Raw genomic sequence first — 57,671 nt, 5'->3', positions numbered from 1 at the left:
TTACCTGACTCCACAAGCCGTGAGTTCGCTCGTTTCCGAAATTGCGCGTCGGCGCACGTTTGCCATCATCTCCCACCCGGACGCGGGTAAGACCACGCTCACCGAAAAGCTGCTCTGGTTTGGCGGCGCCATCCAGGTGGCCGGCGAAGTGCGCGCCCGCAAGGCCGACCGCCACGCCACGTCCGACTGGATGGAACTGGAAAAGCAGCGCGGCATTTCCGTCACGTCGTCGGTGATGCAGTTCCCGTATCAGCCGCGCGCCGAGGCGCAGGAGAACATCGTCAACCTGCTCGACACGCCGGGGCACGAGGACTTTTCCGAAGACACGTACCGTACGCTGACGGCGGTCGATTCGGCCGTGATGGTGATCGACTCCGTCAATGGCGTGGAAGCGCAGACCATCAAGCTGCTCAATGTCTGCCGTCTGCGCGACACGCCGATTCTCACGTTCATCAACAAGCTCGACCGCGAAGGCCGTTCGCCCATCGAGCTGCTCGATGAAATCGAGGACGTGCTGAAGATCCAGTGCGCGCCGATGACCTGGCCGATCGGCATGGGCAAGGCGTTCCGCGGCGTGTATCACATGATCGACGATAAGGTGCAGTTGTTCGATCCGAAGGGCGAAAAGGGAACGTCCGCAATCCTGGACGGCCTGGACAACCCTGAGCTGGACCGCATTCTCGGCTCGCAGGCCGACGAACTGCGCATGGAAATCGAACTGGTGCGTGGCGCGTCGCACACGTTCGACAAGCAAGCATTCCTGTCGGGCAAGCAGACGCCCGTGTACTTCGGCTCAGCCATCAACAACTTCGGCGTGCAGTCGCTGCTCGATGCGCTGTGCGAGCTGTCGCCGCCGCCGCTGGCGCGCCGCACCGAATCGCGCACCGTGGAGCCGCAGGAGGCCAAGTTCACCGGATTCGTGTTTAAGATCCAGGCCAACATGGACCCGCGCCACCGCGACCGCATCGCGTTCGTGCGCGTCTGCTCGGGCCGTTTCGACCGTGGCATGAAACTGCTGCACGTGGCGCAGGGCAAGACCGTGGCGATCAACAACGCCATCACCTTCATGGCGCAGGACCGCAACACGACCGAAGAGGCCTACGCGGGCGACATCATCGGCGTGCCCAACCACGGCACGATCCGGCTGGGCGATGTGTTCACCGAAGGCGAGCCGTTGCGCTTCACGGGCATTCCGTCGTTCGCGCCCGAGTTTTTCCGTCGCGCGCGCCTGAACAACCCGCTCAAGGTCAAGCAGTTGCAGAAGGGTTTGCAGCAGCTGGCCGAGGAAGGCGCCACGCAGATGTTCCGCCCGTTGATGTCCAACGACCTCGTGCTCGGTGCGGTGGGCATGCTGCAGTTCGATGTGGTGGCGCACCGGCTCGAACACGAGTACGGCGTCGACGCGATCTTCGAATCGCATGAATGCGCGACCGCGCGCTGGCTCAAGGGCGATCCGGCCGAGATCGACAAGCTGATCGACAAGAACGGCCACAACGTCGCGCTCGACGGCGCGGGCGATCATGTCTACCTGGCGCCCAGCATGGTGAATCTGCGCCTGACGCAGGAGCGTTTTCCGAATATCCGCTTCCTGGAAACGCGCGAGATCGTCTGATCCGGTCCCGGCCGCAGCCGGAAACCGCATCGCCAAACGAAGCGGCCCGCAACAAGCGGGCCGTTTTTCATGGTGCCGATGGCGCGTCGGAGGCGCTCAATATGCCAGCGACGCCTGGATGTAGAAAGTGCGCGGCATGCCCACATACTTGCCGGAGTTGTTGTCGGTGGAGCGCGTGAAGTAGCGGCGGTCGAACACGTTCTTGACGCCCACCGCCAGCTTCAGATTCTGCGCCGTCTTGCCGAAGTCGTAGCCCAGCCGCAGGTTCATCAGCGCATAGCCGGGAATGTCACCCAGCGCGCCGTTGGCGGATTCCTGCGTTTGATACACGGTCGACGTGGCGGGATCGCCGGGCGAATGCTGCTTCGACTGCGCAAAACCATCGACGTTGAGTGTCCATCGGTTGCGCGCGTATCGCATGCCCAACGTGGCCGTGTGGCGCGAATAGAACGGCAGGTCGCGGCCGGCAAAATTGCCCTGCTGATAGTAGGCGTCGGTGAACGTGTAAGTGGCGTAGGCGCTCAGGCCGGCCAGCGTCTTCGACAGCTTGCCGAAGTCGTAGCGCAGCGCCGATTCGATGCCGCGGTGCGTGGTGGCGCCCAGGTTGGTCCACGCATCGGGTGCGCCGCCCGTGCCGCCGCGCAACTGCAGTTCGTCGTCGAAGTCGATGTTGAACAGCGTCAACTCGCCGCCAAACCCGTTGATGTCGTTGAAGTGCGTGCCGACCTCGTAGGTCTTGGCTTTTTCAGGCGTCAGTCCGTTGGTGGTGGACGCGATCTGGAAGTACTGCAGCGGGCCGAACGACACGCCGGCATTGGCAAAGGCCGTCCAGTTATCGTTAATGTGATACAGCACCGACAGCGACGGCAGCGGCTCGTTGGACGACACGTCGGTGCGCACGTTCGTAAAGCGGTCGGTCAGGTTCGAGCGGATGAACTCGTAGCGCAGGCCCGGCGTGATGGTCCAGTTGCCCCAGTTGATGGTGTCGTCGATATACACCGCGTTGGCCGTGGTGCCGCCCGTGCGCCATTGGTACACCGGCGCCGACAGATCGGGCGCGAACACCGTTCCCGGCGTGTAGTACGCGGTGCGCGTGGCCTTTTCATCGCTGGCTTCGCGCAGGTAGCGATAACCGATGCTGACTTCGTTGCTGACGCTGCCGGTGCGGAACAGCTGCGAATAGCGCGGCTCGAATGCGAACACATGGTAGTTGCGCGGCGCGGTGGTCAGTCGGCGCTGCGCGGCCGTAGCGCCCGTGCCCTGCTGTTCCAGCGTGCTGCCGCGGAAACTGTCGGTGTAGTACGTCAGCACTTCGAACTTGCGATTGGCGTCGTTGTGCGCGTACTTGACCGAGAAATCGCTGCGGCGGCCCGAGAAATCGTCATAGGGACGATCCGACTGGAACGGATTGGCCGCGTACTTCGCGCTGGTCAGTCCGCCCGGCATGCCGGCGTGCGCCTCGTAGTAATGAAACTGGGCCGAGATTGTATCGTTCGGCGTGATCTGGTACGCGCCCTTGAGCATCAGGTCGTCGATGTCGACGTAGTCATTGCTTTCGCGGAAGCCGTTGCCGTGCACGCCCGAATACAGGAAGGCCCCGCCCAGACCCTTGTCGTTGGTGCCGCCGATGAACGCGGTCGGATTGGCCTTGGCGTTGCCACCATGGCTGTAGATGTCGGTTTCGATCGACGCATCGGCCGCAAACGTCTTCGGAATCGCGCGCGAGACGAAGTTGATGATGCCGCCGACGTTCTGCGGGCCATAACGGACCGAACCGGCGCCGCGCACCACATCCACGGCATCGAGATTGCCCAGCGACAGCGGTGCCATCGACAACTGCGGCTGGCCGTACGGCGCCACGGCCAGCGGCACGCCGTCCATCAGGATCGTCGAGCGCGGCGAGAGGCGCGAGGTCAGCCCGCGCACGCCAACGTTCAGCGAAATATCGCTGCCGCCCGTGCCATTGCTTTCCTGTACCTGCACGCCCGGCACGCGGCGCAACACATCGCGCACGTTGTTCGCGCCGCTTTCGGTGAAGGTTTCGCGCTCGACGATGGTCCGTGCGCCCGGATGCTCGAGCACCTTTTCCTCGCTGGGCGCTTCCAGCCAGTTGCCAACCACGGTGACCGCGCTCAGCGAATTGCCGGCGGCAGCGGGGGCCGGCGCAGCGGGCTGGGCGGTCTGGGCTTGCGAGACAGGGGACAGGCAGAGCAGCGCGACGCCGGTCGCGCAGAAGGAAAGTCGAAATGCGGGCAGCACGGTGTAAATCCGGAAAGGCGGAAGGCAAAAAGAAGCGGCGAAGGCGACACCGATATCGGTGATGTCTGACGCACGTTTGCGGCTTTGCGCGCCGACGCGGTGCCTTGTGATGCGCCTGTCGTCCAGTCCGGAGTATAAATAAGAATGATTCGCAACTCCATTCTTGGGCGCGAATTTGTGTCGAGGCTGTGGTATTCATGCATCAATGTAGATACATGGCGCTGTCGGCGTATTGCCGGGGAGTCGGCTAGAATTCCTGACTTTGCCGTTGTACGCGGTTGCGTACATTGCCCGCCTTTGCGCGTCGCCAGACGCTTTCCAGTCTCATGTCATCTGCCCCCGCGCACCCGGCCAATGAGCCGGACACCGTTTTCCGCGATCCCGCTTTCCGGCATTTCTGGTTTGCCCGGCTCTGCACCACCATCGGCTACCAGATCTTCACAGTGGCCGTCGGCTGGCAGATGTACGACCTGACGCGCGATCCATTCATGCTCGGCATGGTCGGTCTGGTGCAGTTCCTGCCGTCGATCGTCTTGATGCTGATGTCGGGCCATGTGGCCGACCGTTTCGATCGTCGCATCATCGTGCGCACCTGCCAGATCGCGGAAGCGGCGATCGCGCTGTCGATGGCCGTGGCCAGCCTGTCGGGCTGGGTGACCAGCGAGCACATCTTTTTCTTCGTCGCCGCGATTGGCGGTTGCCGCGCCTTTGAAACGCCGACGCTGCAGGCGCTGCTGCCCAGCGTGGTCACGCCGCGCATGCTGCCGCGCGCGGTGGCGCTGTCGAGTTCGGCGGCGCAGACCGCCATCATCATCGGCCCCGCGCTGGGCGGCTTCGCGTATGTGGCCGGCCCGGGCGTGGTGTATGCGATCAGCGCCGCGCTGTTCGCCATCGCGGCGGCGCTGGTGTTTACGCTCAAGCTGCGCCAGGCCGCGCAACGGCTGACCGCGCCGGTCAGCGTCAAGACGCTGTTTGCCGGCTTTGCCTATATCCGCAGCCATCAGGTGTTGCTGGGCGCGGTGTCGCTCGATCTGTTCGCGGTGCTGCTCGGCGGCGCCACGGCGCTGTTGCCGATCTACGCGCGCGACATTCTGCATACCGGTCCGTGGGGCCTGGGGCTGCTGCGCTCGTCGCCGGCCATCGGCGCGCTGGTCACTGCGCTGTGGCTGGCGCGGCATCCGCTCAATCGCCGTGTCGGGCGCGTGATGTTCGGCGCGGTGGCGATCTTCGGCGTGGCCACGATGGTGTTCGGCGTGTCGACATGGCTGCCGCTGTCGATGGGCGCGCTGGTGATTCTGGGCGCCTCGGACATGATCAGCGTGGTCGTGCGTCAGACCCTGGTCCAGCTCGACACCCCCGACGACATGCGCGGCCGAGTGGGCGCCGTGAATTCGGTGTTTATCGGCGCCTCGAACCAGCTTGGCGAATTTGAATCGGGCGTCACGGCCGCGCTGCTGGGGCCCGTAGGCGCCGTGCTGCTGGGCGGCGCGGGCACGCTGCTGGTGGTGGCCGCATGGATGAAGCTGTTCCCGCAGCTGACCAATCGCGATCGGCTGCACGATCATCCGGCCGCGCCGCAGCCGTCAGAAAAGGCCGCCGCGGCGCATTGATGCTGCAGGGTGCGTAATCGGCCAGGGCGGTGCTGCCGCCCTTTTTTGCGGCCCAAGCGTACCCGTTTCTGCGTTGCCGCAAGCGGCCCGACGCGCGCCGGCAGCGGCCGAATTGCGCTAGAGTCGCAGCATGCCCATCGCCAGCCGGGCGCCTGCCCCCAGCGCCCCCAATGCTCCCAACGCCGCCGTAAACGTCTCGGCCGCCCCGCACGCCCGTGATGCGGTGGCGTCGGCCGATGGTCCGGCCAGCTCGCCGGCCGCGCAGCCGTTGCACGACAACGCAGTGTTTTCCGCGCTCACCCAGTCGCGTGCGTCGCTCGAACGCGCGTGTGTGCTCGGCGATGGCCTGGGACTCGCGCTCTGGCGCAATCGGCACGACGATACCGCCTACGCGCGTCCCGGCCACCACACGATGTCGATGTATCTCGAAGGCGGCCATGCCACCTATCGGCGCGACGCACCGGATCGCAAGGGCGCGCCGGACCGGCTCTGCGTGCTGCCTGCCGAGCACGAATCGTCATGGCATGTCGGTGGCGACCAGCGCTTTCTGCATCTGTATTTCCAGCCCGAGCATCTGGCCTGGCATTGCGTGCGCGTGCTCGATGCCGAACCGCGCGCACTGCAGTTGCAGGATCGGCTGTTTGCCGAGGATCCGATGTTGGCCGGCCTGTCGCGCCGGCTGGTGATGCTGGACTGGCAGGACATCGACAGCCGCATGATCGGCAACGCGCTTGCGCACGAGGCGGTCACGCATCTGCTGCTGACGCATGGCACGCGCAGGCCGTTGACTCAATGGCGCGGCGGCTTGTCCGGCGCGGTGCGGCGCCGCGTGGCGGACTGGATCGACGCGCATCCGGCGGCCAATCCCACGCTGGGCGAGCTGGCCGCGCTGGCTGATTTGTCCGAATTTCACTTCGCGCGGATGTTCCGCGTGTCCTTCGGCATGCCGCCGCACGCGTGGATCATGCGTGCGCGGCTGGAGCGGGCTCGCGCGCTGCTCGGCAATGCCCGTCTGTCTCTGCACGAAGTGGCGAGCCAGGCCGGGTTTGCTTCCACCAGCCACCTTGGCAACCGGTTTCGCGCCGCATTCGGCATCACGCCGGGGCAGTGGCGCGCGGCGGCAAATTCTTCTGCCGGGTTGTAAGGACTTCACACCGCCCACCGCAGGCCGCCGCATTGTGATGCGCGCAGCGCGCGCCGATCAGATTGGGCCGAGCCGTTATCGGGCAATGCGCCGCGCAGAAACGGGTACGCTTTGGGATTTCCCGGGCCGCTGGCTGGCACGCCCTTCGCAAGTCACGCCCGGTTTGCATCCCGTGGAGTCAACGCATGGACCTGAATTTCATCGATCACGCAAAGCTGGAGGCCACCTGGGCGTATCTGACCCAGTTCGCCATCAGCCAGGGGCTTAACTGCCTGGCCGCGCTGGCGATCCTGATCATCGGCTGGTGGTTGTCGGCGCGCGCCGCGCGCGGGCTGCGTCAGGCGCTGCAGCGCACCCATGTCGACGACACGCTGCGCCCGATGCTGGCCAGCATCGTGCAGTGGATCATCCGCGTGCTGACCGTTGTGCTGGTCCTGTCGCAGTTCGGCGTGCAGACCGCAAGCATCATCGCGATGCTCGGCGCGGCGGGCCTGGCTATCGGCCTCGCGCTGCAGGGCACGCTGCAGAACATCGCCGCCGGGATCATGCTGGTGCTGTTGCGGCCGTTTCGCGTAGGTCAGTACATCGACGCGCAAGGCGTGGCGGGCACCGTGCGCGAGACGGGGCTGTTCATGACGGAGTTGCAGACGTTCGACGGCGTCTGCCTGCGCGTGCCCAACGGCAAGATCTGGGGTAGCGCGATCATGAACTACAGCGAGAACCCGACGCGCCGCATGGACATGGAGGTCACGGTGACCTTCGACAGTCCGATCCAGGCCGGGCTCGACGCACTGGCGGCGATGCTCGACAGCGAGAAGCGCCTGCTTGCCGAGCCGCGGCGTGAAGTCATGGTGGTGCGCTACACGGATCGCGGGGTGACGCTGAACGCGCGCTACTGGACGTCCAACGACGACTTCTGGGCCGTGCAGTTCGCGCTGTTCGCGCGCCTGAAATCGACCGTCGAGAACGCCGGCTGCCGCATCGCCGTGCCGGTGCGGGACGTGCATATGCCTGCCATCGACGATGCCGATGCCGACCCCCGCGACGATGGTGATGGCGATGCCCGCGGCCGCGCCGACGGCTATCGCATCCGTTCGTCGGGGCCGGGCAGGCCAAACTGAGCGATATTTCGCAGGCGCCCTCGCGCATGAGGCGGCGCGTGGGCGCGAAGCGGAAAAAACGTGGGAGAAGGCCCATTTGGCGGCTCCGGGCAGCCGCCAAATGGGCGCAAACCGCGTCGCGCCGCGCACGCAGAAACGGGTACGCTTTCGGGCGCCGCGTAGCGCCTCGCCAGGCTCTTGCCGCAAATACTGTCGCGTCACCCTTCGTCGGCAAACAGTGAACACGCGCCCATTTCCGCCGTGCTCACGTGCGCCCGGAAGCCGCCGAACAGATCGCGTCCCACTCCGTGGCGATTGGCCGAAAGATCGGGAATATCGACCTGGCGCGCGGCCCACTGCGCCTCGTCGACCTTCACCGTCAGCACACCCGCCGGGGCGTCGACACGCACGATGTCACCCGTGCGGACGCGGCCGATCGCGCCACCGGACAGCGCCTCGGGACACACGTGAATCGCCGCCGGCACCTTGCCCGACGCGCCCGACATGCGCCCGTCCGTGACCAGCGCCACATGGAAGCCGCGATCCTGCAGCAACGTCAGCGTCGGCGTCAGCTTGTGCAGCTCCGGCATGCCGCACGCCGCCGGCCCCTGCCACGGCAGCACCGCGACGAAATCGCGCTCGAGTTCGCCGCGCTTGAACGCCGCCAGCACGTCGTCCTGATGCAGGAACACGATGGCCGGCGCTTCGACGATCTGGTTTTCCGGCTTCACGGCCGATGTCTTGATGACGCAGCGGCCGAGCTTGCCATCGAGCACCTTGATGCCGCCATCGGGCGCGAACGGGTTGTCGGCGGGTCGTACGATGGTGTCGTCGAGCGTTTGCGCGGGGCCGTCGGTCCATGTCAGCCGGCCTTCGCGCAGCGTCGGCTCGCGCGTGTAATCGCCCAGGCCGCGGCCCACGATCGTGTTCACGTCGTCATGCAGCAGGCCCAGCGACAGCAGGCCGCGGATCACCAGCGACAAGCCGCCCGCCGCCTGGAACTGGTTCACGTCGGCCTTGCCGTTCGGATACACGCGCGCCAGCAGCGGCACCACGGCGGACAGTTCGTCGAAATCGTCCCACGTCAGCTGGATGCCGGCCACGCGCGCCATTGCGATCAGGTGCAGCGTGTGATTGGTCGACCCGCCTGTCGCCACCAGCCCGACGATGCCGTTGACGAACGCGCGCTCGTCCAGCACCTCGGCAATCGGCATGTAGCGCTCGCCGCCGTGCACCAGGCGCAGCGCCTGACGGGCCGATTCGCGCGTCAGCGCCTCGCGCAGCGGCGTATTCGGGTTGATAAAGGCGGTGCCCGGCAGATGCAGGCCCATGATCTCCATGAGCATCTGATTCGAGTTGGCGGTGCCGTAGAAGGTGCAGGTGCCCGGGCCGTGATAGGACTTCGATTCGGCTTCGAGCAGACCCTGGCGATCGATCTTGCCCTCGGCGAACAGCTGGCGGATGTGGGCCTTTTCCTCGTTGCCCATACCGGTAGTCATCGGGCCGCCCGGCACGAACACGGCGGGCAGATGGCCGAACGACAGCGCGCCCATCACCAGCCCGGGCACGATCTTGTCGCACACGCCCAGACACAGCACGCCGTCGAACATCTGGTGCGACAGCGCCACCGCCGTGGACATGGCGATCACATCGCGCGAAAACAGCGACAGGTCCATGCCGTCCTGGCCTTGCGTCACGCCATCGCACATCGCCGGCGTGCCGCCCGCAAACTGCGCGGTGCCGCCGGCTTCCAGCGCCGCTTCCTTGAGCCATTTCGGAAAGGCTTCCAGCGGCTGGTGCGCGGACAGCATGTCGTTGTAGGCGGACACGATCGCCAGGTTGGGCCGCTCCTGCGCCTTGAGCCTAATCTTGGCGTTGTCGGGCATGGCGGCCACCGCGTGGGCCAGATTCGTGCAGGACAGGTTGCTGCGCTCCACCTTCTGCCCGGCCATGGCGCGGGTGCGATCGAGATAAGCCTGGCGGGTCGGGGCGCTGCGGGTCACGATGCGGGCCGTGACCCGTTCCAGAACGGGATGCGGGGGCATGGGGCTCTCCTGGAGTCGGGTGAGATGTTTTTGCGGGGCGTTGTCTTGCGAGGTGTCGTGTTCAGGGCGCTTGTGCAGCGTAGCCGAAAATCGCGCGCCGCACCGGCGCTGCGCTTGCCTGACGTTGGGATCACCCAATGCGGCGGATGTTCCGCGCAGCCTTCGTGCGGCGCGACGATCTCGCGACGTGTCACGCCGCTGTCACCCGCCGTAGCAACCCGTCTTGCATCCACGCAGAAACGGGTACGCTATTCCGCATGGCGGGATGGGCGCGTGCACAAGGCAAGGCGAGTGACGTAACATGGCCGGACACTTGGCTGGAACTTATACGCCGCCCGCCGGCACTCAGTAGTTGCCGGGGGGCGCCCCCCCATCCCCGCAAGGAGTCCAGGGTGAGCATGCCCGATTTCGACATGGTGCTGTTTGGCGGCACCGGTGACCTGGCGCGGCGCAAGCTGCTGCCGGCCCTTTTTGATGCGCACCGCTGCGGCGTACTGCATCCGTCGGCGCGGATCCTGGCCACCGGGAGCCACGCGCAGACCACCGAGCAATACAAGGCCTCGCTGGAAGATTCCGTGCGGCCGGGTCTGGAGCACGCGCCGCCTGACGCATGGGCATCGTTTCTCGAACGCATCTGCTACGTGCAGGCCGACGCGCGCCAGCCCGCGCACTTCGACGCGCTGGCCGAGAAAGTGCTGTCGCGCAAGCCCGAAGTCGTGGTCTGCTATCTGGCCACGGCGCCGCACATCTTCGTGCCGATTTGCGAACAACTGGGCCGCACCGGTCTGAACACGCCCAATGTGCGCGTGGTGCTGGAAAAACCGCTGGGCCACGATCTCGATTCCTCGGAGGCCATCAACGCCGCCGTCGCCCAGTTCTTCGCGGAAGACCAGATCTACCGGATCGATCACTATCTGGGCAAGGAGTCGGTGCAGAACCTGATGGCGATCCGCTTCGGCAACGCGCTGTTCGAGCCGCTGTGGCGGCGCGAATGGGTGCAGGACGTGCAGATCACCATCGCCGAGGAACTGGGCGTGGAAACGCGCGGCGATTTCTATGACCGCACCGGCGCGCTGCGCGACATGGTGCAGAACCACTTGCTGCAGCTGCTGTGCATGGTGGCGATGGAGCCGCCGGCCAGCCTCAGCGAAGACGCGATCCGCGACGAGAAGATCAAGATCCTCAAGGCGCTCAAACCGATCCAGCCACAGGACGTCGCCGAGAAAACCGTGCGCGGCCAATACCGCGCCGGGGCGATCGGCGGCAAGCCGGTGGTTGGCTATCTGGAAGAGCAGGGCATCGCGCCGGACAGCCGCACCGAAACCTTCGTGGCCGTCAAGGCGGAGATCGCCAACTGGCGCTGGGAAGGCGTGCCGTTCTACCTGCGCACCGGCAAGCGCATGCAGTCGCGCGTGGCCGAGATCGTGGTGCATTTCCGCGACGTGCCGCACGCAATCTTTCCCAAGCCGCTGGGTTTGTCGCCGCAGAACCGGCTGGTCATTCGCCTGCAGCCCGAGGAAAGCATCCGCCTGTATTTCCTGGTCAAGCAGCCGGGCGACACGCTGGAGCTGACGCCCACCTCGCTCGATCTGGACTTTGCCAACTCGTTCAAGAAGCGCCGCGCCGGCGCGTACGAACGCCTGCTGCTTGACGTGATTCGCGGCCGGCTTGGCCTGTTCGTGCGGCGCGATGAACAGGTGCAGGCGTGGCGCTGGGTCGAGCCGATCATCGACACCTGGGACCAGAGCACCGTACCGCCCAAGCCTTACACGGCCGGCACCTGGGGGCCCGCCGCGTCGTCCGCGCTGATGTCGCGCGACAACGCGCTGTGGCACGAGGAAGTCTGAGACGCGGGCACGGGGCCGGCCAATCGGCTATGCCGTCGCGCCCCGGCCCCTTCGCCACCGCCCGCTGCCTTCAGCACATCCCCCGCGCATCGAACACGTAACCCTTCAACCGCTTGTCCACCGCCAGGAGATCGCCATGCGCCAGTTCGAACATGCCACGCCGATGGATCAGGCCGAATCGCTGGCCATCTCGGTGGGCCACGCACTCGATCTCGTCATCAAGGCCAAGGGCTGGGCCGTGCTGGCCGTTTCCGGCGGGAAGTCGCCGCTGCCGATGTTCGAGCGGCTGCGCTATCGGCCGATTCGCTGGGACGCCGTGACCGTGACGCTGGTCGACGAACGCGCCGTGCCGCCCGACCATGCCGACAGCAATGGCGCGCTGGTACGCAACCATTTGCTGCGCGAAGGCGCGGGCGTGGCGGCATGGGTGCCGCTGATCCGTGACGAAGCGGAAGCCGCCGAGCCGCAACGCGCCGTCGCGCGGCTGAACGGCGCATTCCAGCAGCCCGATGTGGTGGTGCTGGGCATGGGCGAGGACGGGCACACCGCGTCGCTGTTTCCCGATGCCCCCGAATTGCAGGACGCGCTGTCCGACCCGACGCCCGCCTATGTCGTGACTCATCCCAGCGTGGCGCCGCATGCGCGCGTGACGCTCAACCTCGCGGCGCTGCTGGCCGCCGAGCGCATGTTCCTGGCCATTTCCGGCGAGAAGAAGGCCGAAGTCCTGGCGCGCGCGCTGCAGGCGCCCACGCCGTCGCTGCCCGTGAGCGTGGTGCTGGCGCGCCATCGCCGCGGCGTAGACATCTTTCGCACCTGAAGACCGATGACCCGCAACGCCTCTGCTTATCCCCGCCTGCTGGCCGATGTCGGCGGCACCAACGTCCGCTTTGCCCTGGAATCCGCGCCGATGCGCATCGGCGAAGTCACCGGCTACAAGGTGGCAGATTTTCCGTCGCTGGAAGCGGCGATGCGCCAGTACCTGCAGGCGCAGCGTGCCGACGCGGTGCGCCATGCGGCCATCGGGCTGGCCAATCCGGTGACCGGCGATCACGTCAAGCTGACCAATCACAACTGGGCCTTTTCGATCGAACAGATGCGTGAGTCGCTGGGACTGACCACGCTGGTGGCGATTAACGATTTCACCTCGCTGGCGCTGGCGTTGCCCTGGCTGCCGCCCGATGCGCTGGCGCTGGTGCGCGCGGGCACGGCCGTACCCACCGCGCCGCGCGCGCTGATTGGCCCGGGCACCGGGCTGGGCGTTTCGGGCCTGGTGCCGGCACCAGGCGGCGGCGCGGTCGCGCTGGCCGGCGAGGGCGGCCATATCGAGATCATGCCGGCCACCGACGACGAATGGATCGCCTGGCGCGCCGCGCATGCAGAGCTTGGACGCGTGTCCGCGGAGCGCCTGCTGTCGGGCGCGGGGCTGTCGCACATCCATGCTGCGCTGTCCGCAGAAATGGGTACGCCCCTGGCCGTACCGCTCGCGCCGGCGCAGGTGACCGAAGGCGCGGTGAAGCACGGCGATGCGCTGTGCCACCGCGCGTTCGACGTGTTCTGCGGCCTGCTGGGATCGGTCGCCGCGGATGTCGCACTGGTGCTGGGCGCGCGCGGCGGCGTGTATATCGGCGGCGGTATCGTGCCGCGCTTCGTCGATGCGTTCCGCGCGTCGCCGTTTTCCGGGCGCTTTGCGGAAAAGGGCCGCATGGGCGCGTATCTGGCCGATATTCCGGTCCACGTGATCACGGCCGAATTTCCCGCGCTGCCGGGCTTGGCGCGCGCGCTGGCCGACCGGCTCGAAGGCGACATGCGCCACGTCCATCCCTGAACGACGACATCATGCGTGTATTGCTGGTCGAAGACGACGCCATGATTGGCGAAAGCGTGAAGCTGGCGCTGCGCCAGGAAGGCTTTACCGTGGACTGGGTGACAGATGGCGACGCGGGGCTCGAAGCCGCGTCCGATCAGCACGGTCCGCGCGCCGACGGCGGCTATGACCTGGTGCTGTTGGATCTGGGTTTGCCGCGTCGCTCCGGGCTCGACGTCCTCAAGACGCTGCGCGCGCGCAACGTGCGCACGCCGGTGTTGATCGTCACCGCGCGCGACGCCGTGTCGGACCGCGTGGCCGGTCTCAACGCCGGCGCGGACGACTACGTGATCAAGCCGTTCGATCTGCAGGAATTGGTGGCGCGCATGCATGCAATGGTCCGCCGCGCCGAGGGCCGCGCGGAGCCCGTGCTGCGCTACGGCGATATCGTGCTCAACCCGGCCACGCGCGAGGCCACGCAGGGCGGCGCGCCGGTACGGCTGTCGGCGCGCGAATACGCGCTGCTGTCGGCGCTGATGGCCCGTCCTGGCAAGGTGTGGTCGGTGGCGCAGTTGCAGGAGCGGCTCTATGGCTGGGACGACGAGGTGGGCAGCAACACGGTGGAGGTCTATATCCACGCGCTGCGCCGCAAGTTCGGCGCGGCGCTGATCCGCAACATCCGCGGCGTCGGCTATCTGATTCCGCAGCGCGACGCCGCCGCCGAGGGCACGCAAGGGGCCGCCGACTGATGCGATCGATCCAACGTACGTTGCTCTGGTGGCTGGCGGCGGGCCTGGCGGCCGGCATCGCGGTGGCCACCGCGCTGATCTATGGCCAGGCGCGACAGGAAGCCAACGCGCTGTTCGACTACCAGATGAAGCAGGTGGCCGCCGCGCTGCCCAGCCAGTTTTCCGCGCCCGTGGCGCCGCAGTTCGACGCCGGCAGCGGCGCCGGTGCGGATCTGCTGCATGCCGATGAAGACGTGGTGATTCATATCTGGGATGGCTCGGGGCGCAGCCTATACCTGTCGCACTCGCATCCGGTGTTGCCGCCGCGCGCGGAGCTGGGCTTTTCCGATGCGCGCACTGAATCGGGCGAATGGCGCATCTACAGCGTGCAGCTGGGGCCGGCCGTCGTGCAGATCGCCCAGCCGATGAGCGCGCGCCGCACGCTGGCCGCGCACATGGCGCTGCGCACCGTGGCGCCGCTGCTGCTGTTGCTGCCGCTGCTGGGCTGGCTGGTGTGGCTGGCGGTGGGTCGCGGCTTGCGGCCATTGCGCGAGATCGCCACCGAAGTGCGGCTGCGCGACGCCAACACGCTGGCGCCGCTGGCCGTGCGCGACATGCCCGACGAGATCGCGCCGCTGTCCGATGCGCTCAATCAATTGCTGGCGCGACTGTCGCACGCCATCGACACGCAACGCGCTTTCGTGGCCGACGCCGCGCACGCGTTGCGCACGCCGTTGACGGCGCTGCAACTGCAGGCCCAACTGGTGGAACGCGCGGATAGCGCAGCGACGCGCCAGCAGGCCGTGGCGCAATTGCGGCAGGGACTCGAGCGCATTACGCATCTGGTGGCGCAGTTGCTGACGCTGGCGCGCCAGGAGCCCGGCGCCGCGCCGCCGCCGCACGAACCGGTGGACCTGCGCGCGCTGGCGGGCGATGTGGTGGCCCAGATGTCGCAGGCGGCGCTCGATCGCGACATCGACCTGGGACTGGAGGACACCGGCCCGGAACCCGTCACGGTGCGTGGTGACGCCGATGCGCTGCGCATCCTGCTGACAAATCTGATCGACAACGCGCTGGCCTATATTCCGCGCGGCGGCCGGATCGACGTGCAAGTAGCGCACACCGCTGACGGCGTGGAACTGGTGGTGGCCGACAACGGCCCGGGCATCCCGGCCGCCGAGCGTGCGCGCGTGTTCGACCGGTTTTATCGCGCGCCCGATGCGCCCACCGGCGGCAGCGGACTCGGGCTGGCCATCGTCGCCGAAGTGGCGCAGTCCCACGGCGCGCGCGTGGCGCTGGAAGACGCGGCGCCCGGGCTGCGCGTGCGGGTGGTCTTTCCGGCCGCGGCACAGGCGGATGCCTAGGCGCGGATTCGGGCGGATTCCCGCGGCGCTTTAGCGATTGTTAGTCGATCCCCAGCGAACAGCCTGGCGGGACAGCCGGACATGCCTAGAGCACCGGCGCCACCAGTGGGGCGCCGGTAAAGTGCCGGCGCGCGTTCTCGATGAACTGGTTCACCGACGCCAGCACTGCCTCCGGCGACCAGCCCGCCACATGCGGCGTGAGCACGACGTTAGGACAATCGAACAGTTCGACGGGTGGCGCCGGTTCGCTTTCGTAGACATCGAGGCCCGCGCCGCCCAACGCGCCCGCGCGCAGCGCATCGGCCAGCGCGGCCGTGTTGACCACGCTGCCGCGCGCGATATTCACCAGATAGCCGTGCGGCCCCAGCGCGCGCAGCACGGCGGTATCGACCATATGGCGCGTCTGCGCGCCGCCCGGCGTGGCCACGACGAGGTAGTCGGCCCATTCGGCCAGCGCCATCAAATCGGGGAAGTAGCGAAACGGCACGTCCGCGCGCGGCTTGCGGTTGTGATAGCCGATCTCCAGATCGAAGCCTTGCCCCCGCTGCGCGATGCGCCGACCAATCGTGCCCAGCCCGACGATGCCCAGGCGTTTGCCGGACACGTTGGGCGGCAGCGGGATCGTATTGCGCCAGACGCCGTCGCGCGTGGCGCGATCGAGCGTCGGCACGCGGCGTACCGTCGCCAGCAACAGCGCCATGGCGTGGTCCGCCACACAACTGTCATTGGTGCCGGCGCCATTGCCCACGGCGATGCCGCGCGCCTTGCAGGCGGCGATGTCGATGTTCTCGTAGCCCGCGCCAAGCGCGCACACCAGCTCCAGCTGCGGCATCGCATCGATTTCCGCGGCGGTGATGCCGGTGGTGCCGTTGGTCAGCACGGCGCGGAATTTCTTGCCATTCACGGCGATCTCGATGGCGCGGCCTTCGGGTCCGGGCGCATAGAAGACGTCGAAGTGGTGGGAGATAAGGACGATGTGATCCGGTTCGAGCTGAACCATGACGAGCAAGGCGGGCTTCATGATGTGACAGTACTGAGGCGAGGCAGGTTGGGAGGGTTTGCCGGCGGCCGACGCCACATTCTATGCCCGCCGCGCCATGCGCCGGGCAACGGCGTTGCATGTTCCGGGCGATTATCAAAGCCGGCGTCAGGGGCGTGACGCGCCGTCCCGGGCTGATTCGACAGCGCGTGCGGCGCACGCAGAAACGGGTACGCTCGATGACGCTCTGCGATTGCGGCGTGCTTCGTCGAGCGGACCGCGCGCGGAGTGCCGACGACCGGATCGCGGCCGGTCGCGCCCGGCTGCCGCGGCGTAAGGACAGGCGCCGCGCGGGATAGCCGGCTTTATTCCCAAACGGATGCGCCACCGCCGCGCAATCGGCACCCATTTGGAACGGCGGTGCGATGGCGCGCAATTCGAGATGGGTGAATGACGCAGAAATGGGTACGCTTGCAGCGTTGCGGCATGTCGTCGGCCGCAGAATTCGCGGCTTCCATGTTCGATCCCCTCAGGCCCATTTCATGTCGACTCTGACCCGTCAATCGCCCCGCTGGCTGCCCGCGCCCGATACATGGCAGTACCACTTGCTGCTTGGCGCGGCGGGCATGCTGGTGCTCGGTCCGCTCGGTTGCGTGGCGGCCGCGTACATGAATTTCTCGCTCGGGTTCTTTGTCGGCGGACAAGTTCTGGCCGGCATTCTTGGCTCGGCGGTCACCGCGGGCTACGGCGCGGCGGGTCGACACGGCGCCAACTACATCCAGACCGCCGCCGCGTCGGTGGCCGGCATGGGCGGCATGGTGGTGGTGATCCAGGCGATGGGTTGGATGGGCATGCCGGAGCCGCCGGTCTGGCAACTGGTCGGCTACATGCTCTGCATCGGCATGTACGGGGTTGGCGTGGGCATGCTGTACACGCCGCTGCTGGTCGATCGCATGCAGCTGACGTTTCCGTCCGGGCTGGCGGTGGCCAATATCCTGCGCGCGCTGACCGATCCGGTGCTGCTGCGCCGGGCGATTGCGCGGCTGGCTGGCGGTGTCGGACTGGGTGTACTGGCCGGCGTGGGCGCGACGCGCGTGGCCTGGCTGGGCGCCATCGACTTGTCGGCGTCGACGTTCGGCGCGGGCATGATCGTCGGCGCGCGCATCGGTATCGCGGCGCTGGTTGGCGGTTTGGTGGGCTGGGCGCTGACGCCGTGGTTTGTCTCGATTGGCTGGCTGTCGCCCGGCGATCCGTATCGCAAGATCACCTTCCTGTTTGCGCTCGGCATGATCATGGGGGCGGCCGCCATCGACGTGTCGCTACTACTGGCGCGCGCTTGGCGAGCGCGGCTGAGCACGGCCGCGCGCCCGGCTGGCATGCCGCAGCGCTGGATCGTCGCGTGGGTGGTGGTGTGGGGCGTCGCGGTGGTGGCGGCCGGCGTGGCATGGTTCGGCCAACCGGTCGGCTACCAGTCCATGGCCGTGGTGCTGGTGTTGATCTTCGCGCTGGTCAACGGCATCTCGGTCGGCATGGTCGACCAGAATCCGATTTCCTCCGCGTTTGTGCTGAGCGTGATCCTGATGGCCGCCGCGGGACTGCGCGCGCCGCAGATCGGATTGATCGCTGCGACGGTGCTGCTGGTGTCCACTGCCCAGGCCTGCGACATGCAGCAGGATCGCTCGACGGGCTGGCGTCTGGGCACGGACCGGATGGTGCAGTTCGGCTATCAGGCGATGGGCATCGTGGCCGGCGCGGTGCTGGCCGTGGCGCTCGCACGGCTGTTCATGGACGCCTATCCGGTGTTGCGACTGGACCAGACAGTGCTGCCCGCCGACCAGCAACCGGCGCGCTGGACATCCGCGATGACGTACAAGATCGTCGGCGCATTGCGCAGCATGACCGAGGATCGCCCGTACCAGCGGCTGGCCGTGTGGATCGGGCTGGCCATCGGACTGGTGACCGAAGTCCTGCGCAAGGCGATCCGCGCATCGGCGCGTTATCGACGGTTTGCCGCGCAGGGCCGCATCGGCAAGACGTGCGATTTCCTGCTCGATGCGGTACTGCTGCCTTCGCCGTATGCGTCGTCGTTTGGCGGCTTCGTCAATCTGGCGGCGTCGGGGTGGATGGCGGCGGGCGGCGTGGTGGCCAGCGTGGTCGAGTGGCGGTCCCGTGCGCTGGCCGATGGGCGCGCTCGCGGCGCTGATACGCGCGTTGACCAGCACGCGCTGCCCGACGACATGAGCACGACGTCGCTGGTGGGCGGCGGACTGATTGCCGGCGACGCGCTGGCGGCGCTCGGTTTTGGCATCGCGGGGCTGCTGGCGGTTGTGCGCTAGACCCGCGCGCGTTTCGCCCCGCCGCGGCGCACTCAAATCACGGGCATCGACGCGCTTGGCGGCTTGCGGGCCAGCAGCGCGGACAGCTTCTTCAGTGCCATCGACAACTGCGCGCGGTCGGCCGCGCCGCCCAGCGAAATGCGGATCGCGTTGGGCGGCGCCGCGCCTTCGTAGAACACGTCCGATGCGGTGACGCGCAGCGATTCGTCGCGCGCCGCGCGGCCGAATCCCGCCGACGACCAATAGCTCGGCAGCGCATGCCATACGTGAATGCCGGAGGGCGCCAGCGTACCCGCGCCACTCAGCCATTGCCGCGCGATCTGCTGCCGTGCGGCCGCCTCGGCGCGTATGCCAGCCAGCAGCCCTGCCGCCGATCCATCGCGAATCCATTGCGTGGCCAGCGCCGTTGCCACCGGCGCGGCCATCAGCGTAATCGCGCGCAACGCGCCCAGCATCGACGCCTGCATCTCGGCGTCCGGCGCCACCACATAGGCGGTGCGCAGCCCCGGACTCAGGCATTTGGACAATGTGGCGATGTAGAACGTCTGCGCCGGGGCGAGCGCGGCTAGCGGTGGCGGCGCGTCAGGGGTCAGCAGCCAGTACGGATCGTCTTCGACAATCGGCACGCCGTGGCGCGCGGCGACGCGCGCGATATCGCGCCGACGCGCTTCGGGCATGGTGTGCGTGGTTGGATTCTGCAGCGTTGGATTCAGGTAAATCATCTGCACGCCGCGCTCGCTGCATGCCGCGTCGAGCGCGTCGGGACGCATGCCGTCGCCGTCGACTTCGACAGTCACCACATGACGTCCCAGCTCTGCGGCGGCGGCGGGCACGCCGGGATAGATCAGCGGTTCTGCGGCGATGGAAGCGCCGGGCGCGGTGCGGCACAGCATCAGCGCCGCCAGTGCCGACTGCGCGCCGGGACTGGCCACCACGCGGTCGTGCGCCACATCGCCCAGCATCGGCGCCAGCCAGCTTGCGCCAGCCGCCCGGTCTGCCTGGGTGCCGCCGCCGAGCTGATAGGTCATCAGCAGGCTGGCGTCGGCGCGCAGCGTCACCTGCGTCAGGCCGCGACGCAGCATGTCGCCGAAATCGATGCCGTCCGGCGGAGGCGGCACGTTCATGCTCAGGTCCACCGCCGGGGCCAAATCGAACGACGGTGCGGCGATGAACGTGCCGAGCGATCCGCGCGGCTCCACCAGCCCGCGCCGCCGTGCCTCGGCCAGCGCGCGCGTGACGGTGGTCAGGTCGACGCCGAGCAGCGCCGCCAGTTCGCGCTGCGGCGGCAGCCGATCGCCTGGCGCCAGCCCGCCATCGGCCATCGCACGTTCCAGAAAGTCGGCGATCTGCATGTAGCGCGGCCCGCCCGCCTTGGCGAATTCGCCGATCCAGACGGGTCTCAAGCCGCCTGCGAGACTGCTTGTACGCACGGTTTCACTCTTTTTGTATGGATGTTGTCTTACCTTAGCATGCCGCGCAAACCAGGCAAATCCATACAAACACCGGTGCCTGCCGGTAGATGCCTGGGTCCTCAGACAAGGTGTTCGATATGCGTGAGCAACCTGCCGGCCAAAGTCGTGCGCGCCGGCGATTTCCCCTCTCCCCGCGGTCCGCGCGCGCGTGGCTGTACGCCGCCGCGCCGCTGATCCTGACCGGCTGCTCGTGGGATCTGCTGAACCCCAGCGGATCGATCGGCGTGCAGACGCGCAACCTGATCGTGCTGGCCACCGCGCTGATGCTGCTGGTGGTGATCCCGGTGATCATCCTGACGCTGGTGTTTGCGTGGCGCTATCGCGAGACCAACACGCGTGCCGAATACGCGCCGCGCTGGTCGCATTCCACGCGTATCGAAGTGGTGGTGTGGGGCATCCCGTGCGTGATCGTGGCGCTGCTCGGCATCATCATCTGGGACACCACGCACAAGCTCGATCCGTTCCGGCCAATCGAATCGACGGTGGCGCCGCTGGAAGTCGATGTAGTGGCGCTGGACTGGAAGTGGCTGTTTATCTATCCGCAATACGGCGTGGCGTCGCTGAACGAATTGCCGATTCCGGTGGGTACGCCGATCAACTTCCGCATCACCGCCGAATCGACCATGAACGCGCTGTTCATCCCGCGGCTGGGCAGCATGGTCTACGCGATGAGCGGCATGCAGACGCGGCTGCATCTGATTGCCGACCAGCCGGGCGTGTTCGACGGCCGCTCCGCCGCCTACAGCGGGGCCGGCTTTTCCGACATGCATTTCCGGACCATTGCCACCTCGCGCGCGGAATTCGATGCGTGGATCGCGCGCGCCCGCGCATCGGGCAACACGCTCGACGACGCGGCATACCGCCGCCTGGAACAGCCCAGCAGCAAGGACCCCGTCACGCTCTACGGCAAGGTGTCGCCACGGCTGTTCCAGGGCGTGGTCGATCAATACATGGCCAGCAACGGCGAGATCTGTCGTGCCGACAGCCCCGTGACCCTCGGCGCCATCGCGGGCGCCAACATACCGCCGCTGCCGGCATCGCAGCCACTGGAACGCTAATCATCATGTTCGGAAGACTTTCACTCGACGCCATCCCGCTGCACGAGCCCATCATCATGGGCACGCTGGCGATGGTGATGCTGGGCGGCGCCGCGCTGCTCGGCGCGATCACGTACTACGGCAAGTGGACCTATCTCTGGAAAGAGTGGATTTGCTCGGTCGACCACAAGCGCGTAGGCGTGATGTATATCGTCATGGCGCTGATCATGCTGCTGCGCGGTTTTGCCGACGCGATCATGATGCGCGCGCAGCAGGCCATCGCCGTGGGCGACGCAGCCGGCTATCTGCCTCCGCATCACTACGATCAGATCTTCACCGCGCATGGCGTGATCATGATCTTCTTCGTCGCCACGCCGTTCATCCTGGGTTTGATGAACGTGATCGTGCCGCTGCAGATCGGTGCGCGCGACGTGGCGTTCCCGTTCGTCAACTCGCTCAGTTTCTGGATGTCGGCAATGGGCGCGGTGCTGGTCATGCTGTCGATGTTCGTCGGCGACTTCGCCGCCACGGGCTGGGTCGCCTATCCGCCGCTGAGCGGCCTGGGATACAGCCCCACCGTGGGCGTCGACTACTACATCTGGGCGCTGCAGATATCGGGGCTGGGCACCACGCTGACCGGCATCAACTTCATCGTCACGATCCTGCGCATGCGCGCGCCGGGGCTGAATCTGATGAAGATGCCGGTGTTCACGTGGACGGCGCTGATCACCAATATCCTGATCGTGGCGATCTTTCCGGTGCTGACCGCCACGCTGGCGCTGCTGACCGCGGATCGCTATCTGGACATGCATTTCTTCACCAGCGAACTTGGCGGCAACGCCATGATGTACGTGAACCTGATCTGGATCTGGGGCCATCCGGAGGTCTACGTGCTGATCCTGCCGTGCTTCGGCGCGTTCTCGGAGATCATCGCCACGTTCTCGCGCAAGCCACTGTTCGGCTACACGTCGATGGTGTACGCGACGTCGTCGATCGGCGTGCTGTCGTTCTTCGTATGGCTGCACCACTTCTTCACGATGGGGTCCGGCGCCAGCGTCAATGCGTTCTTCGGCATCATGACGTCGATTATCTCGATCCCCACCGGCGTGAAGTTGTTCAACTGGCTGTTCACGATGTATCGCGGACGCATCCGCTTTCATTCGTCCACGCTGTGGACCATCGGCTTCATGGTCACGTTTGCCGTGGGCGGCATGACCGGCGTGCTGTTGGCAGTGCCCGGAGCCGATTTCGTGCTGCACAACAGCCTCTTCCTGATCGCCCACTTCCACAACGTGATCATCGGCGGTGTGGTGTTCGGTTGCCTGGCGGCAATGACGTTCTGGTTCCCGAAAGTGTTCGGTTTTACGCTGAACGAGTTCTGGGGAAAGGTAGCGTTCTGGTGCTGGCTGATCGGCTTCTATCTGGCCTTTATGCCGCTGTATGCGCTGGGCCTGCAGGGCATGACGCGCCGCATGAACCATTACAACAATCCGGAATGGCAGCCATACCTGATCGTGGCGCTGGTCGGCGCGGTGATCATCGGCTTTGGCATCCTGGCCATCCTCTGGCAGTTGTTTGTCAGCGTGCGCGACCGCAACCAGCATCGCGACCTGACTGGCGATCCGTGGGACGGCCGCAGCCTCGAATGGTCCACGGCATCGCCGGCGCCGTTCTACAACTTCGCGCAGGTGCCGCATATCACGTCGCTCGAACAGCATTGGGACGACAAGCAGTCGGGCCGCGCCTACGCGGTGCCCGCCCGCTATGAGGACATCCATATGCCGCGCAATACCTCGGCGGGTTTCCTGGTGTCCGTGTTCGGCCTGGCGTTCTGCTTCGGATTCGTCTGGCACATCTGGTGGCTGGCGGGCCTGGGGCTTGCCGCGATGATCATCACGTTCATCGCGCGCAGCTATGACCGCGACGTGGATTACTACGTGCCCGCCGCTGTCGTGGAGCGCATCGAGCATGCGCGCATGCAGCAACTGAAGAACGCCCACTGATCATGACGACGACTTTGAAACTGCGGACGGAACCGTCCACCGCGCCGCTGCACGACGACCACGGCGCGCACCGCGACGCCGTCGCGCATCCCGCCGATCACGCCGATCATGCGCACGTCGCGGCCAGCCAGACCACGCTGGGCTTCTGGCTGTATCTGATGAGCGACTGCCTGATCTTCGCGGTGCTGTTCGCCACCTTTGGCGTGCTCGCGCAGAACACGGCGGGCGGCCCCGGTGGCGCCGAGCTGTTCGACCTGCGCTTCGTGCTTGGCGAAACCATGCTGCTGCTGACCAGCAGCCTCACGTTCGGCGTGGCGATGCTCAAGCTGCAGGCGGGCAAGGACAATCGCTACGAAGTGATTCGCTGGATCGTGCTGACCTTCGCGCTGGGCGCGGCCTTTGTCGGCATGGAGATCTACGAATTCCGCGCGCTGCTCCATGAAGGCGCCGGGCCTAACCGCAGCGCGTATCTGTCGGCGTTCTTCATGCTGGTGGGCACGCACGGGCTGCATGTGAGCGCCGGATTGCTGTGGATCGTCGTGATGGTCAACCAGATCCAGGTGTTCGGGCTGGACGCCATCGTGCGCCGCCGCCTCGCGTGCCTGAGCCTGTTCTGGCATTTCCTCGATCTGGTCTGGATCTGCGTCTTTACGATCGTCTATCTGAGGGAGTTCCTGTGAGCACCACCCACCATACTTCCCATGACCATGCGCACGGCACGCTGCGCAGCCATCTGGTTGGCTATGCGCTGTCGCTGCTGCTGACCTTTGTCTCGTTCGGCGCCGTGATGGGCAAGGTACTTCCCGCGCGTGCGGGCCTGGCGCTGATCGTCGCGCTGTGCATCGCGCAATTGCTGGTGCAGCTGGTGTTCTTTCTGCACCTCGGCCCGCGCAAGGGCCAGCGCGGCAACACCGGCATCTTCCTGTGCACGGTGTTCCTGATCGCCATCGTCGTGGCGGGATCGCTCTGGGTCATGCACAACGCCAACCTGAACATGATGCCGATGCAGTCGGCGCCGGCCGGGGCGGGCGCCCGGCCCTGACAAGGGGCCGGAGCACGACGGCAGGCATCTGTATCCGGCCCTGGCTGGGACCCGGATTTGTCGGCAGGCCGCGCACCCCCGCGCGGGCCTGCTTTTTTTTGCGCGTCGCGCTTTCACGCTGACGGCGTGCCTTCCTTGAAACATGCCTTGAGTTGGGCACGCAGCTCTGGCGTGTCCTGATGGGCATGCACCTGAACCGCGTGCTGCACGGCCGCTTCGAGCAGCTCTTTTTCGCTATCGGCGCTCAGCGCCACCGTGCAATGTGTATCGCTCGGAAATTCGCGGCAATCGATATATTGGCGTGCCATGGCTGTCTCCCGGCGCGAGCGGATTGTCGCGCCCAAACCAGTATAGGGCGGCGTCTGCGGCTGCCGTAGCCGTGGCGTGGCGCGTACCACATGCGAATTCCGCTTGCGTGGGATGCGCGCGGGCTCTGCAAGCATCGATATTTCCGGCTACCCTGTCGCGTCTGCCTACGAACCCGGCACAACAGGAAAAAGTCATGCCCCAGTCACTCAAGATCGATTTCGTTTCGGATATCGCCTGCCCATGGTGCGCCATTGGTTTGTCGTCGCTGATGCAGGCGCTCGAGCGCACGCGCGACGTGGTGGAGGCCGAAGTGGTGATGCATCCGTTCGAGCTCAATCCGCAGATGGGCCCCGAGGGCGAGGCCATCGTCGATTACCTGGGCAAGAAGTATGGCCGCACGCCTGCGCAGATTGCAGAGACGCAGGCCATGATCCGCGAGCGTGGCGCCAGCGTGGGATTCACCTTCGGTCCGCGCGACTTTGTCTACAACACGTTCGACGCGCATCGCCTGTTGCAGTGGGCCGGCACGCAGGGCCGGCAGCTGCCGTTGAAGCAGGCGCTGCTGACGGCCTATCACGGCCAGGGCAAGGACCCGAGCAATCACGATATGCTGCTGGAAGCCGCGCAATCGGTGGGACTCGATGTGGCCGAAGCGCGCAACGTGCTGGACAGCGACGCCTTTGCCGACGAAGTGCGCGACGAAGAGCGCGAGTACCAGAGCATGGGGATCCAGTCGGTGCCGTCGGTGATTTTCAACAACCGCTACCTGGTAACCGGCGGCCAGCCGGTCGAGGCGTTCGAGCAGGCGATCCGCGATATCGCGAAGGAAGCGCAGGGCGCCTGAGCGGCGCGCGCTGGCGCGTCAGAAGTGATGGCGCATGCCGACCATCACGCCAACGCGCGTGCTGCGGCTGACGTCTGTCACCGGCGCGCCCGCCCAGTACTCGGTTTCGCGTCCGACCGTGCCGCCGCGCGCATGCACCACGTCCGCTTCCAGATACAGGCTGGTGCGCTTTGAAAACGCGTAGTCGGCCACGAATGCGACGCTGTCGGCGTTGCCGCCGCCCAGGTGCACGGGCGTGTCCTGGAACTGCGTGGTCACGTCGCCCGACTGCCGATACCGGTAGTACGCGCCGGACAGATGCAGCGCCGGCGTGAGCGGATAGCCGAGACCCACGAACGAGATGTTGTAGCGCGCGTCGCCAGCGGATTCGCGCCGGCCCATGTGGCCCAGGTAAGCGGTTGCCTTGCCGATCATGTACGAGCCGCCCACCGAATAGTTGCGCACCGTGCTGGCGCCGTCGTCGCTGCGGCGCTGGTCGTACGCCACGCCCAGCGCCAGCGCGCCCTGCTGATACTTCACGCCGCCGCCCAGCGTGGTGCCGTGACTCATGTTGCCGCGCTGTTCGCCGGCGCCGTAGTCGAGCTGTACGGAAAACGGCCCCACCGTACGTTGATAGACCACGCTGTTGTCGATGCGGTAGTCCTGGAAAAAGATGTCGCCGCCGATATAGAGCGGATCGGACCAGAAGTTGCCCCAGCCCTGATCGAGCGGATCGAACGCCCAGCCGATATTGTTCAGCGCGTTGTACTGGCGGCCGAAGGTCAGGCTGCCCCAGTTGCCGGACAGGCCCACCCACGCCTGACGGCCGAACAACGCGTTGTACGACGTGCGGCCGTCGTCGCTGCCGAAGCCGTTTTCAAGCTGGAAGATGGCGTGGTTGCCGCCGCCCAGATCTTCGTCGCCTTTCAGGCCGAAGCGGCTGCCCACCATGCCGCCGGACACCAGCGCAAGCTGGTCGTGATGGCGCGCATCAATGTTCGACGTATAGCGCACCGCCGTGCTGACGATGCCATACAGGGTCACGCCGGCGTCGGCGCGGGCGGCGCACGGCAATAGCGCGGCCGCAATCAGCCAAAGGCTGGCTGGTTTCTTCACAAATTGTCCTCCGGAATACGGATCCGCCCGACGCGCGACGGCGCCGGGAAGGGTCGGTTCAGGCTGCAAGTACCTGAGGGGTTCCAGTCCTGCGCAGAAGTTCTCGGGGCGAGACACGCAGGGCGTTATCCGGGATGCGCGCGGCAAGCGGCGCAGCGCCTGGATCGAGGGTCGAAGCTAGGCGGCGAATGCTGCCACACGGGCAGGCAAGCCAAAGGTGGGCGCAAGGCCCGGGTGCGTATCCGCCGGCGCCCACTTCGACAGTGGCGATGACCTAAGTGCCTGAGAAGGCAACTTTGCGGCCGTACCCGGCGCGGCGGAACGGCGCAGTTTACCGCATTCGCCGTCGGGCCCCTAAAAAGTGGATCAAACGGCGCAAATGAGCGATCAAGGGCTCGGCTGCCGTGTTCGACGTGCCGATCCGCACCGTCGAGACCTCGCCCGACGCCTTGCTTGCGCGATGGCCAACGACGCCGCCGTGGCCGTCCTGTACGGCCGCGGCCCGCGCGCACCAAGGAAGACCCGCGCCGCGCGTTTTCGCGATGAGTGGGCATACCACCTATAATTCGCGCCGAGGACGACCTCGCCCCCGTTGGGTTTTTTTCATGTCCGGGACGGCCCGGCTCTTGTTAAAGGGAGAGCCGTCATGGCTTGGATATTCCTGGTGGTTGCAGGTCTGCTCGAAATCGTATGGGCGTATGCGATGAAGCTGTCGGATGGCTTCACGAAATGGCAGTACAGCGCGGTCACGCTGGTGGCGATGATCGCCAGCTTCGCGCTGTTGTCGCTGTCGATGAAGACGCTGCCGCTTGGCACCGCCTATACGATCTGGACCGGCATCGGCGCGGTCGGCGCGTTTCTCGTCGGCCTGTTCATCCTGGGCGAGCCCGCCAGCCTGATGCGTATCGCTGCGGCCGTGCTGATCGTCAGCGGCCTGGTGATGATGAAGCTCTCGTCATAGCGCGCCGCTGGTCACTTCTCCTGCGGCGACGGCTCGGCGCAGCGCCCGCGTGATCCTGCCCGCGGGCGCCCGCCGCTATCAGCCCGTCAGATTTCCTTCGTCAGCGCCTTGAAGTCGATCCACTGGTCGAACTGTTCGTTGGTGAGGTGGCCCGAGTCGATCGCGGCCTCGCGCAGCGACAGGTTTTTCTTCACGGCGAGCTTGGCGATCTCGGCGGCCTTGTCGTAGCCGATATGCGGGTTGAGCGCGGTCACCGACATCAGCGAACGTTCCAGCAGTTCCTGAATGCGCGCGCGATCGGGTTCCACGCCTTCCACCATGTGTTCGGCAAAACTCGATGCGGCGTCGGCCAGCAGCGTCACCGACTGCAGCACGCTATAGATGATCACCGGCTTGTAGGCATTCAGTTCCAGCGTGCCAAGACTGTTGGCCAGCGTCACCGTGGTGTGGTTGCCGATCACGCGGCAGCAGACCATCGCCAGCGCTTCGGCCTGGGTTGGATTGACCTTGCCGGGCATGATCGACGAACCGGGCTCGTTGGCGGGCAATTGCAGTTCGGCAAAACCAGCGCGCGGGCCGGAGCCCAGCAGCATGAAATCGCGGGCGATCTTCAGGAACGACGACGCGGTGGTGTTCAATGCGCCGGACAGGTCCGCCAGCGCGTCGTGCGCCGCCTGTAGCGCATAGCGGTTGGGTGCAGGTTCGAACGGCAGCCCGGTGTAGGCGGCCAGCGCGCGGGCAAAGGCTGCGGCGAATCCGGGCGGCGCGTTCAGGCCGGTGCCCACCGCCGTGCCGCCCTGGGGCACCGCCATGGCGCGCAGCATCGCCTGCTGCAGACGCGACTGCGCGTCCGCCACCTGCGTCATGTAGCCGGAAAATTCCTGGCCCAGCGTCAGCGGCACGGCGTCCTGCAAATGGGTGCGCCCAACCTTGACGATATCCGCGAAGGCGTCGACCTTCCTGGCAAACGTCTGCTGCAGCTTTTCCAGCGATGGCAACAGCGTCTGCTGGATTGCGCGCGTGGCCGCGATGTGCATCGCCGTGGGGAAGCTGTCGTTGGACGACTGGCTGGCGTTGACGTGATCGTTGGGGTGCACGGGCTTCTTGCTACCCACCTCGCCGCCCAGCATCTGGATGGCGCGGTTCGAGATCACCTCGTTGAGATTCATGTTGGTCTGCGTGCCCGATCCGGTTTGCCAGACCGACAACGGAAACTCGCCCGGCCATTTACCCGCGATAACTTCTTCCGCGGCCTTTTCGATGGCATCGGCCACGTCGGGCTTGAGCACGCCGAGTTCGCGGTTGGCGCGCGCCGCGCACAGCTTGAGCACCGCGAACGCTTCGATCAGCGACGGCGGCATTTTCTCGCTGCCGATACGAAAATTCTGACGCGACCTTTCGGTCTGTGCCCCCCAGAGATGCTCGGCCGGGACGGCAACGTCTCCCAGGCTGTCTTTCTCGATGCGGGTGGCGGACGACTTCTCGGACATGGACGGACTCCTTCGACAAAGGGATCACTGCGGAATCACTGCGAAATCAGGGCAGACCCTAAGCATAGCCGTCCGGTGCCATAGGCGTCGCATGCGGGGCAATGTCCCTGCCGCCGACATGTGCATGCGCACGGACGGCGGCGGTTGCCCGGTTCAGCCGCGCTCCGGCGGCGCCGGGCGCGTGGGGAAGGCCGGAGTGCCCGGCCCGTTGGCGATCAGGCAGTCATTTTCAGGCACATTTCCATGCAGGCCGCGCAGGCCTTTGCGCATTCCTGGCAGTGCCAGTGATCGTAGCGCTCGCATTCTTCCTTGCACCATTTGCACACTTCGGCGCAGTCCTCGCAAACCAGCGGCGCGAATTCGCTATTGCGCAGCATGTACGACGCGGCAAGATTGGCGATGCCTGCGCAATCCATGTCCAGCGCGATGCAGCGCGCCATCTTCTTTGTGTCAGGTTCTTCCAGGCACGCGGCAGCGCACTTCAGGCAGGCCGCCGCCGCAGCGTTGCAGGCGGCGATGCAGTCGGCGTATCGGGAGAAGTTTTCCTGCACGTTGGGTCGAATCATCGGTGTCCTCCTTTGGGGGTGGGCGGGTCCGATCCCGTGGGACAAGACCCAAGGCAACCGTTATCCACAATAGCAGGCACATGGCGAACATGCCGGGCAACGGCGCGGCGCGGTCATGACGAGCGCGGCGGTCAGACTGTTCTACAATGGCCGCCTCTGCCTGGCGCGCGTTGGACCCCAGAGCGGCTGCACAGGCAGCAAAATGGCCGGATCCACGCAGTACCGCGCAAAACGCAGCAAGTTGGCCGAATCAAGCGGCACGAAAGGACAGAATCATGGGTGAGGCAAAACGACGGGGCACGCCGGAAGAGCGTGCGCAACAGGCGCAGGCACGGGTCGACGCGCTGCGTCCGGCACAACTGGTCTGCGGATCGTGCAAGACGGCTTTCACCAATTTCGATGCGATTCCAGCGCCGGGCCTGCGCGGCATCGACGCCGTGTTTGGCGGCCAGTGCCCTAACTGTGGCAATGACGTTGTGGTGTTCAAGGGCGAATCGAAGGCCGTCGCGGAAGCGATGCTGGCCTACGAGAGGATGATGGGCGAGAACGCCAAGCTCGGCTATCAATCGGCCGACGGCAGGCATGTGCCGTTCGACGAGGCGGCCCCGCAGGCGTCGGACGCGTCCGACCAGTCCACGCGTCACTGACCGCTCGCATCGCCACGCGGCGCGGCACGTTCGCGTAAGTGAACGCGGTCGCGCGCGTGATTTCGGCCCCGCTTTCAGCGCCGAAAGTCCCCCCACGGCCCATTCGATGGTCCGCGCGTCGGTCACGCGTCGACGTGCGCCAGCTCGGCCGGGCCCATCTCGTAACGACCGCGCCCGAGCGCCTTGGCGCGATACAGCAGCGTGTCGGCCATCCGCATCAGCGCCTCCTCGGTCATCGGTGCGCCGCGATACAGCGCCACGCCGATACTGACGTTGACATCGGCCAGCACGCCATCGAAATAGAAACGCCGGCTGACCGATTCCAGAATGGCTTCCGCAACGCGCTGCGCAGTGGCGGGCGAGCCGATATCGGCCAGGATCACCGCGAATTCGTCGCCGCCCAGGCGTGCCACATGGTCCGCCTCCCGCACGCAGCGGCGTAGCCGCAATGCAAATGCCTGTAGCAGCAAGTCGCCGGTGGCGTGGCCGTGACTATCGTTGACGGCTTTGAAGCGATCCATGTCCAGAAACAGCAGCGCCATCAGATGATTCTGATTGCGGCTGTCGGCCATCGCGCCTTGCAGATGCGCTTCGAAGGCGCTGCGGTTTTCCAGCTGCGTGAGGTGATCGGTGCGCGACATGCGTGACAGCCGCAACGTCTCCAGCTTGCGCTGCGTGATGTCCTGCACGTGGATGTGCACGCCGACGACCTGCTTGCCGTCCTCGCTCCATTCGGGTCGATAGCTGGTTTCCATCCAGTGATGATGCGGAAACAGGAATTCGCCTTCGAAGGTGACCACGCTGCCCGCCAACGCCTGCTGCAGATGCGGCCGCGCACGCTGGTATCGCTCCTCGCCCAGCAGTTCGCGCATCGACATGCCGCGGATCTGCTCGAGCGGCAGCCCGAATGCGCGCTCGTAGGCGACGTTGTTGAACACGTAGCGCTCGTCGTTGTCGACAAAGGCCAGCAGCGACGGCAGCGTATCGGTCACCGCGCGCAGACGGCGCTCGCTGCGGGCCAGTTGCTGGCCGCGCTGGCGCACGTCGCGCATCAGGCGGATGAAGGCGCGCGTGACGTCGCCGATTTCGTCGCGCTGCGGCCGTTTCGGCAGGTTCTCGAACGCGTCCTCGTCGCTGGCGCTGGCGCGCACCACCTGATGCAATCGCGACAGCGGCCACAGCAGACGGCGCACCGCCAGCCATATCAGCAGCGCCACTACGGCCAGCGCGATGCCGGACATCATCACGAAACGCTGCTGCATCTGCCGCAGCGGCGCGTAGGCTTCGCGCGCGGGCAACACCGCCACCAGTTCCCAGCCGGTAGTGGCCATCAGGCGGCGGGCGATCACGGGCCGTTTGGGCGTGAGAAATTCCAGCGTTGCCGCGCTGTCGTCCACGCCGCAGGTGTCGCCCGTGGCGCGCGCGGGCTGGTGAGCCTGTGCGGGATCGGGATGCTGCACGTACACGGGCGTGGCGCCGGCCGAAACCAGGCAATAGAAGCCCGTGATACCGAGCCGGCTGCGGCTCATTTCCACCAGGAAGTTGGAATTGGCCAGGTTCAGCCAGCCGCCTACCAGCCCGATGAATTCGCCCGACGCGGACATCACGGGCACCGCCACCACGGCGCCCATCGAGCCGTCGATGCGCGCGCGGATCGGTGCGGCCACCACCACGTTGCCCGTGCGGGCCACTTCGCGGAAATAGGTGCGGTCGCCCACGTCCACCGGCGTGCCGCCCATCGTCAGCACCGTGCCGTGGCGGTCAGTGACCATCACGGCGTCAAACGCGGCCGGCACCGGCACCGCGCGTCTCACGGTTTCGAGCAGGCGCGGGCGCAGTGCCTCGCGTTGGGCTTCGTCGCGCGTGGCGGCCGGCGACGCCAGCAGCTCGCGCAATTGCGGCGCCAGATGCTGCAGCATCACGATGCGGTCTTCCATGGCCGTGTCGAGTTGATCGGCCGACAGCTTGACGATGGAATCCTGCTGGTTCTGCAGCGCGTCCTGCAGGTCGTTGTGGGCGTAATAGAGCGACCCGATGACGATGCCGCCGCCGAGTACGGCGGCAAGCACCGTGGTGATCAGCGCAATGCGCGCCTTGAGCGATGGCAGTAACCGGGACATGAAAGCGAGGCGGATAGGGCGGGCGCAAGCGCACGTCGTATCGGTCGGCACTCCCGCGCAGCATGGCTACGCTATCACGGGTCGCGCGTTTGACACATCCCGGACAACACCGATGCGACGACAAAATCCGTGTCGAAGCAGCGGTGGCACAACGCTGCCGGCGGCGTCGCCGTCATGTGTGCGTGCCGGCACTGTCGGGCTGTAAAACGACGGGTTATAGTGCGCCCGTCACATGCGTCCCACGGCGAGGTCTCCGTCATCGGGGCGCGCTCATCCAGCCCTCGTTCATGAAATTGCCTTCGTTGTCCCCCGCCTTGCTGTCGCTGCTGGTTGCCGTGGGCGGCGCGTTGCTGACAGCGGGCGCGTGGCGTCAGGCGGACCGGCTGGAGCGCCAGGTGGCCGAAAAGAGCGTTGCGGCGCTGCTGGACCGCACCACCGACGCGCTGGCCGACCGGCTCAAGGAAAACGCGCGGCTGCTGCGCGGCGTGGCGGCGCTGATGGCCGCCAACCCCGGCACCACGCGCGCGCAATGGCGCAACTATCTCTATTCCGCCCAGCTTGACGACCTGCCCGCTGGCACGCAGTCGATCGGTTACGCGCCGCTCGTGCCGGCGTCGCGCCTGGCGGCGGTGACGGCGGCGGCGCACGCGGACGGCGTGACCGATTACGAGGTCTATCCGCCCGGCGCGCGTCCGGTCTATGCGCCGATCCTCTATGTCGAACCATCGAGCGGACGCAACACGCGCGCCGAAGGATTCGATCTGCTCAGCGATCCGGAGCGCCGCGCGGCGCTGGAATCGGCGCGCGACAGCGGCCTGCCGGTGCTGACGCACGGCCTGGCGCTGGTGCGCGAGGCGGAAGCCCAGACATACCAGCGCGGCGCGCTGCTTTACGTGCCGGTATTCCCGGCCGACGCACCGGTGGCAACAATCGACGAGCGCCGCCGCGTGCTGGCTGGTGTGGTCTACGTGTCGCTGCGGCTGGGCGACCTGATGCGCGCGGTGTCGGGCGACACGGCGGCGCAACTGGTGCTGACGCTCTACGACGGCGCGCAGGCCTCTGACGGCGCATTGCTGTCGGGCGAGAGCGCCGAGGCGGAACGGCGCGCCGACGGGCACAAGCCGATGATCGAAGCGCAGCGCCGTATCGATTTTGGCGGCCAGACGTGGACGCTGCACGCGGCCACGCGGCCCGCGTTCGAAACCGCGCACGCCGGCCGCTATGGCATGCGGGCGCTGGTGCTGGGCGGGCTGGCGACGTTGCTGATGGCATGGCTGGCATACCGGCTTGCGTGTGGCCGGCGCGATGCGCGGCGACAGGCCGGGCTGGCCCGCGATGCGGGCGGCGCACAGGCGGCGGGTTTGCGCGCCAGCCTGGAACGCGCCGAACAATCCGCGGCCGCCGCCAGCATGCGCTACGCGCGCCTGCTCGATCAGGCGCCGTTCTGCGTGATCACCTTCGACGCCGCCGGCATGATCACCGGTATCAATCGCGCTGGCCAGCGCATGCTGTGGTACGCCGAGGCCGAGTTGGTCGGCCGCATGCCGTATCCAAACCTGCACGACGAGGACGAGGTGGCCGCCCACGCGCGCGAGCTGTCGTACGAACTCGGCGATACCGTGGCCGCCGGCTTGCCCGCGCTGACCGCCAAACCGAAGCTCGGCGTGCCCGAGGATCGCGAGTGGACCTATCTGCGGCGCGGCGGATCGCGCCTGCCGGTGCATCTGACCCTGACCGCGATGACCGACGGCGGCGCGGAAAACGGCTTCCTGGCCATCGCGCACGACCTGACCGAGCGCCGGCGCGTCGACGAATACATCCGCCATCTTGCGCAGCACGACGCCCTGACCGGCCTGCCGAACCGCACGGAGCTGCACGCGCGCACCGGCGCGGTGCTGGCCGAGGCGCGTCGCCAGGGCGCGCGCGCGGCGCTGCTGCTGCTCGACCTCGATCACTTCAAGCACATCAACGAATCGCTTGGGCACCCGGTAGGTGACGACGTGCTGCGCACGATCGCCGACCGGATCCGCGGCGCGGTGCGACCGCGCGACGTGGTGGCCCGCATGGGCGGCGACGAGTTCGCGGTGGTGCTGGGCGGCCTGCGGCACGATAGCGAAGCCGAACTGGCGGCCGCCAAGATCCTCGCGCGCGTATCGGAGGATCTGCAAGTAGCGGGGCAGTCGCTGCGCGTGACGCCGTCGCTGGGCATGGCGATCTTTCCAGATGACGGCGATACGTTGACCGATCTGATGAAATCGGCCGATTCGGCGATGTATGCGGCCAAGCAGGGCGGGCGCGCGCAACTGCGCCGCTTTGCCAGCGAAATGGCCCAGGCGTCGCTGGCGCGCTTCACGATCGAGTCGCTGCTGCGCCGCGCGCTGGCCGAACAGGAATTCCGGCTGCGCTACCAGCCCATCGTCGATGTGGCCACGCTGCAAGTGATCGGCGTGGAAGCGCTGATCGCGTGGGAGACGCCCGAGCGCGGCCCGATGCAGCCGTCGGAATTCATTCCGATTGCCGAGCAGTCGGGGCTGATCGGCGCGCTGGGTGCGTGGACGCTGGCGCGCGCGTGCAGCGACATCCAGGCGCTGCGCCGCGAGCTTGGCCGCGATATCGACGTGGCGGTCAATATTTCTCCGTTGCAGCTGCGCGATGCCAGTTTCCCGGAGACCGTGGCGCGCTGCCTGAAGGCGGCGGAACTGCCCGCTGCCAGCCTGACCATCGAAGTCACGGAGGGCATCCTCGTCGATGGCGGCGAACAGACCGTGGAAACGTTCCGGCGCGTGCGCCAGCTAGGCGTGGGCGTGTCCATCGACGACTTCGGCACCGGCTATTCTGGACTGGGCTATCTCACGCGCCTGCCGATCAGCAAGCTCAAGATCGACAAATCGTTTGTCGACGATCTGGCCGTGCCGGGGCACGACCGCGCGGTGGCCGCCGCCATCATCGCGCTCGGTCATCAACTGCACCTGCAGGTCGTTGCCGAAGGCGTGGAGTCGAAGGCGCAGTTCGATTTCCTGCGTGGCGAGGGGTGCGATGCGGTGCAGGGCTATTTGTTCTGTCAGCCGGTCGGCCTTGATGCGTTGCGGCGGATCCTGATCGGCGGCAAGGGGTTTGCCGATGCGGCTTGATGGCTCTCTTAGCCGCACGCAGAAACGGGTACGCCACGCCTGACGGGACTGGCCGGCCACAAAAAGAAAACCCGGCTGACGCACACGCGTGCAGCCGGGTTCCCGCGAGCGGGGGCGCTCAAATATTTGTCAGCTGTTATGGATGGCGGTGTGTGGCGCGGCGCTGGACGCTGTCGCGCCGGAATGGTGGAGGCGGCGATAAAGTTCATCGATGCGCGAGCGGCTGGTCGCCAGTTCCTCGCGGCCCTGTTCGGTCAACTGGTACACCCGTCCGATGCCATCGCGCAGCACGCTTTCCAGATAGCCCTCCATCTGCAAGGCGCGCAGCAGCGGCCGCACGGTGCCGATGTCCACCTGGAATCCGTATTCGATGAGCATTTCTGCAAGCATGGCCACGGTGGCGGGCACCTCCATGGCGAATTGCATCACGTAGACGCGGGCTAGCAAGCCGAGGAACTGTCGTTTCATGAGGCTGGGAACGCAATACCGGGGCGGAAGGTTGACGCGGGAATGCAACGTGCGCGAAACGCCTCACCCCACAGCGCCGCACAATCGCTACGATACGTGTTTTTCCGACGATAGAAAAAAAGAAGCCGCCAGGGTTGCCTGGCGGCTTGTCGGGAATGCGTCGGAGGGGTCAATTAACTCTGGCGCAGACCAGATTTTAATAGAACTGAATACGGGATGTCACGCCCTGTGGTAAAGCCCCCTCCATCAGTAGGGTGCGGGTGAAAGCGAGTCGAAAGCGATCTTGCCGCGCCCGTGCAATTGACATGGCTTTTGCGCCATTTTGGGGCAAATATTCGTTGTTTTCGCGTCATATCGGATAGATCGTGCTGCGCCTAGGCATGTGTCCGAATCCAGCCAGCCATGCGCCGCTTTTACCGCTGTAATGTCGCAAGGCTCATGTGTTTGCCCCGCACGATTTGCTCGAAATGTGGCGCTTTTGTCGCCTCTGGGCAACGGTTCTACGCACTCTGCCGTCATCGCTAACTTCCCACCCCCATGAGACCTGCCGACCTGACTCGCCTGCTGTCGCTTTCCGCCATCTGGGGCGCCAGCTTCCTGTTTATCCGGATTGCTGCGCCCGTGCTAGGGCCGTTGCCCACAGCCTTCTTCCGTGTGCTGATTGGCGCGCTGACGCTGGCCGCGTGCCTGCCGATGATGGGGCTGAAGTGGAACATGCAAGGCAAATGGCGCCCGGTCATTGTGCTGGGCATCATCAACTCCGGCATTCCCTTTGTGATGTACTCGGTGGCGGCGCTGTGGCTGCCCGCCGGATATTCCGCCATCTTCAACGCCATGACGCCGTTGATGGGCGTGGTCATCGGATCGCTGTTCTTTGCAGAGAAACTCACGCGGGCCAAGGCTGCGGGCGTGCTGATAGGACTCGCCGGCGTTTTCGTGCTGACACGCACGGGCCCGGTGGTGTTTTCGCACGAGGTGATGCTTGGCGCGCTGGCCTGCCTGGTCGCCACCTCGTGTTACGGGCTGGCCGGATTTTTGACGCGACGCTGGATCACGGCGCGCGGCGGACTGGACAACCGCCTCGTGGCGGGCGGCAGCCTGGTGGGCGCCACGCTGTTTCTGCTGCCGTTCAGCGTCGCGGCGCTGCTGCGTGACAACACGCTGCCTGCAGCCGACCTCGGCGTATGGAGCGCGATGGTCGGCGTCGGCATGTTCTGTACCGCTATCGCCTATGTGCTGTATTTCCGTCTGATCGCGGATCTGGGGCCGGTCAAGTCGCTGACGGTCACCTTTCTGATTCCGCCGTTCGGCATCGTGTGGGGATGGATGTTCCTGGGAGAAACGCTGTCGTGGGCGCACGCCGCAGGGATGCTGCTGATCGGCGTGGCGGTCTGGCTCGTGCTGCGTCCCGCCGCCCCGGCCGCGGCGGCGGCAGTGGCCCGGTCATGACGCCGGGCGGGCAGCGGGATCGGTAGGTCCAAACTGGGGCGACATCAGCGGCGATAGTAGTCGTCATGGTGATGCCACGCGTGATATTCGCGGCGGTCGTACCAGCGGCGGCCGTCCCAATAACGATCTCCGTGCCAGCCGACGATTACGGCGGGCGGCGCCACATAAACCGGCGGCGCGGCGCGGTACACCACGGGCGGCGGGGGCGGCGGCGCAACATAGACGGGGCGGGGCGCCACGTAGACCGGCGCTGGGGCCACCACTACCGGCGCGACAGGCACGCCGAGATTCACATCGACATCGACGCGCGCCATGGCTGCGGTGGAAGCCGCCAGCGTGGCGACGCCGGCAAGAAACAGGGAAAGACGGAGTGGGCGCTTGGTCATGGTAGTCACCGTGGGCGAGATGCGATGACTTCACTCTACCCAAACGGCGTATTACCGATTTCGCGCCTTTGTAACGCGGACACGCGTTTATGTAAGAAACGTGCGCGTTAGTCGTGAACCACGCCAGCTGCGGTCTCGGCATCGGCCTGCTGGCAGGCGGGGCAGAGCCCGTACAGCACCAGCATGTGCTCGCGCAGTTCGAAATCGTTCTGCGCCGCCACCTGCCGCTGGCGTTGCTCGATGCTTTCGTCGCGGAATTCCTCGACCACGCCGCAGCCAACGCAGATCAGATGGTCATGGTGGCCGCCCTCGTTCAGTTCGAAAACCGCGTGGTCCGACTCGAAGCTGTGGCGCAACAGGATGTTGGCCTGCACCAGCTGATTCAGCACGCGATACACCGTCGACAGGCCTGCCTCGACATCGAGATCGAGCAGCACGCGATACACGTCTTCCGCGCTCAGGTGGCGGCGATGGCTGCTGCGGAACACTTCCAGCACGTGCATGCGCGGTGAGGTGGCCTTCAGACCCGCGCGCTTCAGTGGAACGGCTTTGGAATTCACGGTGGAAGTAGTCATGCGCAAGCTCGCGTCCGCTACGGGCACGCGGTTAATACTCCAATCGGTGGATCCGGCGCGACGCGCGCGGTATCGGCGCTCTGGGCCGGATCGCGCGTCCGCCGGCACATGGCGGAATCAGGCGGAAGCGCCCGGACCGGTCGAACCGCGCCGGCCCGGGCGGCGCACTGTTCTTCACAGTGCGCGGAATAAAAAGGTGGCCTGGCTTGTCGCTGGATGACGCGGGAAAACGGGGTCTGGATGTTTTCCCGATCTTCCTGCGACTGGCTACTACCAAACGCTCCGTGTCTCGGAGCGGTCCCCACAAAAGACGGTTTTCGATGATGTTGGTGAAGACTGACTTTCCATGCCAACAGCACCTGGTAATCGGTTCCTGTCCGGTTTCGGCGTTGCCGTGCGTCAGACAGTGAAGCCAGTGTAAATGGGAATTAATCTCATTTCAAGAGATTTTTTCACTGAGTCGAAAGGAGTGGCTTTGAGTACGAACACGAACACGAACCCCGTCGAGCCATCGGCACTGGTGCGGGACGACGTCGCCGCATGTGTCGATCGACTCGACTGGCCAGCGATCGAGGCAGAGCTCGATGCCTACGGCTGCGCTGCCCTCCCGGGCCTGGTCGATGCGACGACCTGCGACGCGCTGATCGCGCTCTACGCGCAAGACACCCTGTTCCGCGCCCGCATCGACATGCACCGCCATGGCTTTGGTCGAGGCGAGTACAAGTATTTCGCCTACCCGTTGCCCGATGTGGTCGGCCAGTTGCGCGACGCGCTATACCCGCATCTGGCGCCGGTCGCCAATCGCTGGCATGCCGCGATGGGGATCGAAAGCGACTATCCGCAGCGCCATGCGGATTACCTCGCGCGCTGCCATCGCGCCGGACAGCGTCGCCCGACGCCGCTGCTGCTGCGCTACGAGACCGGCGATTTCAACTGCCTGCATCAGGATCTGTACGGCGCGCATGTGTTTCCGTTGCAGGTGGCGGTCCTGTTATCCGATCCAGGCAAGGATTTCACTGGCGGGGAATTCGTGATGACCGAGCAGCGTCCGCGTATGCAGTCGCGGGCGGAAGTGGTGCCGCTGCGCAAAGGCGACGCGGTGGCGTTTGCGGTCAGCCAGCGGCCGGTGCAGGGCGGGCGGGGCGTGTATCGCGTCAACCTGCGGCACGGCGTGAGCCGCCTGCGCAGCGGCCAGCGCCACACGCTCGGCATCATCTTTCACGACGCCGCGTAGGGCGCCCGCCTAGGGTTCCGACAGCGCCGTCCCGTAAGGCCGCCGATCCTCCGCGCGCACTCGCACGGTCGTCGGACCTTCATGCATCTGGCCCACCACCGCTGCGTGCCCGAAGCCCTCGGCACGGAACACGCCCAGCACCGCGTCCACCGCATCGGGCGCGCAGGCCACCAGCAGCCCGCCGCTGGTTTGCGGATCGGTCAGCAGCGCCTGGTGCACGGGCGTGACGCCGGCGTCGAGCGCGACGTCGTGCCCATAGGCGGCCCAGTTGCGCCGTGATGCGCCGGTGACCGCGCCGTTTTCCGCCAGCGCCGACACGCCTGGCAGCAGCGGCACGCGCGCAATATCGACAGTCGCGCCCAGCTCGCTGCCGCGGCACAGTTCCAGCAGATGCCCAAGCAGGCCGAAGCCGGTTACGTCGGTCATCGCGTGCACGCCATCCATCTCCGCGAAGCGCTTGCCTGGCGTGTTGAGTCGCGTGGTGCTGTCGATCATCTGCCGGTAGCCGTAGTCATCCAGCAGATCCTTCTTGATGGCCGACGAATAGACGCCTACGCCGAGCGGCTTGCCGAGGATCAGCACGTCCCCTGCTTGGGCGTTGCGATTGCGCTTGATGTGGTCTGGATGGACCAGCCCCATCACCACCAGGCCGTAGATGGGCTCGACCGAATCGATCGAATGGCCGCCGGCTACGGGGATGCCGGCCTGCGCGCAAATCGATTCGCCGCCTTCGAGAATCCTGCCGATGGTGTGCGGCGACAGCATGTCTATCGGCATGCCGACCAGCGCCAGCGCCATGATCGGCGTGCCGCCCATGGCGTAGATATCCGAGATGGCGTTGGTGGCCGCGATACGGCCGAAATCGAAGGGATCGTCCACCACGGGCATGAAGAAATCCGTGGTGGCCACCAGCGCCTGCGTGTCGCTGAGCCGATAGACTGCGGCGTCGTCGCTGGTCTCGATGCCCACCAGCAATTCGGGCGGCGTGGGGAAATGGCGGGTGTTGCGCAGGATATCGCGCAGCACGTCGGGCGCGATCTTGCAGCCGCAGCCGCCGCCATGGGCCAGCGACGTCAGCCGCGCCTCGCCGCCGCGGCTTCCGGATTCGTGAGGGTCCAGCTGGGCGCCCCCAGCGCCGGACGCGCCGGTTCCGTCGGTATTCCAGTTGCCAGCCTGCACGGTCAGTTCCCTCATCAAGCCACCCTGCGCGAAGTGATACGATAGCCGAACGCCGCCGGATCCAGGCTGTCCAGCGTGCCGCCCGCCACCTTGCCGTTGGGATACATCAGGAACGGCAGGGGCGCCATGCCGCTGCCGGGCAGCCGCACATCGTGCCCGTGGTTGTAGGCGACCCAGTTGCCTTCCCACGCGCCGAACAACATGGCGCGCGCGGCGCGCACCTTGGCGTCCGTCATGGGCAGCCCGCCCGGCGCTTCCTCAAGCGCCACCTTGCGCACGTCGGCGGGATCGGCCGGAATCCAGCCCAGGCCGGCCGCATAGAACTCGGCGCGGCAGTGCTGCGCGCGCGAGATATCGCCCGATTTGCCAAGCGCGCGGAAGCCCAGCGAGGAATCGTCGACGCGCACGCCGTAGGCGTCGCGGGCCGGGATGCCGACCGCGCGCGTCAGCGCCACGAACAGCGCATTGATGTCGGCGCACTTGCCGTTCATGATGCCGCCGGTCTTCAGCATCGTCACCACGTCGCCGGTGCCGCAGCCGCGTACGCTGGCGTCGCGGCACGTGTGATCGACCACCCATTGGTAGATGGCCTGCGCGCGCGTCATGTCGTCGGTCATGCCCGCGGTGATCGCCCGCGCGGTGTCGCGCACGATGCCGTCGGTGGGCATCCAGCGCGTCGGCTGCAGATAGCGGCGCAGCGCGGCGGCGTTTTCGCGCGGCGCACGGCCCGGCTTGGCTGCGCCGAGATCGACATCGCGGTCGCGCAGCGCCACCGTGCTGGCCAGCCGCGCGGTCAAAGGCGCGCCATAGGTGGGCGTGGGCCATTCGACCACCACCATGTTCACGTCGAAGGCGGACGCGCGCACGGCGCGGGCGTTTGCGCCCGGGGCCTGCCAGTCGGTGGAAAGCGTGCGCTGATAGTCGCCAAGATGAGGCGCCGTGAGTGGCAGCCAGACCGTGGCGGGCGCGGATGACGCCGGCAGCATCACCTCTGTGGTCAGCTCGTAGGTGCGCCAGCCGTCGGTCGCGGAAATGGCCTCAGCCGAGGGGGTTGTGGAAAATGCCGGGGCAATGCCGCCCGCGCCAATGGAAACCGGGACCGCGGCGCCGAGCCGCAGAAACGCGCGTCTGTCCATGAAAGATCCTTGGATGAGTAGTTCGAGACTCGAAACATGCCCAACCGCTGCTCATGCATGGTAGGTCACGTGGCGCGCAACAGGAAAGGCTCGTTTGGAGGGGTACTGGCGCAGATGCCGGCCAAAGAGATGGCGGAAAGCAGCAGGAGTCGAACCTACCAGGGAACGTCTGGCGCCCCCAACCGGGTTTGAAGCCCGGCCGCATCACCGGATACGGATGCCTTCCTTGGATGACGGCGCCCGGTCCGTCGCAACTTCGCGCTGTTCCGATCCCCGTGCGCCGCCGGCCGTGCCGGGCGCATTGGAAGCGTCGGGGCTTTCGCCCGTTTCGGCGCTGGCCGGCTTGGATGATCCGGCGCTTGACGCGTGTGGCCGCCATTCGCTGTCCGGGCGCAGCATGCGAGCGTTGGCCACGCGGCGAGTGTATCCCGCGCGATCGAAGAATTCCAGAATCTGGATCGCGCGTTTGCGACCGAGGTCCACGGCATCGCGGAACACGGCCGCCTGCACATGGCGATGCATCGCCGCCAAATTGCCGAACCGCGTGGCCAGCGTCTCGATCGCATCGGCCGCATAGAACAGGTCGTGCACCACCTGATGCACCGCACCCTGCCGCGCCAGCTTTTGCAGCACGGCACGCACGTGCGCTTCCGGCGCGTTGAGCGCCACCGCGTGCTGGCGCACCCATGGCGGGTCGAAGCCGCCGGCGGCCACGCGCGGCAGCAGCGTGCCCGCGAGCGCGCGCTCGGCGTCGGTGAAGGCGATCTCGTGGCCGGGTAGGCGTAGCCAGCCGCCATGGCGTTCGATCGCGTGCTGCTGCAACAGCGTGTCGAGCAGCGCCGACCACAGCGCATCGGGAATCGGCGCACCAACAAAAGCCACGCGCCGCAGCGACCCGGCGCCGAGTCCCGGCTCGTCCGGCATGCGCGTATGAAACGCAGCCAGCGTGTCGATTGCCCTGGCGCGCAGCGCATCGAGATGGCGCGACAGGATCAGGCTGTCGCCGATGCGCAGCACATCGGCGGGCAACTGCCATTCGCCGGGCGTCAGACCCGTAAGCTGCACCAGCCGCGTTTGCGTGATGCCATGCGGGGCGTGCGCCAGCAGCGGCGACAGGCCGTCGCCACCGATCATGCGCTGGATGCCGCGCAGCCACCCCAGCCGCTGCGGCGTGCGGCGATGGCGCTCGGGCGCAATGTTGTCGAGCACCACGCCGCCGCCCACGGTTTGCGTGGCCTGCGTATTGCGCACGATGAAGCGGTCGCCCGCCAGCGCGACAACCGGCGCGGACAAGACCAGCTGCGCCAGCGCCGAACCGCCCGGCGCCAGCGATTCGGCGTCCAGCAGCACCACGTTGGCGGTGCGATGCGCCGCGCCAAGATGCACGTGCAGCGGCGTCCAATGGCCCACGCGGAACTCGCCCGGTGCCTGTGCATCGGCACGGTCCTTGTTCCGGCCGGCGTGGCTGCGCGCCGCGCCATCGGCATGCCAGCCCGGCGCCAGCGTCAGCTCGACGTCGAGCCGCGTGATCGGCGCCATCAGCGCGGCATCGACGATCCAGTCGCCGCGTCGCACGTCGTCCTTTTCGACGTTGGCGAGATTGAGCGCGCAGCGTTGCCCGGCAACGCCGATCGATGCGGGCCGTTGCTGGGCGTGAATGCTGCGCACGCGCACGGGCAGCCCGGCGGGCGCCACCCGCATCGAATCGCCCACGTTGACGCGGCCGTTGAAAACGGTGCCGGTGACCACCGTGCCGTGGCCGGCGAGCGTGAATACGCGATCGACCGCCAGCCGGAACAGGCCGCTGGCGCGATGGACCGGCAGGTCCTGGGCGGCGGCGTGCAGGAAGTCTCGCAGCTGCGTGATGCCCGGGTGCTGCGCATCGGTGGCATCGAGCGCGAACAATGGCGCGTCCGCATACGGGGTGGCCGCCAGCCACGCGGCAATTTCGCGGCGCACTGTGTCGCATCGCGCCGCGTCCACGCGATCTGTCTTAGTCAGGGCCACCACGGCGCGCGGCACGCCCAGCCGTTCGACGATGGCCAGATGCTCGCGCGTCTGCGGCATCACGCCATCGTCGGCGGCAATCACCAGCAAGGCCAGGTCGATGCCGCTGGCACCGGCGGCCATGGTATGGATCAGCCGCTCGTGTCCGGGCACATCGATATAGCCGAGCACATCGCCGTTCGGCAGCGGCGTATAGGCGTAACCGAGTTCGATCGAGATGCCGCGCGCTTTTTCTTCCTTGAGGCGATCGGTGTCGACGCCCGTGAGCGCGCGGACCAGCGTGGTCTTGCCGTGGTCGATATGCCCCGCGGTGCCGACGATCATGGACGCGCCGCCTCCGGCAGTTGCGGCCACTGCGCGACGAAATCCGCTTCGTCCGGTGCTTCCAGGCAGCGCAGGTCGAGCCACAACGCCTGCTCGTTGATCCGGCCGATCACGGGGCGCGGCTGCGCGCGCAACGCCGTTTCCAGCTGCTGCAGGCGGCGGCCGACGCCACGCTTGCCCGCGTTGCGCACACCGATCGCCAACCCGCAGCTTGGCAGTTGCCCGCCTGGCATGGCACCGCTGCCGATCTGGCTGACCATCGGCACCACCTGCACCTGCCAGGCATCCCCCAGCGCCGCGGCGATTGGCGGCAGCAGGCGCTGAGCCATGTCGGCGATCTCGGCGGCGGGGCGTGTCAGCAGCCGCAGTGTCGGCAGCGCCTGCGCCAGCGTGTCGGGGTCGCGATACAGCCGCAGCACGGGCTCCAGCGCGGCAAGGGTCAGCTTGCCCACGCGCAGCGCGCGCTTGAGCGGATTTTTCTTGATCTTCGCGATCAGATCCGCGCGCCCGACGATCAGCCCCGCCTGCGGGCCGCCGAGCAGCTTGTCGCCGCTGAAGGTCACCAGGTCGGCGCCGGCCTCGATGGTTTCGCGGACCGTGGTCTCGCGCGGCAGTCCCCAGCGCGTCATATCGCACAGCGTGCCGCTGCCCAGATCAACCACCACCGGAATGCCATGCGGGCGCGCAAGATGCACCACCTCCGCCACGTCGACGCTGCGCGTGAAGCCTGTGATCTCGTAGTTGCTGCAATGCACCTTCATCAGCAACGCGGTGCGCGCGCCGATGGCGTTGGCGTAGTCGTGTGGATGCGTGCGATTGGTGGTGCCGACTTCGACCAGCCTGACGCCTGCACGCTGCATGATGTCCGGGACGCGGAAGGCACCGCCGATCTCGACCAGTTCGCCGCGCGAAACGATGACCTCGCGTCGCGGCGCGAGCGTGTTCAGCATCAGCAGCACGGCCGCTGCGTTGTTGTTGACCACCGTGGCGGCTTCGGCACCCGTCAGCTCGCGCAGCAGATCGTCGATTAGATCGTCGCGGTCGCCGCGGCCACCGGAAGCGAGATCGAACTCGAGATTGGCCGGCGCGGTCATCGCGCGCATCACGGCCTGCACCGCGGCATCCGGCAGCAGCGCGCGGCCCAGATTGGTGTGCAACACGGTGCCGGTCAGATTGAACACGGCGCGCAGGCGCGGCTGGTGCGCGCGAAGCAGTCGGGCGGCGAGCGCATCGCGCAGCGCGGCGTCGCCGAGTACGTGGCGTGGCAGCGTCCCCCCGACAGCCTCGGCGCGCAGGGCGTCGAGCATCTGCCGCAGCGCGGCGGTGGTCGGCGCGCGGCCATAGCGATCGAGCAGCGGCTGCATCGTCGCATGGTTGAGCAGCCGATCGACGGACGGGATGTCGGCGGGCCGCGCCGGCATTGACACGCTATCGTTCATCGCGCGCGGTCCCGCCATCGTCGCCGGCCCGGGAGTCTTCGCCATCGCCGTCACCCTCATCGCTCTGGTCGCCCAGCCACAGCAGCGGATTGCCGTTGGCGCGCCCATAGCCCGCTTCACCCATCATCACGTCCAGCGCCAGCGTCGCCAGGTCGTCGGCCAAGGGTTCGACCATCTGGTCCTTTTCCATATAGCCGATCTTGCGGTAGCGATGGCACTGGTCGCAGGTTTCGGCCTTCAGCGCGTCCCCGTGACCTTCCACGCTGTAGTAGCTGATGCCTTCGGTCGATTCGCAATGGCTGCATTTGACGCGCACCATGTGCCATTCGGTGGCGCAGAGGCCGCAATGCAGATAGCGCAGACCCTGATAGCGCCCGCCGATGCGCACGATGCTGGCCACTGGCGGCACGCCGCAGACCGGGCAGACGGTTGGCACATCGAGCACCGGGATATCGCGCTCGCGCAGCGCGCTGGCCAGCACGGTGCGGTCGACTTGCAGCGCTGCCATCAGCAGCGGCGCGACCGTGGCGTCGATCGGCGCGTCGCCAAAACCCAGCAGCGCCTGCAACTGGGCGATGCGGGCATCGGCGGACATCGCGTGCAGAGCGGCCAGCGGCGCGGCGAGTGCACCTGCCGTGACGGCCAGCCGCTCGAACAGGGGCCCGGCGGAGTACAGCGCGTCGGTGTGCTGGGCATTCACGAGCGGCATGCAGTGTTCGCCGGCGCGCGCGATGTCGTCGGCGGACGGCGCGGGCACCTCGATGCGCTGCGCAACCTCGTGCTGTGCGTCCGCCACTGCGGCCATCAACAGCAGGTAGGGTTCAATCGGATTCGATGGCGCAAGCTGGCGCAGGCGTTGCGCCCGCGCGCCAAAGACTTCGTTGCGATCCGGCAGACGCACGCGCGCAATTGCAACGTGGTCGATCGACTCGATTTCTGACGGCTCGAGAATGCGCTGCACCATCGTATCGTCCTCTGGCGAGCGCCGCTGTCAGCTTGCTCGCCTATTTGTCGCCTGGCCGAAAGGTTTCCCGGAACCACGCACGATGATGCTTCCACGCCCAGCCCGGTGTCACCGTGCCGCGCGTCATCGCCTGTACCGACCCCTTGACCCAGACCGCTGCATAGATGTGCACAATGATGCCGCAAATCAGCGCGAAGGCGCAAACCGCATGCACCACAGCAGCAAGACGGATCGCCCAGATCGGGAACAATGCCGAGAAATACGCCCGCCACATCACGATGCCGCTCAACAGCAGCAGCACCAGGCAGAACACCATCACGAAGAACAGCAGCTTCTGTCCGGCGTTGTAGCGGCCCACATCGGGCAGGTTTTCCTCGTGGTTGGTCAGCACGTCCCTGCCGTGCCGCAGCCATTCGCGGTCGTTCCACGTGATCAGGTTGTGATGCCAGAATCGCAGCGCAAGAATCGTGAACGCCACGAACATCACCACGCCGATGAACGGGTGCAGGATCCGCGTCCATGTACCGCCGCCCAGCAGGGCGCTCATCCAGTACATCGACGGATGAAACAGCGCGAGGCCCGACAGCGCCATCAGGACGAATGTCAGCGCGACGATCCAGTGGTTGGTCCGTTCGCCGGCGCTGTAGCGGCGGATGGTTGCCTCGCGGCGCTTATCGATTCTCATCGCGGACCTCCTCTGGCGGCACGATTTCATCGGGGGTGCCGCGCGGCCTGGGGTTGTCGCGGCCCCAGCGCACGATTTCGTCTTCCGCCGCGGCTTCGTCCTCGGGGCCGGTTTCGTTCGGTCCCACGCGGATGTAGTGGAAGAATCCGGCCAGCGCCGCCAGCGCCATGCCCGCCACTGCCAGCGGCTTGGAGATGCCTTTCCACAGGCTCACCAGCGGACTGATATGCGGATCGTTGGGCAGGTTGTGATAGAGGCTGGGCTGGTCGGCATGATGCAGCACGTACATCACGTGCGTGCCGCCGACGCCGGCCGGATCGTACAGACCGGCCTTGTCGAAGCCGCGCGTCTTCAGGTCCTCGATGCGTTCCTCCGCGTGCGCGATCATGTCGGTCTTGGTGCCGAACACGATTGCGCCGGTCGGGCACGTCTTCACGCAGGCGGGCTCCTGGCCCACGGCCACGCGATCCGAGCACAGCGTGCACTTGTAGGCCTTGTGGTCCTGTTTCGAAATGCGCGGGATATTGAACGGACAACCGGCAACGCAGTAGCCGCAGCCGATGCAGTTTTCCTCGTGGAAATCGACGATGCCGTTGGCGTATTGCACGATTGCGCCCGGCGCCGGACACGCCTTCAGGCAGCCCGGATCTTCGCAGTGCATGCAGCCGTCCTTGCGGATCAGCCATTCGAGATTGCCGTTCGGATTCTCGTACTCGGTGAAACGCATCAGCGTCCACGTGTGTTCGTCCAGATCGGCGGGATTGTCATAGACGCCGACGTTGGTGCCCACCTCGCCGCGCAGGTCGTTCCATTCCATGCAGGCGGCCTGGCATGCCTTGCAGCCGATGCACTTGGTGGTGTCGATCAGCTTGGCCACGCTGCCGGTAACCGGCGCGCGCACGCTGGGCGACGGCGTGGTGGTGGCCGAGCGGCGCACGATATCGAGAGACTGTAGTGCCATCGTGTGTCCCCTATGCCTTTTCGACCTTCACCATGAACGACTTGAATTCGGGCGTCTGCGTGTTGCCGTCGCCCACGAATGGCGTGAGCGTGTTGGCCAGGTAGCCCGGCTTGGTCAGCCCCGTAAAGCCCCAATGCAGCGGAATGCCAACCATGTGCACCACCTTGCCGTCGATGTGGAAGGGCTTGATCCGCTTGGTGACCAGCGCCACGGCCTTGATGTAGCCGCGCGTAGACGTCACCTTGACGCGGTCGCCGGCCGCCACGCCCACCTGCTTGGCCAGGTCCTCGCCAATTTCCACGAACTGTTCCGGCTGCAGGATCGCGTTGATGCGCGCGTGCTTGGTCCAGTAGTGGAAATGCTCGGTCAGCCGGTAGGTGGTGGCGATGACCGGATACGCATCGGGCTTGCCAAATTGCTCCCAGTCCGGCTTGAACACGCGCGCGGCCGGATTGCTGACCGCGTTGGGCGCCTTATCGTTGAGAAGGTTGTAGCCGAGCGGATTCTCGAAGGGCTCGTAGTGCTCGGGGAACGGGCCTTCCACCAGGTTCTGGCGCGCAAAGAAGCGCGCCACGCCTTCAGGCTGCATGATGAACGGCCCCATGCCCTTGGCCGGATCCTCGTCGAGCTTGAAGTCGGGTGTGTCGAAGCCGGTCCAGCTCGATCCGTTCCAGCCGATCAGCTTGCGGTTTGGATTGAACGGCTTGCCATTCACATCGCACGATGCGCGGTTGTACAGCACGCGCCGGTTTGCCGGCCACGCCCAGGCCCAGTTCAGGGTCTGGCCGATGTTGGTCGGGTCCGAGTTGTCGCGCTTGGCCATCTGGTTGCCGGCCTGCGTCCACGACCCGCAGTAGATCCAGCAACCGCTCATCGTGCTGCCGTCGGCCTGCAGTTCACCAAAGCTGTTCAACTGCTCGCCGGCCTTGCGCACGATCTTGGTGGGATCCTTCGGATCGGCCAGATCGGTCAGCGCGCGGCCGGACAATTCCTTGGCCAGCTCGTCGGGCGTGGGCGAGTGCGGCACCGCGTACGGCCACCACAGGTTGACGATGGGATCCGGGAATTTGCCGCCGTCCTTCTGGTACATCTCGCGGATCTTCAGGAACAGCGCGGACATGATCTCGATGTCCGAGCGCGCCTCGCCGGGCGGATCGGCGCCCTGCCAGTGCCACTGCAGCCAGCGCGAGGAATTCACCAGCGAGCCGTTTTCCTCGGCAAAACAGGTGGTGGGAAGACGGAACACCTCGGTCTTGATCGATTTCGAATCGACGTCGTGCGTTTCGCCCGCGTTGCGCCAGAACTCGGAAGTCTCGGTGGCCAGCGGGTCCATGATCACCAGGAACTTCAGGTTGGACAGCCCCTTCTGCAGCTTGGCCTTGTTGGGCGCTGCCGCCAGCGGGTTGAAGCCCTGCGCGATGTACCCGTTCATGCGGCCTTCGTTCATCAGCTGGAAGACCTGCAGCAGGTCGTACGGCTTGTCCAGCTTGGGCAGGTAATCGAACGCCCAGTTGTTTTCGGCAGTGGCCGCCGGACCCCACCATGCCTTCATCAGGCTGACGTGGAACTTCGGCACGTTTTGCCAGTAGCTCAGCTGGTTTGGCCGTAGCGGTTTGAAGGCGCGCGCCTCGATGTACTTGTTGTAGTCCTGCTCCGATTCGGCGGGCAGCGTCAGGTAGCCGGGCAGCAGGTTCGACATCAGGCCGATGTCGGTCAGCCCCTGGATGTTCGAATGCCCGCGCAGCGCGTTCATGCCGCCGCCCGCGATGCCGATATTGCCCAGCAGCAGTTGCACCATGGCGCCGGTGCGGATCATCTGCGAGCCAACCGAATGTTGCGTCCAGCCCAGCGCATACATGATCGTCATGGCGCGGTCGGGCGCGGCCGTGCTGCCGAGCATCTCGCACACCTTCAGGAATTTGTCCTTCGGCGTGCCGCACACGCGCTCCACCATTTCTGGCGTATAGCGCGCGTAATGCGCTTTCATCAGATTGAATACGCAGCGCGGGTGCGCGAGCGTCGGATCGGTCTTTACGTAGCCGTCGTCGCCGCGTTCGTAATCCCAGCTTTCCTTGGCGTAGCTGCGCTTTTCCGCGTCGTAGCCGGAAAACAGGCCGTTCGCGAACTGGAAATCCTCGCGCACGATAAACGTGAAGTCCGTGTAGTTCTTCACGTATTCATGCTGGATCCGGTCGTTTTCGAGCAGCCAGCGGATCACGCCGCCCAGGAACACGATGTCGGTCCCCGTGCGGATCTGCACGTAATAGTCGGCCACGGACGCCGAGCGCGTGAAGCGCGGGTCAACCACGATCAGGCGCGCCTTGTTGTGCGCCTTGGCTTCGGTTACCCATTTGAAGCCGCACGGGTGCGCTTCGGCGGCGTTGCCGCCCATGATCAGTATTACATCCGCGTTCTTGATGTCGACCCAATGGTTCGTCATCGCTCCACGGCCAAACGTCGGGGCAAGACCTGCCACCGTCGGGCCATGTCAGACACGCGCCTGATTATCGAACCCCAACATGCCAAGACTGCGGACAGTCTTGTGCGTGATGTAACCCACCTCGTTGCTGCTGGCAGAGGCCGCCAGCATGCCCGTGGTCAGCCAGCGGTTGACCGTCTGGCCCTGATCGTTCTTCTCGACGAAGTTGGCATCGCGGTCCTGCTTCATCAGCTTGGCGATGCGGTTGATCGCGTCGTCCCAGCTGATGCGCTGCCATTTGTCCGATCCGGGCGCGCGGTACTCGGGATATTGCAGACGGCTCGGGCTGTGGATGAAATCGATCAGCCCCGCGCCCTTGGGGCACAACGTGCCGCGATTGACCGGGTGATCGGGGTCGCCCTCGATATGGATGATGCTGGCCTTGGCGTTCTTTGCCTTGTCGCCCAGGCTGTACATCAGCAGGCCACATGCCACCGAACAGTAGGGGCAGGTATTGCGGGTCTCGGTGGTGCGCGCCAGCTTGTAGGCACGCACTTCCGCCAGCGCGGCGTCGGGCGCGAACCCGACCAGCGCAAGGCTTGAACCCGCCAGCGACGCTCCCGTGAACTTCAGGAACTGTCGGCGGTTCATCGTAACCATGGGGAAACCTCCTAGTACCGGGCCGCCGCCCGGTCATGGATTTATCTGCAAAGACAGAGAACAGTATAGGCAATAGTGGCGTTTTCGCTATGTGCGCCCGCCGCGCGGCGGGCGCCTGTCACCAGAGCCAGCGCAGGCCGAGGTTGCCGCCGAGATTGTTGCGGTGCACACCATCAAGATTGGTGGTGTAGGCCACGGTCAGGTACAGGCTGCTGCTGCGATCGAGCCGGGCTGCCACGCCGGCGCCGAACTGTGCGGCCGTGCTGGCCAGCGACGCATCCACGGCGTCGGTCGATGCGAAGACGATCTGGTCCGTGCCGCCGAAACTGCGCAGCAGGTTGGCGCGCAGCCACGGCATCCACGTCACGCCGTTGCGCTGGAATTGCCGTTCCGCCCGCGCACCCACGCGCGCCAGCCAGCCGCTGGCGGTCTGGAAGCTGACCGGCGAGATGCCGTCGTCGATATCGTTCAGCGAGATGTGCTGCCAGATCAGTTGCGCCTGCGGCTCGATGGCGTAGCCGTTGCCGAGCCGCAGCGGCAGGCCGGCTTCGATCGACGTGGAGGCGGCGGTGCCATGCGTGCTTGAGCCCACGCCGCGCGCCGAGCGCGGGTTGGCGATCAACGTGCTGCCCTGCAGCACAGCGTCGGTGTACCAGCCGGTCGGGCCGACATGCGTCCAATAGCCACCCAGGCTGTATGCATCGACCGACAGCGTGCCGACGGTTGCCCCGCGGAAGCCCTGCGCGAAACCGTTGACGTCGCCCGATGCGCGCGCGAATCCCAGCATCAATCCGTAGTGATTGCGATGGCCGCTCGCCGTCGCGTCGGCATAGACGTCCTGCCCGATCTGCACGCCCGCCACGGTGCCGTCGAACGCTGCGTCGACACTGCCTTGCTGCCCCTGTTGCATCCGGCCGCCCCAGAGGCGCGCCCAACTGGCGGGCAAGCGCCCGCGTTCGTCGAGCAACGCCTGCTGGCCCTGGCGCTCATGGAAGGTGCCGATCTGGTCGAAGCCGATCTGCCGCACCACCGCCGGCGTGGCCGCGTACGGCGGCACCTCGGGGCGATAGAGCACCACCGGCCCGCTATCGGCCAGGTCCAGCGACGGCAGCGCCGGCGTGCCCGGCGCCGGCAATTCGGGCGTGCCGGGCGCCGCAGTTGGCGCGATTTCCGCGCCGGACGTAGGCACCAGCGACGATCGCAGATACCAACCGTTTTCCGACCCGGCAGAGGCGCCGCCATGGAACAGGTAGTAGATATAGGGGCCCGCGCTGATCGATCCGCCGCGCAATGCGAATGCAGTCGCGGTGGACGTGGTCCCGTTAGTGGCCAGCACCAGCGGGATGCCGTCCGCGGTGGTCAGCCCGCCCGCGCCACTCAGATTGACCAGCGAAATCAGGGTATTGCCGCCGATGGCGCCACCCGATACCACCAGGCGCGCCGCGGGCGCTCCATCGCTGCCGAGCACCGATTCCGTCTGCAGCACGCCGTTGGCGCCGGTGTAGTCCCCGACGATGGTCAACTGCCCGCCGCCGCTGCCGTCGCCCGGATGTAGCGCGCCCTGATTGGTCACGCTGCCGGTCAGCGTGCCGGTGCCGGCCAGCGTGGCGCCGGTGCGCACCTGCGCGGCGCCGCCGATCGCGCCGGCGAGGGTCAGAGTGCCACTCTGAATGTCGATCGTGTTGAACACGCCGCTGCCTGACCACGTCCACGCCGAACCCTGCATCTGCATCAGCGCAAAGCGGTTGAAGGCGTTGTCTGCGGTGCCGCTGCCTTGGAGCACCAGTTGCGTGGCGGCATTGCCGCCGCCGTCCGCCGCGCCGCGAATCGTCGAACCGGTCTGCAGGATCAGCGTGTTGGCGCCCGCGCCCATCGACACCGCGGTGCCGGCGTCGCTCTGCAGCAGCCCCGCGTTGATGACGGTGGTGGCGCCGTTGAGCGTGCGGATCGCTGCTGCTTGACGGCTCACGATCTGGCCGCCCGCCTGGTTTTCCACGGTCGCCGTGAAACTGCTGCCGGCCGTATTCGAGAACACCGCATCGGCGCCAGCCCCGCGCGTCTCGATGCTGCCGCTGTTGGTCATCCGGTCGCCGTTGCCCTGCAGATAGACGCCGAAACTCGATGTGCCGGTGGTCAGCAGGCTGCCCTGGTTGGTGGCCGTGCCGCTGCCGCCCAGGATCGACATCGCGCGTGCATTGCTGCCCGTGGTGCTGATCGATCCGCTATTGATCAGGCCGTTGCCGGTCTGTCCGGTGTTGGTCTGGCCCCATGCCGCGGTCATGCCGTAGGCGTTTGGACCGGCCGTGCGGATCACGCCCTGGTTGACCAGCGTGTTGTTGCTGCCGTTGGCGGCCATGGCGTCGTTGAACGCGCCCGTGGTGGCGATCACGCCCTGTGTCGCGTTGGTCAGCGTATTGCCGTTGCCGCGGCCCAGCAGCACGGCGCCGCGATTGCTACCGGAGGCCGCGCCGCCGCTCAGCGACAAACTGCCGCCGTTGCTGACGCTGCTGCCACTATCGACCCGCATCGCGACCGGATTGACAGCATTGACAAAACTGCCTGACGCACCGGGCGCAATATTGATCGACACATTGGTGGCACCCACATCGGCCCGTGCAGGCGCCGTGATGCTGCCCGTGCAATTGACTGACGTGCCAGAAGCCGGCGCGATGTTGTCGCATTCGGCCAGCGCCGCTGTCGGCATTGCCAGCAGCGTCATGGCAACGGCCATTGCGATCGGTCGGGCCTGCGGGGGCGCGCAGGCGCACGTCGATCTGGAATGCAAGGCGGGGGCACGCGTCGTCGGTCGCAAGCGTCGTCTCCGTGCTTTGCATGCCAACGAGCATAGTAAAAATTGCGCTGCTAGTCGCGGATCGCCTCGTCGCATACAGGCGAACGATTCCCTGCCGATGTTTGACCCAGTCAGTCGCGATACGGGCCGCAATCGACAGAAATAAGTGAAACCGCAGATATGTCAATTCCCTCGTCGGGGGGTTATTCGGCTTAAAAGGGTTGCGACACACTTCACGTCGCCTGGCACGGTCCGCGCGGGCCGTGCGAAATGCGCATCGATCGATAAAGACAGCCAGGGTCGGCTGTTCCGATCCAAAAAATCAACATAACGAGATAACAGGGATGAAATCGAGACTTCTTTTGACGGGTTTGACCGCTGCAGTGCTTTCCGCCTGCGGTGGCGGAGATGGCGCGCCGTCGGCAACGCCCACGGTTACCACCACGTCGATCAGCGGCACCGCGGCGGTTGGCGCGGCGCTGGAAAATGCCACCGTGCAGGCCAAGTGCGCATCGGGCAGCGGCAGCGCGACGACCGCCGCCGATGGCACATTCACGATCAATATCGCGAACGCCGTTCGCCCCTGCGTGCTGAGCGTGACCACGCCTGACAATACGGTGCTGCATTCCGTGGTGGAAGCCGGTAGCGGCACCACCGCCGTCGCCAACATCTCGCCCTTCACCGAACTGATCACGGCTGCGCTGGCACAGGGCAGCACCACCGCGTTCTTCAACCAGTTCGACGCCGCCGCGCAAGGCCGTCTGACGTCGGCAAACCTGTCTACCTCCAGCGAAACGGTGCGTCTGGCGCTGACCGGCGTCGTCGACCTGAACGGCTTCGACCCGCTCAAGGGCGCACTGGTGGCCGCCAACAACGGCAAGCCCGGCAACGCGCTCGATCAACTGCTCGATACGCTGGGCGCCCGCCTGAAATCGTCGAAGGCCACTGTGGACGACCTAGCCACGGCCATCGTCAGCAATGCCGGCAGCGCCGCGCTGGGAACGCTGCTGCAGAAAGCATCGGCCACCTGCGCGGGCCTGCGCACCGGCGAGTATTTCCTGGCAGGGCCTGGCACGGCAACGGCCACGTCGGTAACCATCGACGCCGACGCGCTGACGCTGACGCAGAAGTTTGCGGCCAACACGGTTTCGGCAACCGCTGTCGCATCGACCGTGCTTCTCACGCCGACCGACGAAAACTGCCGCTTCGCATTGAAGGACGTGCCCATCAGCGTGCTGGTGTCGAAGCTCGGCGTGAGCGTGCTGATGCAGACGCCGAACGACGTGCCGACCGGCTTCCCGATGTTCATGGTGCCTGTGCAGCAATTGCCGTTGTCCGATCTGGCCGGCGACTGGAACGCCGTGGCCGTAGCGTTGGGCAGCGGCTCGGCCCCCACGTCGCGCTCCACCTTCACGCTGGACGCCAACGGCAAGATGACGGCAGCCGCGTCCTGCAACGACGATAACGTCTGCACGCCGTGGGACGCAGCATCGCTGCCCTCCTTCGTCAAGCAGGCGGACGGATCCTTCCTGGCCAGCGGCGCGAACGGCAGCACGGTCGCCATCGCATTCAAGAGCACGGACGGGGTAGTGTCCGCCGTGGTCAGCGATCAGGGTTCCCTCATGGTTGCCAGCAAACAAGTCGTGCGCACGCTGCCGGCAGTGGGTAGCAAGAACGCGTATTGGGACTACGTCGCCTTCTCGGATGGAAGCGTCAATTTCTCGCGCGCGTCGACGGAGATCCTCAGCACGGATCCAGTCAACAACATCTACACCCGCAAGCGTATCGAAGACGGTCGTGTGGATGCCTGGAAGCTGAACGTGCCGGCAACCGGCTTGCGCTATCGCGCCAAGAGCAGCAGTGCCGACGAAGCGGTGCAACTGGCGCTGGGCAATACCGGCGTTGGCGTGAACCTCGGCCTGCACGTCAGCAAGCCATACTTCGACGTTTCGGTGAATCGTCCGTAAAATCCGGCGATCGCGGCGTGTAAGCCGTCGGACGTCTGGTTCCGTTGAAAACCCGCCTGCATAGGCGGGTTTTTTATTGCCGCGCGCAGGTGGATGCATCGCAGGCATTTATTGGCACGTGCTTCAAGGGCTTCGTGTCCTCTCATCATCAGCTCACGTTTGCACAGCGTGACGCCGATCTGGTCGAACCGTTTTTTTCATGTTCGCTCAGTGCTCGACAAGCATGCGGTAAAACTTGAGTGGTATCGTCGTCGTCCGGCTTTGGGCATTACTTTTAGTCAGTGTTTCCATAGGATTCGACTGATTTTGAACGTTGTTTAACTTTCGTCGTTGCGCGATGTATCGGCAATTCCCGGCTAAATGAAAACGTCGTAACGTGCAGCGCTCAGGCCACCCCGATTCCATCAGCCGGAGGTATTGAACTAGGTCACCCATTCCAACGGGGCCAGTTCAACGGATTCATGCGTCTCCAGTCGGGAACCCCTTGGGTATATCCCGCGGGCCGAAGCTAAGACAAATTGTTATCCGAAACATTCAAATGTCTACCGCCCGAGCTGCCCTCAACTTGAATCAACCAGCCCATGATCGTGGGGTGGTTCAATGCATTCGGAATTGCACTGAATTAAATTTCTTTTATTGATATTTAAATAAATATGGCGGCCATTAAGAAATTGTTTTTTATAATTCTACTGTTTTCAACGACATGCTCGCGCGCATCGGAATCGGATGGGCTGCATCGTTATTCAATTGGTTTCGTCGGTCCTAAATCGGTGATTGAGTATAAGGACGCAGCGTCAAGTAGAGATGGCGTCGATATGAGATTAATTACTGATAAATCGGATCTAGTGATGGTCGGGCATTATCCGCCAGAGGGAGCATCACCTCCGGCAATAGTAAGTGTATTTAAAGCCTGCGCTCCCGAGAAATTGTTCGTAATAGTTTCATGGAGTGCTGATATCCCAGCATTGAATACGGGAGGCAGTATTTATGAGGTATTTGCGTACGATCCGCAAATCATAAACATCAACGGCGTGAAGAGCCTACATTCAAACGATTCTCTGGCAAGGAAATTTGGTGTGGGGTTCGATGGCCTCCGGGAGGGAAGAAAGATGACTTACAAATACAAAAAGGCTGGTGTCGCAAAGCAGCAGTTAAATAAGTGGGGTTGCCGATAATCGGTCCCTTCACAATCAGGCGGCCGTCACGAAGCATCTCCGATGCCGCCTTGACCTGACCGGACAGCGCGGCTTGAGACAAACGTTCGACGTAAAGCTTCCGCAATTTATTTTGTGTAAGCACTAGATATTTCTTATATCGGAATGTCACGTATTTCCGTGTTCGTGATTTCAGTAATCAAAAGATAAATATCTGTAAATCATAAAAATATTATTTTAGATTTTATTCTGTTTCTGTTGTTTGCGCGACGCATTGGCTGTTCTCGCTTGTCGGATAGCGGCGTAAGGTTTTGACGCACGAGAATGT

At 65.8% G+C, this 57,671-nt stretch carries 43 protein-coding genes and 1 tRNA gene; 22 read left to right on the top strand and 22 right to left on the bottom strand.

The annotated features are described in order from the left end of the window. Positions 1 to 19: 19 nt before the first annotated feature. Positions 20 to 1,612, top strand: coding sequence for a peptide chain release factor 3 (locus AC1RKI_RS23925; protein WP_061955659.1), 1,593 nt, complete (start codon positions 20 to 22; stop codon positions 1,610 to 1,612). 96 nt (positions 1,613 to 1,708) lie between these two features. On the opposite strand, the gene AC1RKI_RS23920 is transcribed toward AC1RKI_RS23925, so the two are convergent. Beyond that, positions 1,709 to 3,871, bottom strand: coding sequence for a TonB-dependent receptor family protein (locus AC1RKI_RS23920; RefSeq protein ID WP_227460556.1), 2,163 nt, complete (start codon positions 3,869 to 3,871; stop codon positions 1,709 to 1,711). Positions 3,872 to 4,197: 326 nt separating this feature from the next. On the opposite strand from AC1RKI_RS23920, the gene AC1RKI_RS23915 reads away from it, so the two are divergent. From AC1RKI_RS23915 to AC1RKI_RS23905, 3 genes are all read left to right on the top strand, one after another. After that, on the top strand, positions 4,198 to 5,481 hold the full coding sequence (locus AC1RKI_RS23915; protein WP_227460557.1) for an MFS transporter: 1,284 nt from the start codon (positions 4,198 to 4,200) through the stop codon (positions 5,479 to 5,481). A 130-nt stretch (positions 5,482 to 5,611) separates the two neighbouring features. Continuing rightward, positions 5,612 to 6,625 (top strand): helix-turn-helix domain-containing protein, encoded by a 1,014-nt coding sequence (locus tag AC1RKI_RS23910; protein ID WP_492797773.1) that lies wholly within the window; start codon positions 5,612 to 5,614, stop codon positions 6,623 to 6,625. Positions 6,626 to 6,810: 185 nt separating this feature from the next. Beyond that, positions 6,811 to 7,746, top strand: coding sequence for a mechanosensitive ion channel family protein (locus AC1RKI_RS23905; protein WP_084003929.1), 936 nt, complete (start codon positions 6,811 to 6,813; stop codon positions 7,744 to 7,746). Positions 7,747 to 7,943: 197 nt separating this feature from the next. Here AC1RKI_RS23905 and edd read toward each other — a convergent pair whose 3' ends face one another. Beyond that, entirely contained in the window at positions 7,944 to 9,770 is a 1,827-nt protein-coding gene (gene edd / locus AC1RKI_RS23900; protein WP_244788456.1) for a phosphogluconate dehydratase, read from the bottom strand. Between the two features lie 398 nt (positions 9,771 to 10,168). Between edd and zwf the strand changes: the two genes are divergently transcribed. From zwf to AC1RKI_RS23875, 5 genes are all read left to right on the top strand, one after another. Then, positions 10,169 to 11,617 carry a glucose-6-phosphate dehydrogenase gene (gene zwf, locus AC1RKI_RS23895; protein ID WP_150981809.1) on the top strand — a complete coding sequence of 483 codons (1,449 nt, stop codon included), beginning with the start codon at positions 10,169 to 10,171 and terminating at the stop codon, positions 11,615 to 11,617. Between the two features lie 136 nt (positions 11,618 to 11,753). Beyond that, positions 11,754 to 12,434, top strand: a complete 681-nt coding sequence (gene pgl / locus AC1RKI_RS23890; protein ID WP_061955668.1) for a 6-phosphogluconolactonase — start codon at positions 11,754 to 11,756, stop codon at positions 12,432 to 12,434. Between the two features lie 6 nt (positions 12,435 to 12,440). Beyond that, positions 12,441 to 13,442 carry a glucokinase gene (locus tag AC1RKI_RS23885; protein ID WP_492797776.1) on the top strand — a complete coding sequence of 334 codons (1,002 nt, stop codon included), beginning with the start codon at positions 12,441 to 12,443 and terminating at the stop codon, positions 13,440 to 13,442. Positions 13,443 to 13,453: 11 nt separating this feature from the next. Further along, positions 13,454 to 14,170 carry a response regulator transcription factor gene (locus AC1RKI_RS23880; RefSeq protein WP_150979678.1) on the top strand — a complete coding sequence of 239 codons (717 nt, stop codon included), beginning with the start codon at positions 13,454 to 13,456 and terminating at the stop codon, positions 14,168 to 14,170. Further along, the gene (locus tag AC1RKI_RS23875; protein WP_492797778.1) at positions 14,170 to 15,513 is read left to right on the top strand and encodes a sensor histidine kinase; all 1,344 of its coding nucleotides are present in this window, start codon (positions 14,170 to 14,172) and stop codon (positions 15,511 to 15,513) included. Before AC1RKI_RS23880 ends, AC1RKI_RS23875 begins: the two co-directional genes overlap by 1 nt. A gap of 85 nt (positions 15,514 to 15,598) precedes the next feature. Here the strand turns inward: AC1RKI_RS23875 and AC1RKI_RS23870 are convergent, their stop codons facing one another. Beyond that, positions 15,599 to 16,534, bottom strand: a complete 936-nt coding sequence (locus AC1RKI_RS23870) for a 2-hydroxyacid dehydrogenase (protein WP_227460561.1) — start codon at positions 16,532 to 16,534, stop codon at positions 15,599 to 15,601. Positions 16,535 to 17,034: 500 nt separating this feature from the next. Here AC1RKI_RS23870 and AC1RKI_RS23865 point away from each other — a divergent pair, with 500 nt between their 5' ends. Then, positions 17,035 to 18,828, top strand: a complete 1,794-nt coding sequence (locus tag AC1RKI_RS23865; RefSeq protein WP_492797780.1) for an OPT/YSL family transporter — start codon at positions 17,035 to 17,037, stop codon at positions 18,826 to 18,828. Positions 18,829 to 18,860: 32 nt separating this feature from the next. Here AC1RKI_RS23865 and AC1RKI_RS23860 read toward each other — a convergent pair whose 3' ends face one another. After that, entirely contained in the window at positions 18,861 to 20,180 is a 1,320-nt protein-coding gene (locus AC1RKI_RS23860; protein WP_492797820.1) for an aminotransferase-like domain-containing protein, read from the bottom strand. Between the two features lie 197 nt (positions 20,181 to 20,377). Between AC1RKI_RS23860 and cyoA the strand changes: the two genes are divergently transcribed. From cyoA to cyoD, 4 genes are read left to right on the top strand one after another with little or no spacing between them, the layout of a single operon-like run. Continuing rightward, positions 20,378 to 21,358 (top strand): ubiquinol oxidase subunit II, encoded by a 981-nt coding sequence (cyoA, locus tag AC1RKI_RS23855; protein WP_492797782.1) that lies wholly within the window; start codon positions 20,378 to 20,380, stop codon positions 21,356 to 21,358. Positions 21,359 to 21,363: 5 nt separating this feature from the next. Beyond that, positions 21,364 to 23,340 carry a cytochrome o ubiquinol oxidase subunit I gene (gene cyoB / locus AC1RKI_RS23850; RefSeq protein WP_492797784.1) on the top strand — a complete coding sequence of 659 codons (1,977 nt, stop codon included), beginning with the start codon at positions 21,364 to 21,366 and terminating at the stop codon, positions 23,338 to 23,340. Positions 23,341 to 23,342: 2 nt separating this feature from the next. Continuing rightward, a complete protein-coding gene (cyoC, locus tag AC1RKI_RS23845) occupies positions 23,343 to 24,020 on the top strand; it encodes a cytochrome o ubiquinol oxidase subunit III (protein WP_492797786.1) in 678 nt (225 codons plus the stop codon). Next, positions 24,017 to 24,382 (top strand): cytochrome o ubiquinol oxidase subunit IV, encoded by a 366-nt coding sequence (cyoD, locus tag AC1RKI_RS23840; protein WP_061955684.1) that lies wholly within the window; start codon positions 24,017 to 24,019, stop codon positions 24,380 to 24,382. The genes cyoC and cyoD overlap by 4 nt, the downstream gene beginning before the upstream one ends. A gap of 113 nt (positions 24,383 to 24,495) precedes the next feature. On the opposite strand, the gene AC1RKI_RS23835 is transcribed toward cyoD, so the two are convergent. Next, a complete protein-coding gene (locus AC1RKI_RS23835) occupies positions 24,496 to 24,690 on the bottom strand; it encodes a DUF1059 domain-containing protein (protein ID WP_492797788.1) in 195 nt (64 codons plus the stop codon). A 194-nt stretch (positions 24,691 to 24,884) separates the two neighbouring features. Between AC1RKI_RS23835 and AC1RKI_RS23830 the strand changes: the two genes are divergently transcribed. Next, positions 24,885 to 25,535 (top strand): DsbA family oxidoreductase, encoded by a 651-nt coding sequence (locus AC1RKI_RS23830; RefSeq protein WP_244788449.1) that lies wholly within the window; start codon positions 24,885 to 24,887, stop codon positions 25,533 to 25,535. 18 nt (positions 25,536 to 25,553) lie between these two features. On the opposite strand, the gene AC1RKI_RS23825 is transcribed toward AC1RKI_RS23830, so the two are convergent. Further along, positions 25,554 to 26,630, bottom strand: a complete 1,077-nt coding sequence (locus tag AC1RKI_RS23825) for a porin (protein WP_244788448.1) — start codon at positions 26,628 to 26,630, stop codon at positions 25,554 to 25,556. 646 nt (positions 26,631 to 27,276) lie between these two features. Here AC1RKI_RS23825 and AC1RKI_RS23820 point away from each other — a divergent pair. Beyond that, on the top strand, positions 27,277 to 27,591 hold the full coding sequence (locus AC1RKI_RS23820; protein WP_061955694.1) for a DMT family transporter: 315 nt from the start codon (positions 27,277 to 27,279) through the stop codon (positions 27,589 to 27,591). Positions 27,592 to 27,677: 86 nt separating this feature from the next. Here AC1RKI_RS23820 and fumC read toward each other — a convergent pair whose 3' ends face one another. Both fumC and AC1RKI_RS23810 read right to left on the bottom strand, forming a co-directional pair. Continuing rightward, the gene (gene fumC / locus AC1RKI_RS23815) at positions 27,678 to 29,081 is read right to left on the bottom strand and encodes a class II fumarate hydratase (RefSeq protein ID WP_061955697.1); all 1,404 of its coding nucleotides are present in this window, start codon (positions 29,079 to 29,081) and stop codon (positions 27,678 to 27,680) included. Positions 29,082 to 29,296: 215 nt separating this feature from the next. After that, on the bottom strand, positions 29,297 to 29,647 hold the full coding sequence (locus AC1RKI_RS23810; RefSeq protein WP_061955699.1) for a four-helix bundle copper-binding protein: 351 nt from the start codon (positions 29,645 to 29,647) through the stop codon (positions 29,297 to 29,299). 275 nt (positions 29,648 to 29,922) lie between these two features. Here AC1RKI_RS23810 and AC1RKI_RS23805 point away from each other — a divergent pair, with 275 nt between their 5' ends. Beyond that, positions 29,923 to 30,294, top strand: coding sequence for a hypothetical protein (locus tag AC1RKI_RS23805; RefSeq protein WP_061955701.1), 372 nt, complete (start codon positions 29,923 to 29,925; stop codon positions 30,292 to 30,294). Between the two features lie 122 nt (positions 30,295 to 30,416). Here AC1RKI_RS23805 and AC1RKI_RS23800 read toward each other — a convergent pair whose 3' ends face one another. Next, on the bottom strand, positions 30,417 to 32,414 hold the full coding sequence (locus AC1RKI_RS23800; RefSeq protein ID WP_150979687.1) for a sensor domain-containing diguanylate cyclase: 1,998 nt from the start codon (positions 32,412 to 32,414) through the stop codon (positions 30,417 to 30,419). 287 nt (positions 32,415 to 32,701) lie between these two features. On the opposite strand from AC1RKI_RS23800, the gene AC1RKI_RS23795 reads away from it, so the two are divergent. Further along, positions 32,702 to 35,545, top strand: a complete 2,844-nt coding sequence (locus AC1RKI_RS23795; protein ID WP_492797793.1) for a bifunctional diguanylate cyclase/phosphodiesterase — start codon at positions 32,702 to 32,704, stop codon at positions 35,543 to 35,545. Between the two features lie 129 nt (positions 35,546 to 35,674). On the opposite strand, the gene AC1RKI_RS23790 is transcribed toward AC1RKI_RS23795, so the two are convergent. Then, a complete protein-coding gene (locus AC1RKI_RS23790) occupies positions 35,675 to 36,013 on the bottom strand; it encodes a PadR family transcriptional regulator (RefSeq protein WP_061955705.1) in 339 nt (112 codons plus the stop codon). Between the two features lie 537 nt (positions 36,014 to 36,550). On the opposite strand from AC1RKI_RS23790, the gene AC1RKI_RS23785 reads away from it, so the two are divergent. After that, complete coding sequence (locus tag AC1RKI_RS23785) at positions 36,551 to 37,462, top strand: DMT family transporter (RefSeq protein WP_492797795.1); 912 nt, start codon at positions 36,551 to 36,553, stop codon at positions 37,460 to 37,462. 44 nt (positions 37,463 to 37,506) lie between these two features. On the opposite strand, the gene AC1RKI_RS23780 is transcribed toward AC1RKI_RS23785, so the two are convergent. Then, entirely contained in the window at positions 37,507 to 37,848 is a 342-nt protein-coding gene (locus AC1RKI_RS23780) for a hypothetical protein (RefSeq protein ID WP_061955709.1), read from the bottom strand. A 107-nt stretch (positions 37,849 to 37,955) separates the two neighbouring features. Further along, the gene (gene fur, locus AC1RKI_RS23775) at positions 37,956 to 38,423 is read right to left on the bottom strand and encodes a ferric iron uptake transcriptional regulator (RefSeq protein WP_061955711.1); all 468 of its coding nucleotides are present in this window, start codon (positions 38,421 to 38,423) and stop codon (positions 37,956 to 37,958) included. Between the two features lie 475 nt (positions 38,424 to 38,898). On the opposite strand from fur, the gene AC1RKI_RS23770 reads away from it, so the two are divergent. Then, complete coding sequence (locus AC1RKI_RS23770; RefSeq protein WP_492797798.1) at positions 38,899 to 39,657, top strand: 2OG-Fe(II) oxygenase; 759 nt, start codon at positions 38,899 to 38,901, stop codon at positions 39,655 to 39,657. 9 nt (positions 39,658 to 39,666) lie between these two features. On the opposite strand, the gene selD is transcribed toward AC1RKI_RS23770, so the two are convergent. From selD to AC1RKI_RS23720, 10 genes are all read right to left on the bottom strand, one after another. Then, positions 39,667 to 40,851 (bottom strand): selenide, water dikinase SelD, encoded by a 1,185-nt coding sequence (gene selD / locus AC1RKI_RS23765; RefSeq protein ID WP_084003932.1) that lies wholly within the window; start codon positions 40,849 to 40,851, stop codon positions 39,667 to 39,669. Continuing rightward, on the bottom strand, positions 40,851 to 41,972 hold the full coding sequence (locus AC1RKI_RS23760; RefSeq protein ID WP_492797800.1) for a transglutaminase-like domain-containing protein: 1,122 nt from the start codon (positions 41,970 to 41,972) through the stop codon (positions 40,851 to 40,853). The genes selD and AC1RKI_RS23760 overlap by 1 nt, the downstream gene beginning before the upstream one ends. A gap of 130 nt (positions 41,973 to 42,102) precedes the next feature. Further along, positions 42,103 to 42,198 (bottom strand) — tRNA-Sec (locus tag AC1RKI_RS23755). Beyond that, positions 42,177 to 44,303 (bottom strand): selenocysteine-specific translation elongation factor, encoded by a 2,127-nt coding sequence (gene selB / locus AC1RKI_RS23750; RefSeq protein WP_492797802.1) that lies wholly within the window; start codon positions 44,301 to 44,303, stop codon positions 42,177 to 42,179. Before selB ends, AC1RKI_RS23755 begins: the two co-directional genes overlap by 22 nt. Beyond that, positions 44,300 to 45,724: an L-seryl-tRNA(Sec) selenium transferase gene (gene selA / locus AC1RKI_RS23745; RefSeq protein ID WP_492797822.1), complete on the bottom strand. Its 1,425-nt coding sequence runs from the start codon at positions 45,722 to 45,724 to the stop codon at positions 44,300 to 44,302. Before selA ends, selB begins: the two co-directional genes overlap by 4 nt. A 7-nt stretch (positions 45,725 to 45,731) precedes the next feature. Next, complete coding sequence (gene fdhE / locus AC1RKI_RS23740; protein WP_492797804.1) at positions 45,732 to 46,706, bottom strand: formate dehydrogenase accessory protein FdhE; 975 nt, start codon at positions 46,704 to 46,706, stop codon at positions 45,732 to 45,734. A 40-nt stretch (positions 46,707 to 46,746) separates the two neighbouring features. Further along, positions 46,747 to 47,391, bottom strand: a complete 645-nt coding sequence (locus tag AC1RKI_RS23735; RefSeq protein WP_061955717.1) for a formate dehydrogenase subunit gamma — start codon at positions 47,389 to 47,391, stop codon at positions 46,747 to 46,749. Next, complete coding sequence (fdxH, locus tag AC1RKI_RS23730) at positions 47,378 to 48,352, bottom strand: formate dehydrogenase subunit beta (protein WP_084003933.1); 975 nt, start codon at positions 48,350 to 48,352, stop codon at positions 47,378 to 47,380. Before fdxH ends, AC1RKI_RS23735 begins: the two co-directional genes overlap by 14 nt. 10 nt (positions 48,353 to 48,362) lie before the next feature. Further along, entirely contained in the window at positions 48,363 to 51,431 is a 3,069-nt protein-coding gene (fdnG, locus tag AC1RKI_RS23725; protein ID WP_244788440.1) for a formate dehydrogenase-N subunit alpha, read from the bottom strand. Between the two features lie 118 nt (positions 51,432 to 51,549). Next, entirely contained in the window at positions 51,550 to 54,162 is a 2,613-nt protein-coding gene (locus AC1RKI_RS23720; RefSeq protein ID WP_492797807.1) for an autotransporter family protein, read from the bottom strand. A 404-nt stretch (positions 54,163 to 54,566) separates the two neighbouring features. Between AC1RKI_RS23720 and AC1RKI_RS23715 the strand changes: the two genes are divergently transcribed. Together AC1RKI_RS23715 and AC1RKI_RS23710 are read left to right on the top strand one after the other, a co-directional pair. Next, a complete protein-coding gene (locus tag AC1RKI_RS23715) occupies positions 54,567 to 56,189 on the top strand; it encodes a hypothetical protein (protein WP_492797809.1) in 1,623 nt (540 codons plus the stop codon). Positions 56,190 to 56,842: 653 nt separating this feature from the next. Further along, on the top strand, positions 56,843 to 57,364 hold the full coding sequence (locus AC1RKI_RS23710; protein WP_492797811.1) for a hypothetical protein: 522 nt from the start codon (positions 56,843 to 56,845) through the stop codon (positions 57,362 to 57,364). Positions 57,365 to 57,671: the final 307 nt, after the last annotated feature.

It is taken from the genome of Cupriavidus sp. GW822-FHT06G04 (assembly GCF_058799075.1).
The sequence above is the reverse complement of the archived record's forward strand: the minus strand, read 5'-3'. Positions and strand labels throughout refer to the sequence as shown.

Excerpts from the sequence above, each read along its gene's own strand:
- AC1RKI_RS23915 (WP_227460557.1), top strand. The coding sequence starts at position 4,198 with ATGTCATCTGCCCCCGCGCACCCGGCCAATGAGCCGGACACCGTTTTC.
- AC1RKI_RS23910 (WP_492797773.1), top strand. The coding sequence starts at position 5,612 with ATGCCCATCGCCAGCCGGGCGCCTGCCCCCAGCGCCCCCAATGCTCCC.
- AC1RKI_RS23905 (WP_084003929.1), top strand. The coding sequence starts at position 6,811 with ATGGACCTGAATTTCATCGATCACGCAAAGCTGGAGGCCACCTGGGCG.
- edd (WP_244788456.1), bottom strand. The coding sequence starts at position 9,770 with ATGCCCCCGCATCCCGTTCTGGAACGGGTCACGGCCCGCATCGTGACC.
- zwf (WP_150981809.1), top strand. The coding sequence starts at position 10,169 with ATGCCCGATTTCGACATGGTGCTGTTTGGCGGCACCGGTGACCTGGCG.
- pgl (WP_061955668.1), top strand. The coding sequence starts at position 11,754 with ATGCGCCAGTTCGAACATGCCACGCCGATGGATCAGGCCGAATCGCTG.
- AC1RKI_RS23885 (WP_492797776.1), top strand. The coding sequence starts at position 12,441 with ATGACCCGCAACGCCTCTGCTTATCCCCGCCTGCTGGCCGATGTCGGC.
- AC1RKI_RS23880 (WP_150979678.1), top strand. The coding sequence starts at position 13,454 with ATGCGTGTATTGCTGGTCGAAGACGACGCCATGATTGGCGAAAGCGTG.
- AC1RKI_RS23875 (WP_492797778.1), top strand. The coding sequence starts at position 14,170 with ATGCGATCGATCCAACGTACGTTGCTCTGGTGGCTGGCGGCGGGCCTG.
- AC1RKI_RS23870 (WP_227460561.1), bottom strand. The coding sequence starts at position 16,534 with ATGAAGCCCGCCTTGCTCGTCATGGTTCAGCTCGAACCGGATCACATC.
- AC1RKI_RS23865 (WP_492797780.1), top strand. The coding sequence starts at position 17,035 with ATGTCGACTCTGACCCGTCAATCGCCCCGCTGGCTGCCCGCGCCCGAT.
- AC1RKI_RS23860 (WP_492797820.1), bottom strand. The coding sequence starts at position 20,180 with ATGCAGATCGCCGACTTTCTGGAACGTGCGATGGCCGATGGCGGGCTG.
- cyoA (WP_492797782.1), top strand. The coding sequence starts at position 20,378 with ATGCGTGAGCAACCTGCCGGCCAAAGTCGTGCGCGCCGGCGATTTCCC.
- cyoB (WP_492797784.1), top strand. The coding sequence starts at position 21,364 with ATGTTCGGAAGACTTTCACTCGACGCCATCCCGCTGCACGAGCCCATC.
- cyoC (WP_492797786.1), top strand. The coding sequence starts at position 23,343 with ATGACGACGACTTTGAAACTGCGGACGGAACCGTCCACCGCGCCGCTG.
- AC1RKI_RS23835 (WP_492797788.1), bottom strand. The coding sequence starts at position 24,690 with ATGGCACGCCAATATATCGATTGCCGCGAATTTCCGAGCGATACACAT.
- AC1RKI_RS23830 (WP_244788449.1), top strand. The coding sequence starts at position 24,885 with ATGCCCCAGTCACTCAAGATCGATTTCGTTTCGGATATCGCCTGCCCA.
- AC1RKI_RS23820 (WP_061955694.1), top strand. The coding sequence starts at position 27,277 with ATGGCTTGGATATTCCTGGTGGTTGCAGGTCTGCTCGAAATCGTATGG.
- fumC (WP_061955697.1), bottom strand. The coding sequence starts at position 29,081 with ATGTCCGAGAAGTCGTCCGCCACCCGCATCGAGAAAGACAGCCTGGGA.
- AC1RKI_RS23810 (WP_061955699.1), bottom strand. The coding sequence starts at position 29,647 with ATGATTCGACCCAACGTGCAGGAAAACTTCTCCCGATACGCCGACTGC.
- AC1RKI_RS23805 (WP_061955701.1), top strand. The coding sequence starts at position 29,923 with ATGGGTGAGGCAAAACGACGGGGCACGCCGGAAGAGCGTGCGCAACAG.
- AC1RKI_RS23800 (WP_150979687.1), bottom strand. The coding sequence starts at position 32,414 with ATGTCCCGGTTACTGCCATCGCTCAAGGCGCGCATTGCGCTGATCACC.
- AC1RKI_RS23795 (WP_492797793.1), top strand. The coding sequence starts at position 32,702 with ATGAAATTGCCTTCGTTGTCCCCCGCCTTGCTGTCGCTGCTGGTTGCC.
- AC1RKI_RS23790 (WP_061955705.1), bottom strand. The coding sequence starts at position 36,013 with ATGAAACGACAGTTCCTCGGCTTGCTAGCCCGCGTCTACGTGATGCAA.
- AC1RKI_RS23785 (WP_492797795.1), top strand. The coding sequence starts at position 36,551 with ATGAGACCTGCCGACCTGACTCGCCTGCTGTCGCTTTCCGCCATCTGG.
- AC1RKI_RS23780 (WP_061955709.1), bottom strand. The coding sequence starts at position 37,848 with ATGACCAAGCGCCCACTCCGTCTTTCCCTGTTTCTTGCCGGCGTCGCC.
- fur (WP_061955711.1), bottom strand. The coding sequence starts at position 38,423 with ATGACTACTTCCACCGTGAATTCCAAAGCCGTTCCACTGAAGCGCGCG.
- selD (WP_084003932.1), bottom strand. The coding sequence starts at position 40,851 with ATGAGGGAACTGACCGTGCAGGCTGGCAACTGGAATACCGACGGAACC.
- AC1RKI_RS23760 (WP_492797800.1), bottom strand. The coding sequence starts at position 41,972 with ATGGACAGACGCGCGTTTCTGCGGCTCGGCGCCGCGGTCCCGGTTTCC.
- selB (WP_492797802.1), bottom strand. The coding sequence starts at position 44,303 with ATGATCGTCGGCACCGCGGGGCATATCGACCACGGCAAGACCACGCTG.
- selA (WP_492797822.1), bottom strand. The coding sequence starts at position 45,724 with ATGCCGGCGCGGCCCGCCGACATCCCGTCCGTCGATCGGCTGCTCAAC.
- fdhE (WP_492797804.1), bottom strand. The coding sequence starts at position 46,706 with ATGGTGCAGCGCATTCTCGAGCCGTCAGAAATCGAGTCGATCGACCAC.
- AC1RKI_RS23735 (WP_061955717.1), bottom strand. The coding sequence starts at position 47,391 with ATGAGAATCGATAAGCGCCGCGAGGCAACCATCCGCCGCTACAGCGCC.
- fdxH (WP_084003933.1), bottom strand. The coding sequence starts at position 48,352 with ATGGCACTACAGTCTCTCGATATCGTGCGCCGCTCGGCCACCACCACG.
- AC1RKI_RS23720 (WP_492797807.1), bottom strand. The coding sequence starts at position 54,162 with ATGGCCGTTGCCATGACGCTGCTGGCAATGCCGACAGCGGCGCTGGCC.
- AC1RKI_RS23715 (WP_492797809.1), top strand. The coding sequence starts at position 54,567 with ATGAAATCGAGACTTCTTTTGACGGGTTTGACCGCTGCAGTGCTTTCC.
- AC1RKI_RS23710 (WP_492797811.1), top strand. The coding sequence starts at position 56,843 with ATGGCGGCCATTAAGAAATTGTTTTTTATAATTCTACTGTTTTCAACG.